We start from the raw sequence: 55261 nt of genomic DNA, 5'->3' as shown, positions 1-55261 counted from the left end.
ACCCGGGCGCTGGCCGTGGCCAAGGCCCGGTTTCTGCTCGTGAGCTTCACGACGGACTGGCGCTTCGCACCGGCGCGCAGCCGAGAGATCGTCAAGTCGCTGCTGGAGAACAACCGCGACGTCAGCTATGCCGAGATCGACGCCCCCCATGGTCATGATGCGTTTTTGCTTGATGACCCACGCTATATGGGCGTGATGCGCTCCTATTTTGAAGGCATTGCCAAAGAACTGAACACCGCCGAACGCGCAGGAGAAGCCGCATGACCGAGTTGACCACCATGAAAGCCATTGCCCAGTTGGTGCCCGAGGGCGCACGCGTGCTGGACCTGGGTTGTGGCGACGGCGCGCTGCTCGAGCATCTGGTGCGAGAGCGCGGATGTACGGGCTATGGCGTGGAACTGGACGACGCCAATGTGCTGGCCTGCACGCGCCGCGGCGTGAACGTGCTGCAGCTCAATCTGGAGGACGGCCTGGCCATCTTCGGCGACAACAGCTTCGATGTGGTGCTGCAGATCGACACGCTGCAGCATTTGCGCAATGCCGAGGTGATGTTGCAGGAGACGGCCCGCATCGGCAAGCAAGGCGTGGTTGCCTTTCCCAACTTTGCACATTGGCAAAATCGCTTTTCCGTGCTGCGCGGGCGCATGCCGGTCACGCGTCGCCTGCCTTACCAGTGGTATGACACGCCGAATATCCGGGTGGGCACCTACAAGGACTTCGAGGTGCTGGCCACCAAGAACCGCCTGCGCATTCGCGACTCCTTCGGTCTGCAAAACGGTCAGGTGGTGAGGAGCCTGCCCAATCTGTTGGCGACAACGGCGGTGTTCCACTTCGAGCATGCCTGATTGCTGCTCTTGAAACAGTAGCTAATTACGATTCATTGGCAATGAATCGGGTATTGATTCACGTCGAATTCATTGTCTGACACGAGCCGGAAGCTCTTAAATCTGAGAGGGCAGCGCTCCTGCGACAAAGCGGTGCTGCTGCTACCGCGATGCAAAAATGTAAGCATTTGATTCATAATCAACTGCTTATTTTTTTGATCTGAATCAATGCGCCGACGCTTCGGCTGGTGCGCGCCTTGCCATGCGTTTTAGTTCCCGTCTCATTTTTTGCTCGGCTGCACCTGCAGCCTTGTTTGTTTTGGCGCTGCTCAGCAGCCAGTGGGGGCTGACCCGCACACAGTCCGATTTCAACGACTACCTGAGGAACAACCAAGCCGTGGTGGCGCAGTTGCAGGAGCTGTATGCCCAGGGTCTGCAATCGGGCCAGGCACTGCGCAATATCGTGATGGATCCGTCGGACGGGCAGGCCGTGCAGAACCTGGGCAATGCCCGTCGGGCCTATGACGCCGCCTATGACGATCTGAGCCGGCGCGTGCAGGGAACGGCCATGGAAGTCGCCGTCAAGAGCCTGCAGGCCTTGCGCCAGGCCCAGTCCGAAGCGCAGGACCAGATCGTGACTCTGGCGGCCGAGGACTATGACACCGCCGCAGCCGCGCTCAAGACTCGGGAAACCCCGGCCTGGCGCAAGCTGCGCGAAGCCGTGCTGCAACAGCTCAAGGCGGCCCGCGATGCGGCCGAAGCATCGCATGCAGCCACCCGTGCCAGCGCCCAGCGCATGCAGCTGTGGTCGGGTCTGCTGGCCCTGCTGGCCGTGGTCATCTCGGCCGCGCTGCTCTGGGTGATGGTGCGCACGCTGCGCAGCGAGTTGGGCGGAGACCCGGCCGATGCGCGCAAGGCGTTGCGCCGCGTGGCCGATGGCGATCTGACCGATGGGGGCTCGGGCAGCATGGCCCGGGGCCTGATGTCCGATCTGCAAACCATGCGCGGCGCGCTGCGCGAACTGGTCCAGCGCGTGCACGGTGCATCGGTGCAGATGCAACATGCATCCAGCGAGATTGCCCAGGGCAATGCCGACCTGTCTGCGCGTACCGAAAGCCAGGCCAGTGCGCTGGAGGAAACGGCGGCCAGCATGGAGCAGCTCAACGCCACCGTGCGCCAGAACGCCGATAGCGCCCAGACGGCCAATCAGTTGGCACAGAACGCCTCGCAAGTGGCCCGGCAGGGCGGTGCCGTGGTGGCGCGCGTTGTACAGACCATGCAGGACATCAACACCAGCAGCTCGCGCATTGCCGACATCATCGGCGTCATAGACGCCATCGCCTTCCAGACCAATATCCTGGCACTGAACGCGGCTGTGGAGGCTGCACGCGCCGGTGAACAGGGCCGAGGATTTGCCGTGGTGGCCAGCGAGGTGCGCGCCCTGGCGGGGCGCAGCGCCGATGCGGCCAAGGAAATCAAGACGTTGATCACTGCCAGCGTGGAACGCGTGGCAGACGGCAGTGCGCTGGCCGACCAGGCAGGTCGCACCATGGACGAGATCGTCAGTGCCATTCACCGTGTGACGGACATCATGGGCGAGATCAGCGCAGCGAGTAGCGAGCAGAGCGCAGGTGTGGCCCAGGTCGGCGAGGCTGTCATGCAGATGGACCAGGCCACGCAGCAAAACGCTGCCCTGGTGGAGGAAAGCGCAGCCGCTGCCGAGGGGCTGCGCCAACAGGCCGAAAGCCTGTTGAGAGAGGTTTCCCGCTTCCAGTTGGAGCGTGGGGCGCCGGCATTGCACTAAACCCTGATCCACCATGTCAATGCCTGAGGCGCAGGCACCTGCATTGGCGCACAATCACGGGCATGGCGCGAGCCCGTCATGGCTCGTAGCCCCGTCACTGAAGGAGCCGACCATGAACGCACGTACTCCCACCAATCTGCTGCAGCCAGAGGATGCGCTGCAGCACATCACCGAGCAGTGGGACCAGAGCATCGTCCCCGAGCTGACCAACTACATCACCATCCCTGCCAAGTCGCCTATGTTTGCCCCCGACTGGGAGCAGCAAGGCCATATCGCCACCGTGTTGCGCAACGCTGCGACCTGGGTGGAAGCGCAAAAAGTGGCCGGGCTGACACTGGAAGTGATTCAGCAGCCGGGTCGCACGCCGGTCATCTTCTTCGAGGTGGAAGGCACGGCCGAGAAGGCCTCGAGCAGCCCCACGGTGCTGATGTACGGCCACCTCGACAAGCAGCCCGAGTTCGAAGGCTGGCGCAGCGATCTGGGCCCCTGGACGCCCAAGTACGAGGACGGCAAGCTCTACGGGCGTGGCGGCGCCGACGACGGCTATGCGGTCTATGCCAGCGTGGCGGCGATTCAGGAGCTCAAGCGCCAGAACGTGCCTCACCCCCGCATCGTGGCCATCATCGAGACCTGCGAGGAAAGCGGCTCGGCCGATCTGCTGCCCTATGTGGATGCCTTGCGCCCGCGTCTGGGCGATGTGGGCCTGGTGATCTGTCTGGACAGCGGCGCCGGCAACTACGACCAGCTGTGGCTGACCACCAGCCTGCGCGGCATGGCCAGCGGCACGCTCAAGGTGCAGATACTCACCGAGGGCGTGCACTCGGGCGATGCCTCGGGTGTGGTGCCCTCGTCCTTTCGCATCATGCGCCAGGTGCTGGATCGTCTCGAGGACAGCAAGAATGGCCGCGTGCTGCCGCAGAGCTTTCACTGCGAGGTGCCGGCCGAGCGCATGGCGCAGATCCGCGCCACGGCGGAGATCCTCGGCGAGGACGCTTATGCGCGCTTTCCCTGGGCGCATTACGACTGCGGCGGCTCGGCCCGTGTGTCCCTGCCCACGACCACCGATCCCGTCCAGGCTCTGGTGCGCCGCACCTGGGAGCCCACGCTGAGCGTGACCGGTGTGGAGGGCATGCCCAATCTGCAAAACGCCGGCAATGTGCTGCGCCCCTACACGGCCTTCAAGCTCAGCCTGCGCCTGCCGCCGCTGGTCGATGCCGCAGCCTGCGTGCAGGAGATGAAGGCCCTGCTGGAGGACAACGCGCCCTATGAGGCCAGGGTGACCTGGGAAGGCCTTTCCAGCTCCAGCGGCTGGAATGCGCCGGGCATGGACGGCTGGTTCGAGAATGCGCTCAATGCTGCCAGCCAGGCCCATTTCGGCGCCGGCTGCGGCTATATCGGCCAGGGTGGCACGATTCCGCTGATGAATATGCTGAGCAAGGGCTTTCCCAAGGCGCAGATGATGGTCTGCGGCGTGCTCGGACCCAAGAGCAATGCCCACGGCCCCAACGAGTTCCTCCATGTGCCCTATGCCAAGAAGCTCACGGCGTCGGTGGCCGAGGTGATTGCCGCCATGGCCCGCCATCAGACGGAGCCGGACCAGGCCTGATCGCGGCATTGAAAATAGCTGCTGACGCTTTTCCAGAAAGCGCCGGCAGCTATCCTTTTGGTGGCGATAGTGTTGAATTCCCAAGGGCGGGCCGAGGATTGCCACGGTTGACGCGGGCGGGGGGCGGCTGCATCCTGCAAGCTCTTGCCTGCTGAAGAGACCGTGCATGACGCCTACCGATACCCGTACCCAGACGACGCCCCGGCTGCTGCATATGGCCGCATCGGACGCCACCCAGCTCGCGCTGCGCGACTGGCCGCTGGCGCCGGGCGTCAAGCCCCGTGCCCAGGTGCTGCTGGTGCATGGCCTGGGCGAGCACAGCGGCCGCTATGCCGCGCTGGCGCAGCGGCTCAACGAGCTCGGCTTTGCGGTGCGGGCCTATGACCAGTACGGCCACGGCTTGTCGGGCGGGCCGCAGGGCGGCCTGACCAGCGATATGCGCTTGCTCGACGATCTGGCCGTGGTGCTCGATGCCACGCGTGCTGCCATGCCCAGGCATCAGCCCCTGGTGCTGTTGGGGCACAGCCTGGGTGGACTGGTAGCTGCGGATTTTGTCGCGTCCGGCCTGCGTCATGTGGACGGGCTGGTGCTGTCCTCGCCGGCGCTGGCCCTGCATCTGTCGGGTGTGCAGAAGGCGCTGGTGGCGAGCCTGCCCAGGCTGCTGCCCAATCTGCGCGTGGCCAATGGCGTGCAGTCCGCGCATCTCTCGCATGATCCGGATGTGGCTCTGGCCTATGACGCCGATGCACTGCAGCACCGGCGCATCAGCGCTCGGCTGGCGCGCTATATGGCCGAGGGTGGCCGCCATGTGCTGTCCAAGGCCACGGCCTGGTGCGTGCCCACGCTGCTGCTATGGGCGGGCGAGGACAAGCTGGTCAACCCGGCCGGCAGCGCCGCCTTTGCCGCCCAGGCGCCACGCGATCTGGTGCAGTCCCAGTGCTTTGAGGAGGCCTATCACGAGATCTTCAACGAGAGCCCCGAACTTGCCGCGCCGGTTTTTGCGCGGCTCGAGCAGTGGCTGGAACAGCAGTTTCCAGCCCCCTGATTACCACTGCTGTGGCGGCTGCTTGCGGCCTTTTTCCACGGGGTTGGCACGCAGTTTTTCCGCAGGGTAGGGGCGCAGAAACTCCTTGGCCTTGTTCACCTTGGCATTGAGCCAGGCGTCGTATGCGCCTTCGTTGAGGATGGCCGGCATGGCCTTGTCGTTGCCGGGCTGGCCGTAGCGGTTCATCAGCGCATGGGCATTGGCATTGATGGTGATGAGGGCGTAGCTGACGATGACCTCGCCGTCCTCGCCCACCCAGCGCGCCCAGACGCCGGCGGCGCCCATGGGCTGGTTGTCCACGCGGGTGATACGGGTCGGCAGGGGCTTGCCGGGGCGCAGGTCGTCGACCTGAAAGGCCTGCAGCGGCACGATGCAGCGCTGGCCTGCCAGCCAGGCATCGCGAAAGGCCGTTCCCGTGGTCAGATTGTCGATTTTTGCATTCACCAGCTTGAGCGCGCGCAGGCGGCCGTCCGAGGCCGATTTGACCCAGTGCGGCACCAGACCGAAGCTGGCCGGCACCAGCAGCCGTTCCACCGGCAGTGCGGGTGCTCCTTCTTCGGGAGCTGTAAACGTACGCCCCAAGAGCGTTGCAGAGGACTCTGTGGCAGCATTGATGATGATGCAGCCGAGGCGGCGCGGGGTGATGATGCTTTCGGGCCTGGGCTCGGGAGCCTCCACGCGAAAGTTCTGCAGATAAAACTCGGGCTTGGCCAGAGAGAGATGACAGCTGCTCATTGATTTACTCCAGGGCCAGCAGGGACAGGGCGGCAACAGATGCCGTTTCAGCGCGCAGCACGCGGGAGCCGAGGCTGGCAGGCTTCCAGCCCTGCTCCAGTGCCCAGTCTTCTTCCTGGGCGGTCAGACCCCCTTCGGGGCCATGCAGCACCCAGACTGTCTGGGCATCGCCGGCGGCGGTACGCAGCGGTTGATTGCCTTCGCGCAGCGACAGCACCAGACGCGTCGTATCGGTGGCAGGGGCATCCTTGCTGCGCAGCCAGTCGGCCAGCGGCAGGGGAGCGTGAATCACGGGTACCTGGTTGCGACCGCATTGCTCGCAGGCCGAGACGGCAATCGACTGCCAGCGCTCGATCTTCTTGTCGGCGCGGTCGCCCTTGAGCTTGAGCACGCTGCGCGCCGCCATCACGGGCTGGATGCTGGCGACACCCAGCTCGGTGGCTTTTTCCACCAGCCAGTCCATGCGCTCGTTGGCGGGCATGCCGACGACCAGGTGCACGACACGTTCGGCTTCGCGCTCGGCGGGGCTGTGGCTGTCCACGCGCACGCCCACATCGCTGCGGCCCATGTGGGTGATGGTCGCCTGGAACTCGCCGCCGGTAAAACCGTTGCCGGTCTGGCCCTCAAACAGGGTGATGACATCGCCGGGCTGGTGGCGCAGCACCTGCACATGGCGGGCGGCACCTGCAGGCAGGTCCAGCTCGTTGCCGATGTGCAGTGGAATAGGGCAGTGATAGCGCGGCATAGGGAAAAATTCGGGGTTCGTGATTCATGGTGCCACGCAGAGTCCGTAGCTCGCAAAACTGGCGCTGAATCACCTCAGGGACGCCAAGCAAGGGCCGCCCCGCAGCGAGGGCGTCGTCCCCCTCCCGCATTGCGAAGCAAGGCGAGAGAGGGGGAAGCGGCAAAGCCGCTCAGGGGGTATTTACATTCTTCCGTAGGCGTAACCGACCTGCGTCTGGATGCCCTCGATCTCGTCGATCAATTTAAGGAACGGGCCCAGCGCGCGGTAGCGGTTGCAGGTGGATCGGATGTAGTGGATGAAACGAGGCGCATCGGCCAGATACTTGGGCTTGCCGTCGCGCAGCGTCAGGCGCGCAAAGATACCCGCAACCTTGAGGTGGCGCTGCAGACCCATCCATTCAACCCCACGGTAGAACTCGCCGAAGTCATCACCCCAGCCGCTGGCGCTGTTGGCGCCCACCAGGCCGGCCTTGCGGGCCTTTTCCCAGTAACGGATGGTGATGTCGATGATGAAGTCCTCTTCCCAGCTGATGAAGGCATCTCGCAGCAGGCTGGCGATGTCATAGGTGATGGGGCCGTAGACGGCATCCTGGAAGTCCAGCACGCCCAGCGGCGCGCCGCTTGCCACAGGCTGCATCAGGTTGCGCATCATGAAGTCACGGTGCACATAGACGCTGGGAGCTTGCAGATTGTGGGCGACGATCTGATCGAAGGTCTTGCCGAGCAGGGCCTGCTGCTTGTCGTCCAGTGTGAACTGGCGGTGCTTGGCGATGTACCAGTCGGGAAACAGCTGCAGCTCGCGGCGCAGCAGGGCCTCGTCATAGAGAGGCAAGCTGCCGGTATTGCCGGCCTTGGAGGCCAGTTGCCAGTCCAGCAGCACCTCGATGGCCGAGCGGTACCAGGCTTCGGCATCCTGGGGTTTTTCGGGGTTCAGAGCCTCGATGACGGTCTGGCCGCCCAGGTCGCTGAGCAGCATGAAGCCATGAACGGCATCCCAGTCCAGGATCTGCGGCACGCACAGGCCGGCCTGGTTCATCAGGCCCTGAACCTTGGCAAAAGGCGCGCAATCTTCCTTGTCTGGCGGCGCGTCCATGACGATCAGGCTGCTTCCATCGCTGCGATCCAGGCGCAGATAGCGGCGAAAGCTCGCATCGGCCGAAGCGGGGCGCAGGGTTGCGGGAAGCAGCTGGTGCTTTTGAGCCAGCGGTGCCAGCCAGGCGTCGAATGCGGCGTGGCGGGCAGAATCTGCCCAGGCAACGCCAACTGTGGGGGTGATAGGAGCGGTCATGGATAATCGGATTTTACAAACCGATGCCGCCGCATCTGTGGACAGTGGTGCTAGGCTCTCGGTTTTCTGTTGACGTGTGCCTCGGCACGCGCGCTTTTGACGTTCAAGATCATCGTGCAATCCCCATCCCATCCGCGAGATTTCCTACCTGCCTGCCCTGCCCGTTCTACGCGTGCGGGAGCTGCTCGGCCGGTGATTCGTCCTCTGGCATGGGCTGTGGCACTGGCATGGGCGGGGGCTGGCATGCAGGCCTATGCCCAGTCGGCCGAAACGAGCGGATCGTCCTCGTCCAGCGTCGCGGGCGAGCTGCCAGCCCTGGAACTCAAGTCCAGCAGCGCGCTGCAGGAGAGCTATCCTCAGGAAGTGCGTGACCAGCAGCCCATCTATATCAAAGGTGACAGCCTGTCCGGTCAGCCCGATCTCAAGGCCTCGGTTCATGGCGAGGCAGAGTTGCGCCGCGGCGACACCATGATCCGCGCGGACAAGCTGGACTACGCGGTTCCGGATGACAGGATCAACGCCGTGGGCTCGGTCCATATCAACCAGGCCGGCAATGTCTACGAGGGCACGGCGCTGGATCTGCAGATGGATGCCTTCAAGGGCCAGTTCGACAATGCCAACTATCGCTTTCTGGCCACGGGCGGCCATGGCGAGTCCTCGCGCGTGGATTTCATCGACAAGAGCCGTTCGGTGGTCCATGACGCCACCTACACCACCTGCCAGCGCGATGACGAGGCCAGCTGGGAGCCGAGCTGGGTGCTGGAAGCCAAGACCATTCACCTGGACATGGCCGAAGAGGTGGGCGTGGCCGAGGGCGCGTCCCTGAAGTTCAAGGGCGTGACCGTCCTGCCCGTGCCGCGCATGAGCTTTCCGCTCTCGGACAAGCGCAAATCGGGCCTGTTGCCGCCCATGATTGGCATGGACAAGCTCGGCGGCATCGAGTATTCGCAGCCCTATTACTGGAATATCGCCCCCAACCGCGATATGACCATCACGCCCACACTGATGACCAAGCGCGGCGTGAATCTGACGGGACAGTTCCGCTATCTGGAGCCCAGCTACTCGGGCGAGACCTATGCGAGCTACATGCCGGGCGACAATCTGCGCAACCGGGATCGCTGGGGCTATTCCTGGCAGCATCGCGCAAGCTTTGACACGCCGATTGGCGGTCTGGGGCTGAACCTCAATTTGAACCGCGTCAGCGACGGCGACTACTGGCGTGACTTCCGTCTGTCTCCCGTGACGCTGCGCCAGCGCCTGCTGCCCAGCACGGCCAATCTGAGCTGGGCCAAGGGCGATGGGGTGCTGAGCCTCAATGTGCTGCGCTATCAGGTGCAGCAGGATGTGACTTCGCCGATTGCGCCGCCCTACAGCATGGTGCCGCAGCTGCAGTACCGCTACACGCCGCTGGACCTGCCGCATGGGTTGGATTTCTCAGTGGTGGCCGACACCACACGCTTCGAGCTGATTCGCCCCATCACGGGCCAGGTGGGCAACAACGGCCAGCGCAGCTATGTGCAGGCGCAGCTGAGCCGGCCATTCCTGTCGCCCGGTGCCTTCATCACGCCCAAGCTGATGCTGCATACGGCCATGTATCAGACCGATCAGCTGATGAGCAACGGCAGCAAGAGCGCCAACCGCACTCTGCCCACCTTCAGCCTGGACAGCGGCCTGATTTTCGAGCGCGACACCTCGTGGTTCGGCAAGAATCTGCTGCAGACCTTCGAGCCCCGGGCCTTCTATACCTATACGCCTTATCGCGACCAGAGCATGCTGCCGCTCTATGACACGGGGCGCAGCGACTTCAACTTCGCGAGTATTTTTTCCGAGAACGACTATGTCGGTCAGGACCGCATTGCCGACAACCATCTGGTGACCCTGGGCGCGACTTCGCGCTTCATCGACCCCGAAAGCGGTGCCGAGAAGCTCAAGTTCGCCGTGGCCCAGCGTGTGCGCCTGTCCGACCAGCGCGTGCTGCTGCCCGGAGAGGTGGCCGCCACCAGCAAGCTTTCCGACATCTTGCTGGGCGCGGCTTTCAACTGGACCGACAAGTGGTCTCTGGAAGGCACGACCCAGTACAACAAGGACTTGAACCGCACGGTGCGTACCACGGCCACGGCGCGTTACAGCCCGGGCAACTATCGCACCTTCAACATCGGTTACCGCACGCAGCTGGATACGGTCACCAAGAAACCCTCCAGCGAACTGGTGGACGTGGGCTGGCAATGGCCCATCAACGACCTCTGGGGCGACAAGGGCAAGGATCTGGGCGCTGGTCGCGGCCAGGGCGGTGGCCGCTGGTATGCCGTGGGCCGCCTCAACTACTCCATCAAGGACAACAAGCTGGTGGATACCGTGGTCGGCCTGGAATACGACGGTTGCTGCTGGATTGGCCGTGTGGTGCTGGAACGCCTGCAAAGCTCGGTCATCCAGTCGAATCTGCGTCTGCTGTTCCAGATGGAGTTCGTGGGCTTCTCGCGCCTGAGTTTTGGTGCCGATCCCACCTCCAGCCTCAAGCAGAATGTGCCGCGCTATCAATATTTGCGTGAGGCGGTGACTCCGCCCAGCCGCTTTACCAATTACGATTAATCAAGGCTTTTTTCATGCGTTTTTTCTCCAAGACATCCAATGCATGTGCTGTTGCCGTGGCACTGGCTGTAATGGCTGCCGGTGTGCAGGCCCAGGGCCTGAAGAGCCCCGGCAGCAAGGCCAAGGCTGGCAATGACTCCTCCATCTCGCGCGCATTGGAGGCGACGGCCCAGCCCTCGGGGCGCCAGGCTCCGGTAGCCGCACAGGGTGTTCGCTCGGCCGATTACATCGTGGCCGTGGTCAATTCCGAACCCATCACCAATAACGAAGTGCGTGCGCGCATGGAGCGCGTTGCGCAGAATGTGACCGAGCAGGGCGGGCAGCTGCCGTCCCAGAGCGAGCTGGCCCGCCAGGTTCTGGAGCGCCTGATTGTCGAGCGCGTGCAGCTGCAGGAAGCCAAGGACACGGGCATCAACATTGACAACATGACGGTCGATCAGGCCGTGGCCAATGTGGCGCGCCAGAACAATACCGACAAGGCCGGCCTGGTGTCGCGCCTGAAGGCCGAAGGGATTTCCGAAGCGCAGTTCCGTTCGGAGATCCGCAACCAGATGCTGATGCAGCGTGTGCGCGAGCGTGATGTGGACGGTCGCGTCAAGGTCGGGGAAGCAGACATCGATCGCTATCTCAAGGACCAGAAGCGCCCCGGCGATGCGGCTGCGGGTGCCGCAGCCAATCTGGGCCACATCCTGATCACCGTGCCTGAAAACGCCAGCCCTGCCGTGGTGGCGGAGCGCGAGGCCAAGGCCAAGCAGGCGGCAGAAGCCGCTCGCAAGAACCCCGACTTCATCGCTGCCGTGCGGGAGTTTTCGGATGTCCCCAACGGTCAGGGTGGCGGCGCCATGGGCATGCGCCCCATGAGCGATTACCCCGAGCTGTTTTCTCAGCAGGTGGGCAATTCGGCTGTCGGTGCCATCGTCGGTCCGTTTCGTTCGGGCGCAGGTTTCCACGTGCTCAAGGTGCTGGAAAAATCTCAGGCCGGAGCGCCTGTATACATCACGCAGAACCACGCCCGCCATATTCTGCTGACCGTAGGCGATGGCATGACCGAAGCGCAGGCGGCCAAGCGTCTGGAGGACTACAAGCGTCGTGTGGAAGCCGGCCAGGCCACCTTCCAGCAACTGGCCCAGGAGTTCTCCAAGGACGGCAGCGCGCGCAATGGCGGTGATCTGGGCTGGTCCTCGCCCGGCCAGTTCGTGCCCGAGTTTGAACGCGTGCTCGACAACCTGCAGCCGGGCCAGATCAGCAACCCCGTGGTGTCGCGTTTCGGCGTGCACCTGATTCAGCTGATCGAGCGCCGCCAGGAAAAGCTCACCGAGCGCGAGCAGCGCGAAATGGTTCGCAACGTGGTGCGCGAGCGCAAGGCCGAGCAGGACTACGAAACCTGGCTCAAGGAACTGCGCGGCAAGGCCTTTGTGGAATACCGCGAGCCACCCCAATAAGCCCATTCAATCCGCTTGAAGTGCCCGGTAATGTCATCATTGCGCACCGGGCATCGGAGCTCCACCTCATTCCAAGCGGTGCCCAGGCACCGCTTTCGCATTCATGAAACATATTCCCCGCAAGCGCTTCGGCCAGAATTTCCTGACCGACGGCGCCATCATCGACAACATCGTCCAGGCCATCGACCCCAAGGCGGGCGAACCCATGGTCGAGATCGGCCCCGGCCTGATGGCGCTGTCCCAGCCCCTGGTCGAGCGCCTGGGCAAGCTCACCGTGATCGAGCTGGACCGGGATCTGGCGGCCCGTCTGCGTCTGCGCGACGATCTCGATGTGGTCGAGTCCGATGTGCTCAAGGTGGACTTCCGTGCGCTGGCTGCGCGACTGGGCGTGGCCAAGCTGCGCGTGGTCGGCAATCTGCCCTACAACATCTCCAGCCCCATTCTTTTTCATCTGCTGGAGCAGGTGGATGTGGTGCAGGACCAGCACTTCATGCTGCAAAAAGAGGTCATAGACCGCATGGTGGCGGACGCCGGCACCTCGGCCTACGGCCGTCTGTCGGTGATGCTGCAGTGGCGCTACGCCATGGAAGATGTACTGTTCGTGCCGCCGGGCAGCTTCAATCCGCCTCCCAAGGTGGACAGTGCCGTGGTGCGCATGATTCCGCGCGAGCAGCCTGCGGATCTCGATCCCAAGCTGCTGGAAGAGCTGGTGCAGGTCGCTTTCAGCCAGCGCCGCAAGATCCTGCGCAACACCCTGGGCAAGTGGCTGGAAGCCAAGGGCTTTGCCGGCGAGTTCGATCTGCAGCGCCGCGCGGAAGAAGTGCCTGTCGCCGAATTCGAAGCCCTGGCGGCACAGCTCTCCTGAACTTGGATAAAAAGGCTTCAATCGCTTTTGGGAAAAGCGATTGAAGCTATTGATTTAGTAGTTCAATCGGTGGCCTGCAGCGCATCGCCGAGTGCGTTGATCAGCCGCTCGATCTCGGCCTGCTCGCTGATGAAGGGCGGCGCCAGCTGAATCGTGTCGCCGCCGTAGCGCACATAGAAGCCGGCCTCCCAGCATTTCATGGCGATCTCATAAGGGCGCCTGGCGGGCTCGCCAGGCAGGGATGCAATCGTGATGCCCGCCGCCAGGCCGATATTGCGGATGTCCAGCACATGCCTGGCGTCCTTGAGGCTGTGCACGGCCTGCTCGAAGAAGGGGGCCAGCGCGCGCACGCGGCCCGGGCCGTCTTCGCGCTGCAGCAGATCCAGTGCCGCAATGGCTGCCGCGCAGGCCACGGGATGGGCCGAATAGGTATAGCCGTGGGCAAATTCCAGCATGTACTCCGGCCCGCCGGCCGCCATGAACTGCTCATAGATGGCGGGCGTGACCACGCAGGCTCCTAATGGCTGGGCGCCGTTGCTGACCTGCTTGGCGATATTCATGATGTCCGGCGTCACGCCAAAGGCCTCGGCCGCCGTCATCGCTCCGAGGCGGCCAAAGCCCGTGATGACCTCGTCGAAGATCAGCAGGATGTCGTGCTGGGTGCAGATCTCGCGCAAACGCTGCAGATAGCCGGTGGGCGGAATCACCACGCCGCCCGAGCCCGACATGGGCTCCACGATCACGGCGGCGATATTGCTGGCGTCATGCAGGGCGATCAGATCGAGCAGCCGGTCTGCCAGGGCGCGTCCGTCTGTCTGGGGCTGGCCCTTGAAGAACGAACCGGGTGGCGGCTGGGTGTGCGGCAGATGGTCGGCTTCAATCCCTTGGCCGAACATCTTGCGGTTGCCCCCCATGCCGCCCACCGAGATGCCGCCAAAGTTCACGCCGTGATAGCCCTTCTCGCGCCCGATCAGCCGTGTCTTGGAGCCCTGACCCCTGGCGCGCCAGTAGGCGCGCGCCATCTTCAGCGAGGTGTCGGCCGCTTCCGAGCCCGAGCCGGTGAAGAACACATGCTCAAGCCCCTGGGGCATCAGTGCCACGATGCGGTTGGCAAGCTCGAACGAGGCCGGGTGGCCGAACTGGAAGGCGGGAGCGTAATCGAGCTGCAGCGCGGCCTTGCCAATGGCCTCGGCGATCTCGCGGCGGCCATGGCCCAGCCCCGAGCACCACAGGCCCGAGAGGCCGTCGAAAATGCGCCGGCCATCGGCATCGCTGTAGTAGGCGCCCTGTGCGCCCGTGATGATGCGGGGCCTGGCCTTGAAGTTGCGGTTGCCGGTGAACGGCATCCAGTGGGCGCTTAGCCATTGTTCGTCGTGGCGCGCGAGGTCTGCGGATGTCTGGCGGTCTGCAAGCTGCATGGGAACTCCTTGGATTCCCGGTCATTGTTGGCCTTGGACCCGGTTTGGCAAATAGCCGCAAACCCATGGGCGCGAGTCCGAATTGGCATCTTCAACATGACTTATCCACAGTATTTTCTGATGCGGGAGAGTCAGGCTCGGATGATTTTCTGGCGTGAATGATCAGAAGCTCACAAAGAGCCTGGGATATTCAAGATTTATTCATGGCTTATCAAAAGGCTTACACACATGATTTCTACAGATCGCGAAGATGGCCGTTACAGTCGCCCAGCATGGCCAGGGACTGCAGCAGCCATTGCGCAAAAGTGGTGGGGTGGTCGGTGTTCATAGACGGCTCTCAGGCGCTCAGTGCCTGTCCGGCAAGCGCTTGCTGCTCGCGTTTCTTCAGGCGGCGCTCCCAGACTTTTTCATGGAAGAAGAAGGCAAAGGCCTGGACCGTGGGCTCGAGCAGGCTCAGCGTCAGCGAAGCAATCAGATTGCCGGTCACGGCATAGGCGACGCAGGCGGCCACGGTGATGTGTATCACGTAGTAGCTGGCGGTCTTGGTCAGCGTGAGCTGGTTCTGGCGCAATGTCTTGATCAAGCGTGTCATCTGTTTCTCCCTGTGCGATGAATGAATGTTAGGGAGGATGGCGATGCATTTCCAATTGAGAATCATTACTATTGCGATAGCGCCTACAGACTGCTGCGAGATGAACGGCTTGCTAAGCTATGTGCCGGATTTTGATTGAAATTGGCTGTCAGCCTTTGACTGATAAGCGTTGACAGCTATTGATTTGAGAGTTTTTGATGACGGAGTCGATGCCAATCCAGCTGCGCGCGCTGGGAGCGGACGATGTGGATGCCGTGATGCGCATACAGCAGCATTGCTATGGTGCGGACTTTGCCGAGCCGCGCGAGGTGTTTGTGCGCCGTTTGCGGACGGCCGGGCATTGTTCCTGGGCGGCAGAGCAGGGCGGGGAGCTGGTGGCCTATCTGGCAGCCTACTGGTCGCGCCCCGGAGCCATCACGCCGCTCAACGGCGACTTTGCCGAATATGACGACGCCAGCGTGCTCTATCTGCACGATATGGCCGTGTCCGAGGCTGCAGCCGGCCAGGGCCTGGCGCGGCGCATGGTCCAGGTCCTGAAGGCGCAGGCCAGAGCGCACGGCGTGCAGCGCACGGCACTGGTTTCGGTGCAGGGTTCGCGGCTTTACTGGGAGCGTCAAGGCTATGTGGTCGAATCCGTGACAAATGCTGCGCAGCAGCAACATTTGGCCAGTTACGGCGAAGGAGCGCTCTATATGGTGGGATTTATCTGACACATCGTCGGGTTGGGACAAGGATAATGCCGGCCATGCCCAATCGCTGGAAACCCAATGTGACTGTCTCGGCCATCATCGAACGCGATGGCCGTTTTTTGCTGGTGGAAGAACAAACGGCGGATGGACTGCGTCTGAACACGCCGGCCGGTCATCTCGACCCTTCCGAAAGCCCTGTCGATGCCTGTGTGCGCGAAGTCATGGAAGAGACGGCCTACAGCTTCACGCCCACGGCTCTGGTCGGCATCTACATGAACCGCTTTGTGCGCACGCGCACGGGCTCGGACATCACCTATCTGCGCTTCGCCTTCACGGGCGATCTGGGCATGCACCATGCCCAGCGTCATCTGGACGACGGCATCGTGCGCAGCGTCTGGCTCTCGCTCGATGAGCTCAAGGCCACCGAGCATCTGCATCGCAGCCCCATCGTGCTGGAGTCGGTGGGCGATTATCTGGCCGGCCAGCGCTATGACATAGGCCTGATTCATGCCGATGCCAGCATCTACAAGGTGCCGCAGCTGACGCGCCCGGTGCCCGAAGAGGCCGGTGCGACGCTGGACGATGTGCTGGTGCAGATTCACTGATATTGGCATTCGGCAGTTGTGACAGGCGTGCAGGCCGGGGCTGTGCACAATGCCCTGTATGTCTGTAGCCAGCCTGATTCGACTCATGACACTGGCCGCCCTCTGGGGCGGCAGTTTTTTATTCATGCGCGTGGCCGTACCCCATCTGGGGGCCGTGCCCACGGCCGTGGGACGCGGCCTGTTTTCGGCGCTGGGCCTTGGCGCGGCGTTGTTTGCCATGGGCTACCGGCCCAGGCCAGGACGCTATCTTTGGCCCTTGCTGGGGCTGGGTGTCATCAATTCCGGCATCCCCTTTCTCATGTACGCGCTGGCGGCCCAGGTGCTGCCATCGGGCTATAGCGCCATCTTCAATGCCACCACGCCTCTGGTTGCTACCGTGGTGGGAGCGCTGGTGTTTGCCGAGGCGATCACGCCCGCGCGTGTGGTGGCGGTGCTGCTGGGGATTGGCGGTGTGGCGGTGCTGGCCCAGGCCGGGCCGCTGGATCTCGGCAGTGCCGTGCTGGGAGGCATGGCGGCCTGTTTTGTGGCCACGGTCTGCTATGCGTTTTCCAGCTATCTGACGCTCAGGCTGGCCGGTGCCAATGCGTGCGTGGACACGCGCGCTGCCGTTTTCATCAGCCAGCTCGGTGCGCTGATGGTGCTGACGCCGGCGCTGCTCATCGACATGGCGCTGGAGCCCGGCATGCTGACCAGGCTGCAGGCCGCTCCGCTGCTGGCATGGGGCAATGTGGCGCTGCTGGGCTTGCTGAGCACGGCTCTGGCCTATGTGCTGTATTTCCGGCTGATTGCCGATGAAGGCCCGCAAAAGGCGCTGACCGTGACCTTTATCGTGCCCGTGTTTGCCGTGCTCTGGGGCTGGGCCCTGCTCGATGAGTCCTTGACCATCGCTCATGCCATGGGTGGCGGGCTGATTGCGCTGTCGCTATGGCTGGTGCTGCGCCCCAAAGCGGATTGAGTCGGCGCGAGCGGCTGCCGTATCACCAGGCTGCGGGCAGGCGCAGTTGCAGCAGCTCCAGAAAGGACTGCGCCGCATGCGGCAGCGTGCGGCCGGCCAGGGTCTGAACCTCGATATCGCGCAAATCCATGCCGCGGTCGCTGAGTGCCACGGCCACGAGCGCGCCTGTGGCCACCATGTCGCGGGCGGCGATTTCGCTGGCCACGGCGACCGCTGCGCCCTGGGCCGCAAAGTTCAGCAGCGTCTTGCCGTGATTGCTCTCCAGGGCCGGCGCCAGCATCAGTCCCTGGCGGCTGCAGGCTGCATCCAGCAACTGGCGCACGGCCGTGCTGGGTGGCGTCAATGCCAGCGGATAGCGCACCAGCCTTGCCAGTGCCACGCTGCGCTCCTGCGCCAGTTCATGGCCGGATGCCACCAGCGCCAGCACGGGCGCGGCTACGCGGCAGGCGACGGCGATGCCGGGCTCGGGGGCCCGGCTGAAACACAGGCCTATGTCGGCCGTGCCGGTACGCACGGCACCGGAAACCTCGTGCGTGGGAAGCACCGTCACTTCGAAGACGATGCCGCCGTGCTCGCGCTGGAAGGCCGCGCACAGGCGCGGCAGGAATTCACTGGCGAAGGCATCGGAGCTGGCGATGCGCACCTTGCCGCTGCGCAGGCCCTGCAAGGCCTTGATCTCGTCGAGCGCGCGCTCGGCGTCCAGCCCTGCTCGGCGTGCATGATCGGCGAGGATCTCGCCGGCGGCGTTGAGCACCATGCCGCGCGGGCGGCGCTCGAACAGCGGCGTGCCCAGCCGCTCCTCCAATGCCGCAATCTGGCGGCTGATGGCCGAGGCTGCCACATGCAGTCTTGCCGAAGCCTCGCTCAGCGATCCGCATTGCGCGACTTCGTGGAAGTAGCGCAGCGCGGTGTCTTGCAGCAGCAAATGGCGGGACTCGGGCATGGCAGGCGGTGGCGGCAAAGCGCCATTGTGCCCGGTTTGCTGTTTTGGCAACGACGGCTTGCAAATTTGCCGATAGCGGCAAATGCCCCGGTTTTCTAAGATCTCCCGTTCGGTGGTCGCCAGGCAGCGGCCAGCCCTCCATTTCTGTGGGAGTTGCCATGCGGGCACGGTTTACTGTTTCAACGACGCGCCGCCAGTGGCTTCAGGCCGCTGCGGCCGTGGCCGGTGGTTTGCTGGCCTTTCCGGCCCTGGCCCAGGACGAGGCCGCCTGGCCCGGCCGACCGGTGCGCGTGATCGTGCCGTTTCCGGCCAGCGGCGCCACCGATCTGGTGGCACGCGTGATCGCGCAGCGCGTATCGCAGGAGCTGGGCCAGCAGCTGGTCATAGACAACCGGCCCGGCGCCGGCGGCACCATAGGCACGGCCGAGGCCGCCAAGGCGGCGGCCGACGGCTACACCCTGCTGTTCACCACCAGCAGCACACATGCGATTTCGCCGCATCTGATGCCCAGGCTGGCCTACAAGGCGGACAAGGACTTCAGTCCCATTGCGCATACGGCGGATGCGGCCAGCGTACTGCTGGTCACGCCCTCGCTGCCGGTCAAGAGCGTGCAGGAGCTGATTGCCTATGCCAGGGCCAATCCCGGCAAGCTCAACTACGCCACCAGCGGCAATGGCACCATCGTGCACCTGAACACCGCCGCCTTTGCCGCGCAGGCCGGCATACAGCTCGCCCATGTGCCCTACAAGGGCACGGCGCAGTCGATCACCGATCTGGCGGCAGGCCAGGTGCATCTGCTGTTCGATTCCATCCCCACGGGCATGCCCCATGTGGCCAGCGGCCGCTTGCGTGCCCTGGCCGTGACCGGCGACAGGCGCAGCACGCTGGCCCCCAATCTGCCCACGGTGGCCGAATCGGGCCTGCCCGGCTATTCCTCGGTCACCTGGTTCGGTCTTTACGGCCCGGCCGGCATGAAGCCCGAGCTGGTAGGCAGGATCAACCAGGCCTTCAACCGCGCCATCCAGAATCCCGAGGTGATCGCCAGCCTGGCCAAGCAGGGCGTGGAGCCCGCCAAGCCGCAGACGCCCGCGCAGTTCGCAGCCATGGTGCAGGCCGACAGCGCGCGCTGGGCCAAGGTCATCAGGGACAACCACATTACTTTGGAATGACATATGCAACCCCCTGTGCGGCTGCGCCGGGGGGGACGGCATCCTCGGCTCGGCGCCCCCGGCTCGGCGCCCCCGGCTCGGCGCCCCCGGCTCGGCGCCCCCGGCTCGGCGCCCCCGGCTAGGCGCCTCCCGCCGTGAGGCGGCTCTTGCTCGATGCCTCTGGCCTGGGGCGCGCCAGTTTTAAGCGTTAAGCGCGGCGCCCATGAATCACTGATCGGACTTAGATATGACCAACCTCATCAAGGACTGGACACTTCCCTATGCCTCGCACCGCTCGCCGGTGCTGGGGCGCAATGTGGTCAGCACTTCGCAGCCGCTGGCCGCGCAGGCCGGCCTCTCCATGCTGCTGGCTGGCGGCAACGCCGTGGATGCGGCACTGGCCGCGGCGATGACGCTGACCGTGGTCGAGCCCACGGGCTGCGGCATTGGCAGCGACGGCTTTGCCATCGTCTGGGACGGCAAGGAGCTGCACGGCCTCAACGCCTCGGGCCGCTCGCCTGCGGGCTGGACGCCCGACTACTTTGCCCAGCTCGGCGGCATTCCGGAAAAAGGCTGGAATGCCGTGACCGTGCCCGGCGCCGTGTCGGCCTGGGTGGCGCTGTCCAAGCGCTTCGGCAAGCTGCCCTTCGCGCAGCTGGCCCAGCCCGCCATCGACTATGCACGCAACGGTTTCCCGGTCTCGCCCACGATTGCCACGCTGTGGGAGCTGGGCGGCAAGAAACTGGGCGACCAGCCCGGCTTTGCCGAGTGCTTTCTGCCCGGTGGCCGCGCTCCCCGGGCCGGTGAAGTGTTCAGGAGCGAAGCCCATGCGCGCACGCTGGAAGAGATTGCCGAGACCCTGGGCGAGTCCTTCTACCGCGGCGCGCTGGCCAGGAAGATGGTCGAGCATTCGCGGGCCTGCGGCGGCGTGATGAGCGAGGAAGACCTGGCCGCGCACCAGGCCGACTGGGTGGGAACGGTGTCGCAGAAGTTCGGTGACTCGGTGATCCACGAGATCCCGCCCAACGGCCAGGGCATTGCGGCGCTGATGGCGCTGGGCATGCTCGACGAGCTGGGTGCGGGTGGCGATCCGATCGGATCGCAGCCGCTGGACGGCGTGGACAGCGTGCACCTGCAGATCGAGGCCATGAAGCTGGCCTTTGCCGACCTGCACCAGTACAACGCCGACCTTGACCATATGCGGGTCACCCCAGCGCAGCTGCTGGACCGCGACTACCTGCGCGAACGCGCGCAGCTGATCGATCGCGAAAAGGCCAGCGACCCTCGCTGCGGCGCGCCCCGGCCCGGCGGCACGGTCTACCTGGCGGCGGCCGATGCCAGCGGCATGATGGTCTCCTTCATCCAGTCCAACTACATGGGCTTCGGCTCGGGCGTGGTCGTGCCGGGCACGGGCATCAGCCTGCAGAACCGCGGCCACGGCTTTACCACCGAGGCCGGTCATGCCAACCAGGTCGGTCCGCGCAAGCGTCCCTCGCACACCATCATTCCGGCCTTTGCCATGCATGCCGACGGCAGGCCGCAAATGGCGTTCGGCGTCATGGGCGGCCCGATGCAGAGCCAGGGCCATCTGCAGATGGCCCTGCGCGTGCTGCGCTACGGCCAGAACCCGCAGGCTGCGGCCGATGCGCCGCGCTGGCGCGTGACCGGCGGCAAGGGCGTGGCCGTGGAGCCGTCCTTCGATGCCACCGTGGTTGAGCAGTTGCGCGCACGCGGCCATGAGGTCAGCATCGAGGCCGGCCATGGCGTGTTCGCTTTCGGCGGCGCGCAACTGGTGCTGCGCGATGGCGAGCACTACATCGCGGGTTCCGATCCGCGCAAGGACGGGTGCGCGGTGGGGTATTGATCCCCCCTGAGCTGCTGCGCAGCTTCCCCCTGAGGGGGACGACGGCCTTGCTGCGGGGCGGCGCGGCCGGCGAGGCCCTTGCTTGCCGTCCCAGGTTTGGGGCGCGCCTTTTTTTGGCTGCGTTGTCACAAAAGCTGTGCGTTCTGCGTCTAAGGCTTGGTGCCTGTCACACTGGGTGGCTGGCCCGGCCTATTTGCAGGAGACATCACGTGAGCCCCAATTCCCACACTGCGCCGCCCGCCGATGCGGGACTGCAGGATTTCGAGCGCCATCGTCCGCGCCTGTTCGGGCTGGCCTATCGCATGCTGGGCCAGCGCGCCGAGGCCGAGGATCTGGTGCAGGATGTCTGGCTGCGCTGGCAGGACAGCGAGCGCACCTCCATTGCCCAGCCCGAGGCCTGGCTGGTGACCACGGCCACGCGGCTGGCCATAGACCGGCTGCGACGCCTGCGCGTGGAGCGCGAGCACTATGCGGGTTTCTGGCTGCCCGAGCCGCTGGTCCAGCCCTGGACCGAGGCCGCTCCCTCTGCCGAGGAGCTGCTGGAGCAGGCCCATGATGTTTCCACGGCGCTGCTGTTCGTGCTGGAGCAGCTGACGCCCGAGGAGCGCGCGGCCTTTTTGCTGCGTGAGGTCTTCGATGCCGACTACGCCGAAGTGGCCCAGGCGCTGGGCCGCAGCGAGGCCGCCTGCCGCCAGCTGGTGCACCGTGCGCGTGCCCATGTGAAGGCCGGACGGCCGCGCTTCGAGGCACCCGCACAAGCCCATGCCGAGCTGTTGCGTCGCTTTGCCCAGGCTGCGCGGGGCGGCGATCTGGCGCAGATCCAGGCGCTCTTCGCGCCCGATGCCGCGCTGATCAGCGACGGTGGCGGCAAGGTGGCATCCTTTGGCCGAGTGCTGGAGACCGGGCGCCGCCTGGCGCTGCTGTACTTCGCCACGGCCCGGCGCCTGCGCCGCGACGGGCAGGAGCAGACCCTGCATCTGGCGCGGGTCAACGGCCTGCCGGGTCTGGTGCGATGCGTGGACGGCCAGGTGGAGTCGGTGCAGACGCTGCTGGTCGAGGACGGACTGATCCGGCGCATCTACACGCTGCGCAATCCGGACAAGCTGACCCGCGTGCTGGCGCCGGCTGCCTGAGGGGCTGGGCCTGTCGCAGAAGGCGAAGAAAACAATAGCTTCTACCGTCAGTAAATTAACAGATTCAGATTGTTTTATTGCTGAGTTTGTTTCATGCAGAGAGATAGCAGCTATGTTTATTGATGGCCAGGCGATGTATGACGAGGCCTGTCACAAACCGCAGCGCTGCCGCGTCTAAGAGGTATGGGCCGGCCGCAGGGGTGGGCCTGCAATGTCCCTCAAGGAGTATTCACATGGCCGACATCGCCAACCCCACCGCCAGCCCTATTGCCATCCCCACGCCGCGCCTGGACTTCCGTGCGCTGGCTCCCGAGCTCTACAAGGCTCAGGCCGGCCTCAACGCCCAGATCGCGCGCTCCAGCCTCGGTGTGCAGCTGCTGGAGCTGGTCTATCTGCGCGTCTCGCAGATCAACGGCTGCGCCTTCTGCGTGGACATGCATGTGCGTGAGCTGCTGTCGCGCGGCGAGGATCTGCAGCGCATCAACAGCGTGGTGGTCTGGCGCGAGGTGGACTTCTTCGAGATGCGCGAGCGCGCCGCGTTGAATTGGGCCGAGCGCTGCACGCAGCTGAGCCAGGCCCATCCCGGGCAGCAGGACTTCGAGGCCCTGCGCCCCTACTTCAGCGAGCGTGAGATCGTGGAGCTTAGCTACGCCATCGGCTGCATCAATGTCTGGAACCGTCTGTGCGTGGGCTTTGCGGCTCCCGTGGAGAAAAAGCCCATCACAGTCTGAGCGGCTGTACGGCTTCCCCGTTGCACGGCGCCCGTGGCACGGCGCCTCTCTCGCTGCGGGAGCGGCGCGGCCGTCGCCGCCCTGACTTGGATTGCGCCCAATTCATGCGTTATGCCATCGGCGCGAGCGGGTTTGTGTTCTCAGATCGTGAACACGCTCTCAGTTCTGGGTGATCTTGCGTTCCTTGACCACCTTGCCCCATTGCTCGTATTCCTTCTTCATGAAGGCCGCGAACTCGGCCCGCGTCGTGGGCTGGGGCGTCAGGCCGTGGACCTTGAGCGCCTCGGCCACGCCGGGGTCCTTGAGCACCTTGACGATCTCCAGGTTCCAGCGGTCCAGCACGGGCGTGGGGGTCTTGCCGGGGGCGACGAAGGCATACCAGTTCAGCGCCTCGAAGCCGGGGAAGCCCGCTTCGGCCACGGTGGGAATATTGGGCATGTAGGCGGGGCGCGTCAGCCCGGTGGTGGCCAGCGGAATCAGCTTGCCGGTCTCGATATGCGGCAGGGCTGTCGGGGGCGCGGCGAAGTAGGAGGTGACGCGCTCGCCCAGCAGATCCTGCAGGGCTGGCGCGCCGCCCTTGTAGGGCACGTGAACCATCTCCACGCCAGCGCGCTGGTTGAACAGCTCGCCCGCCAGGTGCGAGGCCGAGCCCGCGCCGGTGGAGGCATAGTCCACGCTGCCGGGGTTCTTCTTGGCCTTGGCCACGAACTCGGCCAGGTTCTTCACGCCGGCGCCCCTGTGCACCACCAGCACATTGGGGAAGTTCACGCCGCCAGAGATGGGCGCCAGATCGGTGAAGGGGTTGTAGCCCACCTTCATGATGTGGGGGGCAATCGTCAGCGGGCCGATGGAGCCGAACAGCAGCACCGAGCCGTCGGTCGGCGCCTTGGCCACGAACTGGTGGGCGATATTGCCGCCCGCGCCGCCCTTGTTGTCCACCACCACGGTCTGGCCGATGTTTTCGCCCAGCTTCTTGGCAATCATGCGCGCCGCCGCGTCGGCGGCGCCGCCTGCGGCAAAGCCCACGACCAGGGTCACGGGCTTGTTGGGCAGCCAGTCGGGAGCGGCCTGTGCCGCCGAGCCCAGGCTCAGCAGAGAGGCGGCCACGGCCGTGGCGCGCAGGAAATGGCGTTTGTTCATCATGGGATGTCTCCTTGGTCGGAAAGGAATGCCGGTATTCCGGCTGATTTTTTGAAGTGACCGGCATGAGAAGCCATGCCGGCCCGTGGTTTTTTCAGACCTTCAGTCGGCACCCAGACCGATGGGGCTGGGTTCGCGCTTTTCGGTGTTGTGGCGCAGCAGGGCAGTCGTGCGGAACACGCCGTGGGCAAACTTGCCGTAGGGCAGGGTGGCAAACAGCGCAATCACGGCGCCCAGGTGCAGGCACAGCAGCAGTGCCAGCGCCGGCGTGGCGCGGCCCAGCCATAGCGCGAGGCCGCTTGCGGCCACCAGGAACAGCAGGGCGATGAAGCCGAGGTCCATGGGCTTTTGCTTGGCGTCGCCATGCAGCGGATGGCGCGCGCGATTCAGCATCCAGAGGCCGGCCGTGCCGATCATCAGGCTCACGCCGCCCAGGGCGCCCAGAATCTTGGGCAGGCTGGGCAGCTCGTAGGGAGCGGGCAGATCGAAGACATAGTGATAGACCGTGGCCAGACCAGTGGCTGCAAAGCACAGCATGAAGCCGTAGAAGGTCAGGTGGTGGAAGCGGCGACGCTTCAAGGTGTACTCGTCGTCCTCGTTGTGGCAGCCGTCGCCATGGCCGCCGTCCAGGTATTTCAGGCGCAGCACGTCGTGTGTGGCTTCGGCAGCGGCGGGGCCGCTGACATCCACATTGCTGGTGGCGGGCTTCACATCCTTCCAGAAGCGGCGCACGCCCATGGACAGCGCAAACACCACGAACAGGAACACCGGCGCAAAAATGCCGACCAGCAGATTGTGCGGGAACAGGTTGTAGAAGTTGTTGCCCAGATTGCCGTTCCACAGCTGGCCAACACCGCCTTGCGCGGCCACGGCCAGCGCCAGGAACAGGAAGAGGCCGGCCACCAGTGCCAGGGACAGGGTCAGACCGTTCTTCTGGTACAGCTTGCCCATGGCGGGCGGCCAGGCATAGTCGGCATAGGTCTGGCCGCGCACTTCGGCCATGGCCTTGGGAATGTTGATGCCGAATTCGTGCGGCGGTGCGTACTGGCAGGCGTGCAGGCAGGCGCCGCAGTTGTGGCAGAGATTGGCCAGGTAATGCACATCGGCCTTGCCGAACTCCAGACGGCGCGTCATGGCCGGGAACACGGCGCAGAAACCTTCGCAATAGCGGCAGGCATTGCAGATCTGCATCACGCGCGCCACCTCGTCCTCGGCAGCGGTTTCCGTTGGGGCGGGGAGGATGGGAATCACCTTACCGGTGGCCAGGGTCTGGGCTTCCTTGCCCAGTTCTTGCAGGGATTTCAGGGTTTGCATGTCAGTATCAATGATGTTGACCGTGATTCGCATCACTTGAAACTGGCGTGCTCCAAGTCAGAGACGCCGAGCAAGGGCCGCCCCGCAGCGAGGGCGTTGTCCCCCTCCCAAAGAGGGAGGGGGAAGCGGCGAAGCCGCTCAGGGGGTGTTTCATTTCAGTCCTTTACGGCGCCATGGATAGCGGGTTTGCCAGCAGCCGCCAGCGCGGCATTGCGCCCGGCAATGCGGCCAAAGGCTGTGCCGATCGACATGCCCACACCGGCCGTGTAGCCCTTGCCCAGCACATTGCCGGCCATCATCTCGCCGGCCACGAACAGGTTCTGGCTGGGCTGGTCCTTGAAGCGCACGGCGGAGGTGTCGTCCACCTTCAGGCCCAGATAGGTGAAGGTCACGCCGGGGCGCAGCGCATAGCCGTAGTAGGGGCCGGTGTCGAGCGGGCGCGCCCAGTGCGTCTTGGCCGGAGCCAGGCCTTCGGTGTGGCAGTCGTCCAGCGCGGTATGGTCGAAATGGCCGACCTTGCAGCTGCTGTTGTAGGCGTCGAGCGTGGTCATGAAGGTGTCCACGTCCAGACCCAGCTTCTGTGCCAGCTCGGGCAGGGAGTCGGCCTTCACGCCGGGGAACACCGGCGGCATGAAGCGGCCTATGGCCTTGCTGTCGATGATGGAGTAGGCCGTCTGGCCGGGCTGCTGGGCTACCAGACGGCCCCAGATCGCATAGCGCTTGGGCCAGAAGTCCTCGCCCTCGTCATAGAAGCGCTGGGCATCGCGGTTCACCACCACGCCCAGCGAGACGCAGTCGATGCGCGTGCAGATGCCGCCGTCGTACAGCGGAGCGCGGGCATCGATGGCCACCATGTGAGCTTGGGTGGGATCGCCCAGGCCGTCGGCCTGCTGCTCTTGCAGCATATGCTTGAGCAGCACGCCCTGGTTGAAGGCCGTGCCGCGGATGATGAAGTTGTCAGCTGGCCATTCGCCGCGCTCGTTCTGGCCCCAGGCCTCACGCAGCCATTCGCGGTTGGACTCGAAGCCGCCCGCCGCCAGCACGCAGCTTTTGGCCGTGATGCGCTGGCGCCCATCCTTGGTTTTGACCCATGCGGCCTGGAACCGGCCGTTCTCGATTTCGAGCTTGTCCACGGGCGACTCGTAGCGGATTTCCACGCCCAGCTTTTCGGCGCTGCGGAAATAGGCATTCACCAGCGCCTTGCCGCCGCCCATGAAGAAGGCATTGGTGCGCGCCACATGCAGCGCGCCCGACAGCGGCGGCTGGAAGTGCACGCCATGCCTGCGCATCCAGTTGCGGCAGGTCGAGGAGGCCCGGATCACCATGCGCGCCAGATGCTCGTTGGTGATGCCGCCCGTGACCTTGAGCAAGTCCTGCCAGTACTCTTCTTCGGGATAGGCCTCGACCAGCACGTCCTGGGGAGCGTCGTGCATGCAGCGCAGATTGCGGGTGTGGCCGGAGTTGCCGCCACGCCATTCGCGCGGTGCAGATTCAAGCAGCAGCACGCGGGCACCTGCTTCGCGCGCCATCAGCGCGGCGCACAGGGCGGCATTGCCACCACCGATGACGAGTACATCGGTGTCAAAGGCTTCAGTTTTCATGATGGGCTGCCACGGGCGGTGCCTGCAGCGGTTCAACGTGGGGAAATGTCCTCTGTCATTTCCGCTGCCGGAGCGCGGTTGACAGGGTTAGATTGGAGTTGAACGTCACTGTAGTGAGCACCGCCTCACCCGTGCAGCGGGGCTAGGGGATGGGGGTATCACCAATCGTGATGGATTGGTTCTGCCGCAGGCCGAAGGCGGCGTGATGCGGCCTTGTGTCACGGCTTGCAGCCCCGGAGGAAGGCGCCAGGGCCGCTGCGCTGCAGCCCCGGTGTGGCCTAGACGGCCGGCTTCAATGCACGGTGACGAGCGCGTTGAAGAGCAGCACCATGATCAGGCCCACCACGGCCACGATGGACTGCACGACCGAGATGGTCTTGGTGGCTTCGCCCATGGTCATGCCGAAGGACTCCTTGACCATCCAGAAACCGGCATGGTTGGCATAGTTGAAGAACAGCGAGCCGCAGCCGATGGACAGGGCCAGCAGAGGCAGGTTCAGGCTGGGGTCGGCCCCCGCCAGCGGCGCCAGCAGGCCGGCAGCGCCCACGATGCCCACGGTGGCCGAGCCGGTGGAGACGGACAGCAGCATGGCGATCAGCCAGCCCAGGATCAGCGGCGGGAAGGCGAACTGCTGGGTCAGATGGACGATGGCATCACCGACCTTGGCGCTGGTCAGCATCTGCTGGAAGGCGCCGCCACCGGCAATGATCATGATGATGGAGGCAATCGGCTTGAGGCTCTTGCCCAGCGCGTCGCGCAGCTTTTCGGTATCGCCGCCACGGGCCATCACCAGGGCCACGATGGCGAACAGCACGCCCAGCAGCATGGCGATCAGGGGATTGCCCAGAAAGCTGGCCACATGCATGGCTGCCGCATCCTTGGGCAGCAGCATCTCGGCAACAGCGTGGATCAGCATCAGAATGGCGGGCAGCAGGGCCGCCAGCACGCCCAGGGCGATGCTGGGCTGCTGGTCGGCAGTGGCTTTCTCGGTGATGGTGAACTGGTCCAGCAAGGCCTGGTCGGGCTTGGTGCTCATGCGCGGGGCGATGAAGGCGCCATACAGCGGGCCGCCGAGAACCATGGCCGGAATGGCGGCCAGAAAGCCGTACAGCATGGTCGGGCCGACCGTGGTCTTGAGGGTGGCGATGGCGGTCAGTGGGCCGGGATGGGGCGGAACCATGCCGTGCATGGCCGCCAGTGCCGAGATCACGGGCACGCCGACGTAGACATAGGCCGAGCCCTTGAAACGGGCCTGGCTTTCCAGCTTGCGCGCCACGCTGAAGATCAGCGGCAGCATGACCACCAGGCCGACCTCGAAGAACATGGGGATGCCGACGATGAAGGCCACCAGGGTCATGGCCCAGGGGATCATGCGATCGGAGGAGTGCCTGAGAATGGCTTCGGCGATCTGCTCGGTGATGCCTGCATCGGCCAGGATCTTGCCCAGCATGGCGCCCAGCGCGATCACGACGCCCACGGCGCCCAGCGTTTTGCCCGCGCCGTTGGTCAGCTGCTTGACGATGGTTTCCGGATCCATGCCGGTGGCAAAGCCGACGCCGACCGAGACGATGAGCAGGGCCAGCAGCGGGTGCAGCTTGATGCGTGAAACGATCAAGGCGACCAGCACCAGCACGCTGACCAGGGCGGTCAGCAGCAACTGAATATCGAGAGATGTCATAAATGAACCTTGGTTTTGGCTGGCTGTCCTGAAGCGCACTTCACATCCAGCACGAGGCAAGGCTCATATTAAAAAAGCGCACTCGCACCCGCTGTAGGCTGGCGCCGTCGGCGTGGTGCAAGATGGATGTCGAGATGCTGCCCAGGGGGCGCAACAGCAATGTTGTAATGAAGATCTAGGTTTGCCATGAGGTATGAGCTTCACATGGCAACAAAGTTGCTGTGGAAATTACGTAAGCGCTGTCAGGGCCCGGATTCTGATTTCCGGCTGCCCCGTCGCATGCCGGCTGTTGGAGAGCGCGCTCAATCCGTCAGGGAGGCGCCGCGCCAGACTCCGGACTGCACCAGCTGGCGTGCGCAATCCATCAGCACTACGCGGGCGGCAAGAGCTGCTGGCGAGAGCTCGTCGTCGGACAGGCTGCACAGCGCGGCCTTGCGCCGCACCGAGTCATCGGCGATCTGGGACCACTGAAAACGCTCGGCTGCATCACGGTACATGCCAACGGCGGACCAGGGCTGGACCGTGGCGCCCATGCCGGCATCGACCGCTTCCATCAGCAGGGTCAGCGAGTCGATCTCCATGGCCATCTGCGACTGGAAACCGGCACTGGTGAACGAGGCCATGATGGAGCTGCGCAGGCCGTGGCTGCCCGAGGGCAGGATTAGCGGCACTTGCTGCAGCTGCACCAGGCTGATGGGCACTTCATGCTGAATCTGCGGCGCCACCGGTTGCTGGCGCGACTGAATCAGAAACAGTTGCTCTTCCAGCAGAGGCATCACGCTCCATCGCCTGGCGCTCTGAGTATCGAAAAGGATGGCCAGATCCAGCTGTCTGGCGTTGAGAAGACTCGTCAGATGCCCCGAGAGGGCTGACACCATGTGCAGACGCACCTCGGGGTAGCGCTCGCGCATGGCACGCATCAGCGGCAGGCCCAGCACATTCGCAATCGTGGGGGACAGGCCCATGCTGACGGCACCCGACAGCCGGGCCTGCTGGGCTGCGTGAATGGCCTGCTGGGCATGGCGCAGGGTCAGCTGGGCCTGGTGGAAAAAAGCCTGGCCGGCCTCGGTGGGGATGACTCCGCGTGGTGTGCGCTGCAGCAGCCGGGTCGAGAGTTCCGACTCCAGGCGGCTGATCTGCTGGCTCAGCGCCGACTGCACCATGTCCAGATCCAGCGCTGCCCGGCTCATGGAGCCCAGTTCAACAATTCGTACAAAGTAGCGCAGCTGGCGCAGTTCCATGGCAAATCCTCACGCCCGCAGCAGTTGACGGGCGCTGGGATAATCGCATACCTATGAGCAACAAGCAGCGTGTCGTGGTGGGTTTGTCGGGCGGTGTGGATTCCGCCGTCACCGCCTATCTTCTCAAAAAGCAGGGCCACGAGGTCGTCGGCATCTTCATGAAGAACTGGGAAGATGACGACGACAGCGAGTACTGCTCGTCGAATATCGACTTTGTCGATGCGGCGGCCGTGGCCGACGTGATCGGCATCGAGATCGAGCATGTGAACTTTGCCGCAGACTACAAGGACCGCGTGTTTGCCGAGTTCCTGCGCGAGTACCAGGCCGGTCGCACGCCCAATCCGGACGTGCTGTGCAATGCGGAGATCAAGTTCAAGGCCTTTCTGGACCACGCCATGCGCCTGGGAGCAGAAAAGATCGCCACCGGCCACTATGCACGCGTGCGCCAGAATCCGTCCACCCAGCTGTTCGAGCTGCTCAAGGGCCTGGATAACAGCAAGGATCAGAGCTATTTCCTGCACCGCCTGAACCAGGCCCAGCTGTCCAAGGCCATGTTCCCCGTGGGCGAGCTGCACAAGACCGAGGTGCGTCGCATTGCCGAAGAGATCGGCCTGCCCAATGCCAGGAAGAAGGACTCGACGGGCATCTGCTTCATCGGAGAGCGCCCTTTCCGCGACTTCCTGAACCGCTATATCAGCAAGGAGCCGGGTCTCATCCTGGACGACCGCAACCGCAAGCTGGGCAAGCATGTGGGTCTGTCCTTCTACACGCTGGGCCAGCGTTCGGGTCTGGGCATTGGCGGCGTCAAGGAAAAGGGTGCCGCCCGTGGTGCGGGCGACCATGCGCCCTGGTTCGTGGCACGCAAGGAAATGGACAAGAATATTCTGCGCGTGGTACAGGGCCATGACCATCCGCTGCTTCAGTCGCATGCCCTGCTGGCCGATCAGGTCAGCTGGGTGGCGGGCCAAGCTCCGGCCGAGGGCAAGGCCTACGGCTCCAAGACCCGCTACCGTCAGCCCGATTCGCCTGCGCTGATTTCCCAGGCCACGGAGGCCGGCTTCCGTCTGGACTTTCCCGAAGCGCAATGGGCTGTCACCCCTGGTCAGTCCGCCGTGCTCTATGACGGCGATGTCTGCCTGGGCGGCGGCATCATTGCGCAGGTCGATCCTGCGGCCGCTCGGTAATCGATAGGTAGGCGCTAGTAGTCGCGGTTTTCATCAAACCACTGCTGGGCCTGCTCATCCGTCAGCTTCAGTGACAGCGCCGCAGGCAGTTGTGCCAGTTGCTGCACGGCCAGCCCCAGGTCTTCACGTTCGCTGGTTTCAATGCCTTTGACTGTGTTGAAGCGGGCGGTAAAGGCTGTCAGTGCAGCTTGCACATGGCCAAGGTTGCTGGCTGTGCCAATTTCTTGTTCAGCCAGCTCATAGGCTGCATGCGCAATCCTGGCACGGGCTGTGGGCCAGCCCGCAAATGGCCGCCCATATTCCTTGGCCCACCATTCGGGCTTGCGCAACTGGCTGACGGATGTGTAGTCAGCCCAGGGTCGAGCCTTGGCCCGGTCCTTGAGTTGCTGGCGCAGGTGTTTGCCAGTGGCTTCTTCCACGTTGTAGGCGATGAAGAAGTCCAGCTCCGGCCAGGTCGGCAGCGCAGGCAGTCCCGACAGATGGCGCATAAAACGCAGTGATAGCGCCTTGAGCTGCGTACATGATGAAAGCTGAGCCAAATCGCTGTGGTTACCCCACAGGGAAAGCGATTCCAGCTTCGAAAACTGCAGCAGGTTTTGCAGCGAAATGGGTTGCTTTCCCGCTCCATTGCGCAGCTCCAGCGTGGCGACCTGTTTCAGGCTGCCCATGTCGGGCAGCTGAAAGGCTTCATCGGCCGGGTTCTTGCTGGTGGCCGGGCTCAAACTCAGGCTTTCAGGCAGGCCTGCGGTGACGGTGATTTGCTCCAGATTGCCCTGCAGATGAAGGCGCATGCCCTGCTGCGGCAGCTTCAGGTGGATGTGGCCCTGATTGCCCGCTTGCAGATGAATGCTCAGTTCGCGAATCTGTGACTGGCTGGCGTCGATATGTACATCTTGCTGTAGCTGTGGGTACCAGCTGAAGTTTTCGATAGTACGCAACTGCGCCCATGTGAAGAAGCCGCTGTCATTGCCCGTGTAGTAGAAGCTGCGTGGCCAGGGCGAGCCGGCGGGCGTGGCAAAGGGGTCAAAGCAGGACCAGAGCACGCAGGCGTCGACAGGCAGCCACAGGTCCGCTGTTTTCAACAGCGTCCTGGGGCCAAGGGTCAGGCTGCCCTGGCCGGGGCTGGTTTTGAGCCTGTGCGGCGCGTCAGGCGTCAGCTCAAGGGTGAAGACGCCGTCTTCATGCGGTGTTCCGTCGATAAGCAGGGGCATGCAGAAAGCTTAGCGCAGTTACCAGATGCTCTGGGGAGACGGCACGGCGCTCTGTACTTCGGTGTGACGTTGCACCTTGCCGAACAGCGGCAGGCTGGCTCGCAGCTCGGTGCGGCCGGGGCTGGACTGTATGACCAGAGTGCCTTGCAGGCGCTCCAGTCGCGCCAGCATGCTGCGCATGCCCACGCCCATGCTGTTGATCTGTGTGCTATCCAAATCAAAGCCTGTGCCGTTGTCCTCGATCTGCAGCTGCAACTCCCTGGCGTCGGGAATCTCCAGCCGAACCTGGACCTGGCTGGCGCGGCTGTGCTTGATGACATTGGTCAATGCCTCTTCCAGCACGCGGGTCAGCGTCAGGCACTGAATGGGGCTGGGCGCGTGAGTCCAGTATTCGGGCAGACACCACTTCACCTGAATGTCCAGCTCCTCGAACAGCCGTGCAAAGCGGTGGCGCAGCGGAGCAAGCCACTGCATGGGTGTCTCGGGAACCTGGATGGCGGTGCTGGTGCCGGTGTCAATCATCTGACGCAGGTCGTCACGCATGAGCTTGAGCATGGACAACACCTGGGCATTGGGCAAAGGGGCGCTGCTCTGCTCGACCAGTGCAATGGAGCGCACCAGAGAGCCGCCCAGACCGTCGTGCAGATCCTGGGAAATGCGCAGACGTTCCTGCAGGCGGGAGTGGCTCAGAGCCAGATGGTGTTCCCTCTCCAGGGTCTGGCTCAGGTCGTCGCAGGCCTGTGTGACGGTGAGACTGAGTTCGTGGTTGAAGTGCTCGATGCGGCGCATATTCCACACGACCTGCCGCCCCAGCAACCACGCGATCACCAGCATGCTCAGCAAGGTGGTGTAGGGAGTCAGCGTCAGATTGTGATCCAGGGTCTTGGTCAGCAGCAGCAGATCGTGCACGCCGATGGCCAGGTAAAGCACGAAGCAGAGGCTGAAAGCGATGTGGGCTGGCGTGCGTGTCTGCAGCGCGCGCAGTGGAAACAGCAGGCACACCAGAGCGCAAAGACAGAACATCAGCAGCCAGACGGCCCGGCTCAGCGCTATCTGTGCATCGGGCACAGACAGTGCAAATACGGCACAGAGGCTGCATATGCCGGCCAGCGTACGTTCCAGCCGCATGAGGCGTAATTCCCCAAAGCGCAGCGTAAAAATGCAGAAGGTGTAGGTAAATGCAATGAAAACCAGCAAATTGCCCTTGGCAAAGGCCGGCGTACTGCTGAAGGGCCAGGGATCAGTCATGACCATAAAGCAGAGCATCAGTGCCCAGCACATCAGATTGAGTGCGTACCAGCCATAGAGTTTTTGATTGCGGTTGTGGAGCCAGGCAAACGAAAACAGCAGACATAGCACCAGGCTGACCGTGATGCAGACCATATAAATGGTGCGCAGGTTCCAGGTGGCCTGCGCCGTCCATTGCTTGAGCTCGGCTGGATGGCCTATGCGCAGCCGCCCCAGGCCTGGCGTCTGGCTGCTGAGCCCGTGGACGCGCACCCAGATGCTGTTGCCCTGCTCCTTGAGCAGCGCCTTGGGCAGCAGCCAGTAGCGTGGCATATTCCAGCTGCGGCTCAGCGGCTCCACCAGCGATTGATCGCGCCAGATCAGTTCTGAATTCACGAACACCTCGCCCGCCATCACGATATTGACGACGGCCAGCGCCACGGGCTGATCGCGCCCGCAGGGGCTCTCCCAATCGATGCGGTACCAGGCTGCACCGTCATAGCCGGGCCAGCGTTGACTCCAGTCATCCAGCCCCGGCACATCCACCCATTGCAGCAAGGCCGCATCGGGTGGAGGCCCCTCGGGCATTGCCTTGGCCGATTGGCGGGCCACAATGCGCGGTTCACAGAGCAGGTCCTGAGGCCTGAGCTCCTGTGCCCAGACCACGCCGCAATTCCAGCCCATGACGAGCGCAAATATCAGGCGGAGCATGAGAGCCGACCGCTTGAACATTCAGCTCAGCAAACCGCGTGCCCGGGCCTCGCTGACCGCCTTGGTGCGCGAAGGCACGGCCAGCTTGCGGTAAATATTCTTCACATGGCATTCCACGGTGTAGCGCGAGAGAAAGAGCGACTCTGCGATCTCCCGGTTGGTCATGCCGTCTGCGACCAGCTTGAGGATCTGGATTTCGCGGGCGCTGAGTATGGCTTCGGGCGGCATCTCCTTGTGTGCTTCCGTGGGCTGGGAAGGCTGCAACTCGGCAATGATGCGCCGTGCAATGAAAGGGTCGATGGGGGCGCCACCGCGCAGCACACTGCGTATGGACAGGGTGACCTCCAGGTCGTCGCGCTCCTTGAGCACATAGCCGTTGGCCCCGGCACGCAGCGCCGACAGAATGGCATCCTCGGTGCTCCAGGCGGAGATGACCAGAATTCCCATGCCGGGATCGGCGGCGCGCAACTGGCTGATCAGCTCTATGCCGCTGCCGTCGGGCAAGCCCAGGTCCACCAGTGCCATGGCGACCGGATGCTCCGCCAGCCGGGCGCGTGCCTGCCCCAGGGTTGCAGCAAAGATGAGAGCATCATCCGCATATCCGAGGCCATGCAAAATGCTTTCCAGCCGATTGCGGATCAACGGCTCATCCTCCACCACGATCAAGGGGCTGGGGAGAATGGACTCTGTAGGGAGGGAAAAAGTCTCTGCCATATTGTGTGAGGTGCCGCTGGTTTTCGTATCCCACTGTTACCGAGATCAAGTCGCTTGGCTATCACTGAAAACTGGTAATTTGAGGTGCCTGCGGAGTCTGTCCCAAAACGAAAGCGAACTCCGTGGCCCGCAATTCCCATGACGTCAGAAGCAATACGCCGATAGCGGCTCCAAGAGGCAGTTGGCTAAACTTCCCTGCATTGATCACGCCTGGCTTTGCAATGCCGGGCGTTTGTCCGTTCAAGGTGCAACGGACAGAGAACTCAGGAATATTTTCCATGGATGCCATGCTCGGTGCCGATTTCTGGATCGGCTTGTTCAAGATCGTCTGGATCAACATCATTCTCTCGGGTGACAACGCGGTGGTCATCGCTCTGGCCGCACGTGGCCTGCCGCCGCAGCAGCAGAAAAAAGCGGTGCTGCTCGGCTCCGGTGCCGCCGTGGTGTTGCGTATTGCCTTGACGGTGGTGGCAGCCAAGCTGATGCAGCTGCCATTCGTCGAGGTGATCGGTGGCCTGTTGCTGCTGTGGATTGGCGTGGGCCTGCTCAAGGGCGAAGATGAAGAAGAGGATTCCGGCAGCGTGGCCAGGCAGGGCATGATGGCTGCCGTTCGCACCATTTTGCTCGCCGATCTGGTCATGAGTCTGGACAATGTGATCGCCGTGGCTGCTGCAGCAGGCGGCGATATGCTGCTGCTGATTCTGGGCCTGGCCATCAGCATTCCGCTGGTCATCTTTGGCTCCACGCTGATGATCAAGCTGATGGAGCGTTTTCCGGTCATCGTCACTTTGGGCGCGGCACTGATTGGCTGGGTGGCCGGCGAAACCATCACCAGCGACCATATGCTCGAAGGTTTTGTACGGATCAATCCCTGGGCGCATTACGCAGCGGCCGCTTGCGGCGCCGTGCTGGTGATTGCAATGGGCAAGTGGATGCAGCTCAAGGCCGCCGCTCAGGGCGGCACAGCCTGAGCCTTTGGTTCTGAAAGCAAAAACGCCCGCATTCAAGGCGGGCATTTGGTGTCGTGTGCGCCGCAGCAGCCGACCTATAGGAATGAGTAAAAGCAGCGGAAGGGAATCTTGCGCTCTGCCCAGAAGTCCGCAGTATCGCGGAACACGTCCAGCAACTGCTCGCGCACTTCCTTGTCGAACTTGGGAGTGGTCGGAATCTGGTCGAGCACCACCACAAAACCGGGTTGCGGGCCGGATTTGTTGATCGGGTCGGTCATGCAGTCATACAGCGCATCCCAGTTCTTGCCAAAGTGTGCCGGCAGGTAGAACTGGGTGGACAGCAGCTCGAAAACATCGGCCTTGGTCTGGGCATGGGCCAGATTGGCATAAAGGAAATGGGAGCCCAGCGCCTCTGCTGCTGCCTGAAGATCAGGAATGCGATAGGCGCGAATGGATTGCACGATGTTCGGGCGAACATTGCGCAACGGTGTTTCCGAGGGCTTACGAAGTGGCGTGTCCATCTCCGTGATTCTTTCTAAAAACATCAAAACTGGTGGCAGAGTCGGTACTGACAGCGCTGTAGGCTGTCTGCGCAAACCGCCGCTGCGGAATTCAAGAGGTCAAAAGCCGCTGTGTGGCGGGCCTGGAGGGCGTCTTTTAACTTCATTGGACGATTTGCTGAAAGCTGTTGTAGTGGTCGCCCGTGTAGAAGCAGGCATCGGGCACCTGGGGCTGCAAGCCGCCACAGACTATGCGTCGCGCACCCCGGTTTTTCGCGCCTGGCGTGCGCACGGTGTATTCGCGGTAATAGCCTCTGGCCTGGCGCGGAAGTATGCGCTCACGGTTTCCGAATACCGTGCCGTCCTTGTCGCTGGAGAACGGGCCGCCCTGGAGGATACGACCATAGGTGGTGCGGCCTTCGCGCGGCAGTTCGGCCAGGCTCACGGTCTCAAAGCCGGGAACGGTGGCACCGACTTCCGGCGCTTTGCGCGCCAAAGCCGCAGGGGATGCCAGCGCAAAAGCGGCACCCAGCATCAACGCTAAACCCGTCTGATATACCTTGGCTGCAGCGGCCTTGAGCATTCACTAAACCTTTCAGAATCTCAGGTAATGCCTGAAATTTCGACCCGTAAGTGTGACGGATAGGCCCTGAAAATGCAAGTTGCGCCTATTTTTTGTGCACTCTGCGAGAGGCCGCTCACGGCCCCTAGAGGTTGCGTCCTGATCGCCTTGGCGACAAAAAAGCCCTGCCAGCAGTGCCGTACAGGGCTTTCTCGGAGGCCAAAGTGCTTATTCGCCGTGGGCAGCGATTTCAGCCTCCACCTCGCGGTGCTTGGCCATGATCGTGGCCGAAGGCTCTTTGTCCAGCAGGCTGACCACTATGATTGCGATAGCGGAAAACGCAAATCCGGGAACGATCTCATAGAGCTTGAACCACTGGTAATGCTGCCAGACCAGAACCGTGACCGCGCCCACGACCATGCCGGCCAGCGCGCCGTTGCGTGTCATGCGGGCCCAGAGCAGCGAGATCAGCACCAGCGGGCCGAAGGCGGCGCCGAAGCCGGCCCAGGCATTGCTGACCATGCCCAGCACCTTGGCCTGGGGGTCCTGCGCAATCAGGATGGCGATCACGGCAATCGCGAACACCATGGCACGGCCGAACCAGACCAGCTGCTTCTGGCTGGCGTTCCTGTGCAAAAAGGTCTTGTAGATATCCTGCGTGAGGGCGCTGGAGCAGACCAGCAATTGGCAGGACAGGGTACTCATCACGGCCGCCAGCACGGCGGCCAGCAGCACACCGCTGATCCAGGGGTTGAACAGCAGCTTGGCGACTTCCAGGAACACGAGTTCATGGTTGCCGTTGACGTTTGTCGCAATATCGGGGCGGCTGGCAAAGAAGGCAATGCCGAAGAAGCCCACGGCCACGGCGCCTCCCAGGCACAGCATCATCCAGCTCATGCCGATGCGGCGCGCGTTGGGAATGGTCTTGATCGACTCGGCCGCCATGAAGCGCACCAGAATGTGAGGCTGGCCGAAGTAGCCCAGACCCCAGGCCAGCAGGGAGACGATGGCGATCGCTCCCTGGCCCTGGAACATGTCGAAGGCACCGCTGCGCGCAGTTTCGATGATGGCCGCGCTGGCGCCCACGCCGCCGTCGGCATAGATGACCATCAGCGGCGCGAGGATCAGTGCGGTGATCATCAGCGAGGCCTGGATGGTGTCGGTCCAGCTCACGGCCAGAAAGCCGCCGATGAACACATAGGCCATGGTGGCCACGGCACCCACCCACAGGGCTGTCTGGTAGTCCATGCCGAACATGGACTCGAACAGTCGGGCGCCCGCGACCACGCCGGAGGCACAGTAGACGGTGAAGAACACCAGAATCACCAGCGCCGTGACGATGCGAAGCAGGCTGCTGCCATCCTCGAAGCGGTTGGTGAAGTAGTCGGGCAGGGTCAGCGCATTGCCCACCTTCTCGGTATAGACGCGCAGGCGTGCCGCCACAAAGCGCCAGTTGAGCCAGGCACCGACGCACAGGCCGATGGCAATCCACGAGGCCGACAGGCCGGTGGCAAATACCGCGCCGGGCAGGCCCATGAGCAGCCAGCCGCTCATGTCCGAGGCTCCGGCCGACAGCGCCGTGACCACCGAGCCCAGACTGCGCCCGCCCAGGATGTAGTCGGACAGGTTGGACGTGGCTTTGTATCCCGCCCAACCTATGAGCAGCATGCCCAGCAGGTAGATGGCAAAGGTGACTATGGTTGGTGTATTGGCGGTCATGTCGGCTCCGGATCGGCGCAGCGCCATCGGCATGTGGGTTTCATGCCCGGCGAAAACAAATCCGCCAGCGGCCTCCTGGTGGGAGACCTGCTGGCGGGTATCGATCTGCAATTGGACCAGTTATTCGACAGCCCAGTCGGGCATGTGGCTGAAAACCGCGCTACTGGCTGTCCTGCGGCGCATTCAGTGGCGCCGCTGGCGGCAGCGGTGTGCCTATATCGCTCCAGCTCGAGGGTGCGGGGGCTTTGCTCGGCGCAGGCGCAGGCATCATCTCGCCGGGAGCCAGTCCGGGGCTGCTGTCAAGGTCAGGCGGCTGGGCGTTGCTGTCGGCTGGCGCGGGCTGGCTCATAGCCGAAGGCGGCGCAGCGGGCGTGCTCTCGATGATGTCGACCTCGCTGCCATTGCTCCTGTTGGGTGCTGGATGGGCGGGAGCCGTCGGCGCTGTGCGATCAGGGTCGTTGCCCTCATCTGCGGGCCCGCTCCATTCCTGAACCTTGTCGCGCAGACGGCCTACCAGATCGCTCCACCAGTGGCTGGTGTTGGGCTCGGTGAATCGGGCCTTGGCATTGAGCAGCGGGCTGCGCATGGCGCGCGACATGAAGTCGCCCACCATGGGCAGGGCGCTGCGCGAACCCTGGCCCCATTGGTCGCTCTTGAGCGTGATGCGCGCATCGTTGAAGCCGGCCCAGGCACCTGCCACGATCTGCGGGTGCATGAGGATGAACCAGCCGTCGGCATTGCCCTGGGTGGTGCCGGTCTTGCCGGCCACATCGGCGCGAATGCCGTATTGCTTGCGAATCGCGCGGCCCGTGCCCTTGTCGATCACGGCGCGCATCATCTCCAGCAGACCGTAGTTTTCTTCCTCGTCCCAGACCTGATCGGGTTTGGGCGGGGTGAATTCGGCCAGCAGCTCGCCGTCGGCATTCTCGATACGGGTGACCAACTGGGGCGGAATATAGCGGCCGGAGTTGGCGATGCTGCCGTAGGCGTTGACCATTTCCAGCAGCGTGACGGGGCTGGAGCCCAGCGCCAGCGAAGGCACGGGCTCCAGCGGGCTCTGGCGCACGCCCAAAGCACGGGCCAGCTTGATGACGCGGTCCATGCCCACTTCCTGGCCCAGCTCGGCCGTGATGGTGTTCTTGGAATAGGCCAGCGCATCGGCGAGCTTCATGGGCACGCCCGTGGGCTCGACGGCGTCGCTGGGACGCCATACCTCGCCGCCGGGCAGCTGGATTTCCACGGCTTCGTCCTTGCGTGTGTCCTCGGGCCTGGCGCCACGCTGCAGAGCTGCGCCATAGACAAAGGGCTTGAAGGTGGAGCCGGGCTGACGGCGCGCCTGGGCCACATGGTCGAACGCATCCTGTGCGTAGTCGCGGCTGCCCACCCAGGCCAGCACGGCCGAGGTACGCGGGTCTATGGCCAGAAAGCCGGCCTGCACGCGGGTCTTGTCCTCGCGCAGCTGCCTCATGAAGGTCTTGTCGGCCAGCAGCTTCTTGAGCGCCTCTTCTTCGCTGATATCGGAAGGCCTGCCGCTTCTGGCAAGCCTGCGAAAGGCCTCCGTCTCGCGCACCAGCTGCAGTACCAGCGCGTTCTCGGCGCTCCAGCCGTCCCGGTGGCCCCAGTTGTTGTTGGCAATGCCCTGCAGCGTTTGCATCTGGCGGTTCACGGCTTGCTGCGCCCAGTTCTGCAGGCGCGAGTCCAGCGTGGTGCGGACGATCAGGCCGTCCGTATAGATGTTGTAGTCGTGTTTGTCGGCCCAGGCGATCAGCCATTTGCGCAATTGCTGGGAAAAATGCGGCGCCATGCCCGTGGGCTCCTCCTGGCGCTCGAAGTCCAGACGCATGGGGCGTTTCCTGAGGCGCTCGAACTCATCGTCCTTGAGCTCGCCGCGCTTGACCATCTGGCTCAGCACGGTGTTGCGCCGGGCAATCGCGCGGTCGGGGTTGATCACCGGGTTGTAATAGGCATTGCCCTTGAGCATGCCCACCAGCGTGGCGCTTTCCAGCACCGTGAGCCTGGCGGCCGGTTTGTCGAAATAGGTGCGCGCAGCCATCTCTATGCCATAGGCGTTGTAGAGAAAGGGCACGGTGTTCAGATAGGTCTCGAGAATCTCGTCCTTGGTGTAGAGCGCTTCGATCTTGAAGGCCGTGATCGCCTCCTTGAGCTTGCGGTTCACATTGCGTGCACGGCCGATTTCCGTGGGATAGAGATTGCGCGCCAGCTGCTGGGTGATGGTGGAGCCGCCCTGGGGATTGCCGCCAAGGGTGTGGATGACCGACCCCACGGTGCGCGTGAAGTCCATGCCGTGGTGCTCGTAGAAACGATGGTCTTCGGTGGCCACGAGGGCCTTGACCACGGCGGGCGAAATCTGCTCCAGCGGCACCCACTGGCGGTTGCTGCGCTTGAACTCGCCGATCAGCTTGCCGTCGGCGCTCAGGATCTGCGCCGGCTGCTCAAGCTTGGCCTTGCGGATGTCGCTGATGCTGGGCGTGAACGGAATCAGCAGCAGCACATAGACGACAAACAGCACCGGCAAGGCCGCGGCAAACCACAGCCATTCACGCCGCGTCGGCCAGCGACGCCACCAGGGCAGGGCTGCAATGCGCTGGCCCAGAGTGCTGGCGCGAGCGCGCATCCACAAAGCTGTGGCCTGAGCTACCCATTTTTCTTTCAATTCGTTCAAGGACAAACGCACGTTGCAAGGCAGCCCGCCAAGGGCCGCAAGAAGGCAAGACTGCGAAGAATGCCCAAAAAACAGGCGCTCTGCTTGCGGGGATAGTTTTTTCTATGGTCGCAGCCCCGGTATTGTCTCCGTGGCGTGGCTGCGCGGGCTTGTTTCCAATGGTGAGATGTTTTGCCGACTGCCTTAAGCTTGGGGCTTCACTTTGGCGGGAGAGCAGCATGGCAAACAGTGTTTATGACTTTGAGGCCACCGATATCCAGGGGCGCAGCACTCCTCTGTCGCAGTATCAGGGCAAGGTATTGCTGATCGTGAATACCGCCAGTGCCTGCGGCTTCACGCCCCAGTACAAGGGCTTGCAGGCACTGCACGAGCAATATGCGGACCGGGGCCTGGTGGTGCTGGGCTTTCCCTGCAACCAGTTCGGAGCGCAGGAGAAAGGCTCGGATGACGAGATCGCGAGCTTTTGCGAGCTGAACTTCGGCGTCAGCTTCCCGCTCATGCACAAGATCGAGGTCAACGGCGACGGTGCGCATCCGCTGTACCGCTGGCTCACCTCCGAAGCGCCAGGCGTGCTGGGCACCAAGTCCATCAAATGGAATTTCACCAAATTCCTCGTGGGCCGTGACGGGCAGGTGATACGCCGCTACGCGCCCCAGGACAAGCCCGAGAAGCTGGCAGGCGATATCCAGGCGGCTCTGGGTTGATACTGCTGTTATCGTTTCGATAGCTGACGGCGATTACCCAGTAAGTGCTGGAGGCGGTTTTGATGTTCAGTCTTCCGACAAGGTCTTGAAGGACTGGGCCAGATGGTCGAGCAGCGCGCGTACGGCGGGCAGCTGACCGCGACGCGAGGCGTAGACGGCGTGGATGATTTCGGGGCGCGGTTCCCAGCCCGGCAGCACCTGCACCAGCGTGCCGCTGCGCAGGTCTTCGCGCACGAACATGCTGGGCAGCTGGACCACCCCGGCGCCCAGCAGAGCCGCATCGCGCAGGGCCAGCATGGACTGCGTCACCAGCCGCGGCTGGTGCCTGACCTCGGCGCGCACGGCCTCGGGTCCGTGCAGCACCCAGCGGTGGGTTTCCTGCAGGCCGCCCATATCCAGGCTGGGCCAGGCCGACAGATCCATGGGTCCGCCGGGCTGACCCAGTCGCTGCAGCAGCTCGGGGGCGGCCACCAGGCATTGCCGGCGCTCGGCAAGCGTGCGCAGCACCAGGTCGCTGTCCTGCAGCGGCGGCGGGCGCACGCGCAGGGCCAGATCCAACCCCTCGCCAATCACGTCCACGCGCCGATTGGTCTCGTCCACCTGCAGCTCCACGCGCGGATACAGGCGCATGAACTCGCCCAGCATGCGGCCCACGCGTGAGGCCAGCAAGGCCACGGGGCAGCTCATGCGCACCTTGCCGCAGGGCTCGGAATGCACCAGCGCCACGGACTCCTCGGCGGCCTCGGCCTCGGTCAGCATGGCGCGGCAGTGCTGGTAGTAGCGCTTGCCCACCTCGGTCACGGCAAAGCTGCGCGTGGAACGCAGCAGCAACTGCGCGCCCAGGCGCTCTTCGAGCAGGGCCACGCGGCGGCTGAGCTTGGACTTGGGCAGGCCCAGTGCGCGGCCTGCGGGTGCGAATCCGCCGTGCTCCACCACCTGGGCGAAGTAGTAGAGCTCGTTGAGATCGGGCAGTTTCATCGTTTTAAAAATAGAACTCTGAGACTGAATATTGTGGACTACTCAAGTCATCGTTCCAAATTCATACTTTCTCCATGTTCAACGCCTGCGACATCCACAGGGACCGCAGGCCAGCCGCAAGGAGAAATGTCATGCTCAAGAAAATCCTGGGTGTCTACGAAGCTCCCCGTCCCCACTGGGTGGGCGATGGCTTTCCCGTGCGCTCGCTGTTCAGCTATGGCGACCACGGCAAGGCCCTGAGCCCCTTTCTGCTGCTGGATCATGCAGGCCCTCAGAACTTCACGCCCACCACGGCACGGCGCGGCGTGGGCACGCATCCGCACCGCGGCTTCGAGACCGTGACCATCGTCTACGAGGGTGAAGTGGCCCACCGCGACTCCACCGGTGCCGGTGGCACCATCGGCCCCGGCGACGTGCAGTGGATGACGGCGGCCTCGGGCATCCTGCACGAGGAGTACCACTCCGAAGCCTTTGCCAAGAGCGGCGGCCCGCTGGAGATGGTGCAGCTGTGGGTCAACCTGCCGGCCAGGGACAAGATGTCCGCCCCCGGCTACCAGACCCTGTTGAATGCCGACATCCCGCAGGTCGCACTGCCGGGCGGTGCGGGTCATCTGCGTGTCATTGCCGGTGACTACCTTGGCAGCAAGGGGACCGCCTATCGCGGCCCGGCGAAGACCTTCACGCCTATCGATGTCTGGGATGTGAGGCTGAGCGCCGGAGCAGCCACCGAGCTGCAGGCCCGGGCCGGCCGCACGCTGGCGCTGGTGGTGCTGCACGGCACGCTGCTGGTCAACGGACAGGAGATTACCCGCGCCGGACAGCTGGTGCATATGGATCGCGCTGCGGACAGCGTGCATCTGGAAGCCAACAGCGACGTCACGCTGCTGTGGCTGTCAGGCGAACCGATTGACGAGCCCGTGGTCGGCTACGGCCCCTTCGTCATGAACAGCGACGAGGAAATCCAGCAGGCGCTGGAGGACTTCCGCAGCGGCCAGTTCGGCCGCATTCCGGCAGCCGAGCGCCATGCGCCCACGGCCGTGCTGAACCACTGAGCCCTCAGTGCCACCCGTATCCCCGGCCCTGCAGCGATGCGGCCGGGGAGCGAGACCTCTCCCTTCGCTCCCAACTCCAAGGAGACTTCCATGAGCATCCAGACCGCAGCCATCCCCGCCAATTTCAACGGTGCCAAGCCCGTGATTGATCCCGACAACGTGGCCATGCTGCTGATCGACCACCAGAGCGGCCTGTTCCAGACCGTGCAGGACATGCCGTTCACCACGCTGCGCCGTCTGGCCAGCACGCTGGCCAAGATCGCTTCGCTGGCCAAGATCCCCGTGATCACCACAGCCTCCGTGCCTCAGGGCCCCAACGGCCCGCTGATTCCCGAAATCCACCAGAACGCGCCTCACGCCACCTACGTGGCGCGCAAGGGCGAGATCAATGCCTGGGACAACGAAGACTTCGTCAAGGCCGTCAAGGCCACGGGCAAGAAGCAGCTCATCATCGCCGGCACCATCACCAGCGTCTGCATGGCCTTTCCCTCCATCGCTGCCGTGGCCGATGGCTACCAGGTGTTTGCTGTCATCGATGCGTCGGGCACCTACTCCAAGATGGCCGAGGAAATCACCCTGGCCCGCATGCTGCAGGCCGGCGTGGTGCCCATAGACACCGCGGCCGTTGCCTCGGAGCTGCAAAAGACCTGGAACCGCGAAGACGCGGCCGAATGGGCACAGGCCTATACCGGCATCTTCCCCAACTACCAGCTGCTGATCGAAAGCTACGCCAAGGCGCAGGAAGTGGTACAGAACCACGAAGTGCTGGATTCCCAGCGCGTTTGATTTTCCTCACCCCTCCACTACCTCTGAAGGAGACCGTCATGAGCAACAAACCCTATATCCGCCTCGACAAGGACAACGCTGCCGTGCTGCTGGTGGACCACCAGACCGGCCTGCTGTCCCTGGTGCGCGATATCGACCCCGACAAGTTCAAGAACAATGTGCTGGCCCTGGCCGATATGGCCGAGTACTTCAAGCTGCCGACCATCCTGACCACCAGCTTCGAGAACGGCCCCAACGGCCCGCTGGTGCCCGAACTCAAGGAAAAATTCCCCACCGTCCCCTATATCGCGCGTCCCGGCCAGATCAATGCCTGGGACAACGAGGACTTCGTCAAGGCCGTCAAGGCCACGGGCAAGAAGCAGCTCATCGTCGCCGGCGTGGTGACCGAGGTCTGCGTTGCCTTCCCGGTTTTGTCGGCCCTGGCTGAAGGTTTTGAAGTGTTCGTCATTGCCGATGCCTCGGGCACCTTCAACAGCATGACCCAGCAGGCTGCCTGGAGCCGCATGGAGCAGGCCGGAGCCCAGCTCATGACCTGGTTCGGCGCGGCCTGCGAGCTGCACCGCGACTGGCGCAACGATATCGAGGGCTTGGGGACTCTGTTCTCCAACCATATCCCCGACTATCGCAACCTGATCAACAGCTACACCACGCTGACCGCAGGCAAGTAAGCCATGCAGTTTTAGAACAAAGCCCGCAAGCTTTTGCAGCCTGCGGGCTTTTTGCTGTTGATTTATTGGAATTGATAGCTGCTGACGTTTGATGGATAGGCGTTCAAGCCTGCTTCTGCTTCAAGTCTGGCAGGCAGCTTGCGCTGCTCTGATCTGCGTCATGCATGGGCTCGGCCTGAGCAAAGTTCTTGCTGTATGCGATGCCCCAGTTGCGCATGGCGATCAGCACCGGCTGCAGGCTGCGGCCCAGCTCGGTCAGCGCATAGTCCACACGCGGCGGCACTTCGGCATACACCGTGCGCTCGACAATGCCGGCCTCTTCCAGCTCGCGCAGCTGCAGCGTCAGCATGCGCTGGGTGATGCCGCCGATGATGCGGCCCAGCTCGCCAAAGCGCTTTTTGCCGGGCAGCAGATGGAACAGGATGACGGGCTTCCAGGTGCCGCCCATCACCGACAGCGTCACCTCCACGGCGCAGCCGCTCTTGCTGTTCAATCGTTTCATGATCACCTCGCTGCAGTTCCGGACTGCAAGCATCGTAGCGCCAGCCAGCGCCCATGCATTACTTACATTTTTAATACTACCCAACAAATATGTTGGTACTGGTGGTGGATGCGCATTGACGGCACCATGCAGAGCATCTGTTTCACCTCTTGAGGAGCACTCCATGAAAGTCATGCAACTGGCCGCCCCCGGCGGTTTCGAACATCTGAAGCTTGTCGACCTGCCTGCACCTGCGGCACCCGCCGCCGGCGAGATCCAGGTACGCATTCACGCCAGCTCGCTCAACTACCACGACCTGGGTGTGGTGCGCCGCCCCGGCGCGGCGGCCGACGGCCGCATCCCCATGGCCGACGGCGCAGGCCTGGTCACGGCCGTGGGCGCTGGCGTGACGGAATTTTCCGTGGGCGATGCCGTCGTCTCCACCTTCTTTCCGCAATGGCTGTCGGGCCGCCATGTGCCGTCCGACTTCCAGCTCGTGCCCGGCGACGGCGTGGACGGCTTTGCACGCGAATTCGTGAACCTGCCCGCCACCAGCTTTACCCATGCCCCCGAGGGCTGGAGCCATGCCGAGGCCGCCACGCTGACCACGGCCGGCCTCACGGCCTGGCGCGCGCTGGTGGTGGACGGCCATCTCAAGGCCGGCGACACCGTGCTGGTGCTGGGCACGGGCGGCGTCTCCATCTTTGCACTGCAGATGGCCAAGAGCATGGGCGCCACCGTCATCGCCACCACCTCCAGCGCGGCCAAGGCCGAGCAGCTCAAGGCATTGGGGGCCGATCTGGTGATCAATTACAAGGACCAGCCCGAATGGGGCGACGCCGTGCTGGCCGCCACCGGCGGTCGCGGTGCCGACATCGTGGTCGAGGTCGGCGGCCCCGGCACCTTGCCCCAGTCCATTCGCGCCTGCGCCGTGGGCGGCCATATCGCGCTGATCGGCGTGTTGACCGGTTTTGCGGGCGCCGTGCCCACGGTGGAGATGATGCGCAAGCAGCAAACCCTCAAGGGCCTGATCGTCGGCAGCCGCGAGCAGCAGCAGGACATGGTGCGCGCGCTGGAAAACTTCGGCTGGAAGCCCGTGATCGACAGCCGCTATACGCTGGAGCAGATGGTGGCGGCTTTCGAGCACCAGGCCGCTGGCAGGCATTTCGGCAAGATCTGCCTCGAATATTGATAGCTGATGGCGCTTTGTGCGCCTGGGTTTGAGGCTGATTGGGCATGTGGTTCTTGGTGGGCCACATGCCCTTCTTGTTTTGATAGCTTTCCACGCTTGCTCTTATTGGGTTAGAGACAGATTAGGCTCTTGGTCTGGTTTATTCGGCGGCATGCCTGATTTTTTGGCAGAAGGCGGGTCTCGGCCCGCCAGCCGACCTACTTTCTTCGCAAGAAAGCAGGCAAAGAGCCAGCCCCTGCTGCCCACGACCCCTTCGCTGCGCTACGGGGCGACCTGCGCCGTCAACCTCTTGTGGCTGTGCGGCAAAACTCGCTGCGCGCTTGCAGCACTCCGCTCAGACACGTTGCCGCAAGTTAGAGCACGATGCGTCTGCACTCTGCGGTGCAGACGCCAGCCTCAAGAGGCCGCCGTTGCAGGCGTGGGCACAAGGGGCGAGATACCGAAAGATAGCTTCCATCAGATTTGATAGCTGCAACCGCAATTTGTGATTGAGATAGAAGCCAATTTCGCCACAACTCTTGCTGGCTGCCTGCTCCCACCCGTGTGTCTGCGCCTGCGGCACGCGGTTCGGGCTGCGGGCATTGGCACCGCAGAGTGCCAAAGCATCGTGAACAAATTTGCGGCAACCTGTTTGAGCGGCGCGCGTAGCGCAAAGCGAGTTTTGCCGCACCGCAGACCGAATGTCGTGACGCAGGTTTGCCCGTAGCGAAGCGCAGGGACGCAGACAGTCGGGGCGCATTCTTTGGGTTACGTTTCTTGTGCGAGCAAGAAAGGTAACTCGCCTGCCGGGGCGAGACCCGGCCTCAGAACCAAAACCAAGCAAAGCGCTAAAAAGAATAGCTATAGCTGCAAGCTAGACAAGCCCCACAGCCCAAAAACTCAATCCTCAGAACCCAACACCACCCGCGCCGCCAAAGCCGTCCTCCCCGGCGACGACTCAATCCCCAGCAGTCCCCCAACCCGCGCCACCCGCACTGCCATGGAGCGCATGCCCACGCCCAGGCCCGATGCCTCCACGGCCTGCACATCAAAGCCTACGCCGTCATCCTCGATCTCCAGCAGCAGCTCCTCGGCCTGCGGCTGCACCAGGGACAGGCGTACATGGCGGGCCTGGCTGTGTTTGATGACATTGGTCAGAGCTTCTTCGATCAGCCGGGTCAGAGCCAGGTATTGCAGCGCGTTGGGCGGCTGGCTCCAGCTTTGCGGAAACTGCCAGTCGCAGCGCACACCCAGGGCCTCGAACAGATCGTTGAAGCGGCGGCGCAAGGGGGCCAGCCATTCCTGTGGAGTGGCTGGCACGCGCACCTGGGCCGAGGCGTTGCTGTCTATGCTTTGGCGCAGATCGTTGCGGATGAGCTTGAGCATGGACAGCACCTGGGGCCGGGTCATGGCTTCGCTGCCCTGCTCGACGGAAGCAATCATATGGACCAGCTCGCCGCCCAGGCCGTCGTGCAGGTCGTGGGTCAGGCGCAGGCGCTCCTGCAGGCGCGCGTTGGAGAGCTTCTGGGCTTCCAGCTCGGCGCGCAAATGCTCGGATTTTTTCTGCTCGGTGATGTCGAAGGTGAAGCCGATCAGCGCTGTGGGCTGGCCCTGTTCGTCGCAGAGCACATGCACCACTTCCTTGACCCAGACAAAGCGGTTGTCGCTGGTCAGCGCCCGGTACTCGGCCTCGTGATCCACACCCGCCAGGCACAGCTCCACGCAGCGCGAGACGGTTTGCTCGCGCTCGTCGGGGTGGATGCGTTCGGCCCAGTCGTTCACTGTCTCCCAGCTCTCGGGGCTCCAGCCCAGCAGATCAGCGATCTGCGGGCCGATATAGCTGTATTTCTTCGTGGTCCAGTCAATCTTGAACGGAATCGCCAGGGTGGATTCCAGCAGCGTCTGGTAGAGGCCGTTGTCCGTGTCGGGTTCAAGGGTGCGCAGGCGGGGGCGGGCTTCAAGCATGGGACGCTCCTGTCAGATCGAGAAGAGGGTGGGTGGTGGGCAGCTCGTTCCAGAACCAGTAGAAATAGCCGCCTTCGGTCTGCAGCAGGGTCTGGGTTTTGACGCTGGATCGCTCTATCCCGCGCCAGCAGGCCAGGGCTGAATTGCGGTTGCCGTGCAGATCCAGGCAAGTCTGTCCGGGAAGATTGGGTCGGGGAGGCACATACAAGGCCATGCCACGCGGCAGCCAGAGGTCGGCGAGACAGATTTTCTGCTGCTCAGGCCAGTACTTTCCCACCGAAATCACCAGCGGCAGGTGCGGGTCGATGGAGGTGAAGACATGCGGGAAATCGTGATGCTCGAGGTCGGTACAGACCTTGCCCAGCAGACGGTAGCCGGTGCCCTCATAGGGCGAGCGGTGCCCGGCAAACATGCCGTACTCATAGTCGACCAGCGAAAGATGCGGCTGGGGGCTGGTGATGCGAACTCCCTGGCCCGGTGCTATCAGCGTCATGCCGAACGCCGCTGCAGTTTGATGCGTGGCGGCAAGGGCTTCGTACTCGACCTTATCGGCCTGGAACTCCAGCCGGGTCTGATTGCCGTACTTGGGGTCGGGGCGGGTGGTGGTCGCAGAAAGGACGCGGTATGCGTTGCCGATGGCGACCTTGGGGTCACTGGCGACAGGCTCAAGCAGCGTCAAGCCTGTGGGCGGCTCCGCGCAATAGTGCGGGAACCCGTGGATATTGCAGAAAAACGGTGTCTGCGACAGATCGACCGACGTCGGCGCATCTTCTTTGATGAACAGCACGGGATCAAAAAACTCTTGCGCCATTGTCTGTCACTTCAAGGTGATTGATAGCAGAGATCGTTGCCCTGTGCGGAGGTACGGCACCTGCAGTCATGGGTTGTTTGATATGTCAGTCAGTGATGCAGTCTAAATCAAGGCGGTTACAAAGACCCGGGTGCGCAGGTGCTGCGGGCCGGGGCACCTGAGGATGTCAGTGGCCGTCACGGCAAAGTGCGCATTATTTTGATAGCTGCCGGCGCTTGATAAATAAGCGATGCGACCATAAGAGCTTCTATTTCACGAGCACCGATTCGCCAATCGCGAAGAACTGCCCGCCCGCCACATAGTGCAGGGTGCGCAGCTCGGCAGGCGCGGAGTCGAACTCCCAGTGTCCGTTGCGGAACACGCGCTCGTCGGCCCAGGCGGCGACGACTTCGGCGATGAACAGGTCATAGCTCTGCTGGTTGTGCGGCTCGGGGATCAGCTTGCAGACCAGCCAGGCGGCGCAGCCTGCCACCAGCGGTACAGCCAAGCCCGGTGCGTCGAAAAGCTGCACGCCATGTTTGACGAGTTTGCGGGGTTCTGTGACGGCGCTGTCCGTGCCTATGCCCACCGTCAGCGCGGCCTGGGGCACGGTGGGCAGTTGCAGGGCAAAGAGGCCGCTGCCCTCGACCAGGGCGCGCGTGCGCGTGGCCTTGTCGAGCACCACGCTGATCTTGGGCGGCGCGAAATCGAGTGCGCAGGCCCAGGCAGCGCTCATGGCGTTGCGCTCGCCCGCATGCTGGGCCGAGACGATGACCGTGGGGCCGTGATTGAGCAGGCGGTAGGACTTGTCCAGGGGAACCGGGGTGAAATGGTCTGGCAGCATGGTGGGCTGAATATGGGTGACAGAAGAGGACGGCAAGCTCCCGTTACGATGGCCTGCTGATTTCACATCTTCGCCCGAAACAGGGCTTTTCCAGGAGACAACCATGTTTAGCCACATCATGCTGGGTGTAAATGATCTGGAGTCCAGCAAGCGCTTTTACGACGCATTGCTGGGTCAGCTGGGCATTGCGCCCGGCGTTGCCAACAAGAACCGCTTCTTCTACCGCAGCCCCACGGGCGTGTTTGCCATCTCCACGCCCATCAACGGCGAAACGGCAAGCTCTGGCAATGGCGCGACCACGGGCTTTCTGGCCCAGTCCACCGATCAGGTGACCGCGGCCCATGCGGCGGGCCTGGCAGCGGGCGGCGTCTCGATCGAGGATGCGCCGGGCTGGCGCGGCGACTCCATGTATCTGGCCTATCTGCGCGACCCCGACGGCAACAAGATCTGCCTGGCCTATCGCCCCGCGAAGGCCTGATCCAGGCTGACTGAACCAGGGCCGCGCAAGCGGCCTTTTTTGTCTTCAGCGGTGGGGATAAAAAACAGGAGCTGTCTGCGCTTGCGGGGCAAGGCCTTGAGCCCCGAGCGGCAACAGCGAGCGCGGTCATGCCCGACCTGCAAGCGGTGATGCTGTGCCCGCTGCCGGTGCAAAACCGGGGCAGGCGGCACAATGGCTGCTTTGCAGCGCGGGCGGACGTCCGGGGCCTGCACCACATTCAGTAATTTTTTCATGACCAACACCACCACTCCTGCCGAAGACCATCTGTGCGACGCCTGTGCCGGCATTCAGCGCAACTGGCGCAAAGCCCCCGGCCATGCCGAACTGATGCAGCGCGGCAACCGCAAGGAGGAGCGCGGCTCGAGCACGGCGACGGTGACCCGCTATGTCTGCGAGCGCTGCGGCACGGTGTGGGACTACGAGAACAACAAGCAGGACCAGCGCAAGGGCTGGTCCGTGGTTGGCAGAATTTAACCCCCTGAGGCGCTGCGCGCCTTGCCCCGGCGGGGCCGCCCAGGCCCTTGCTGGCTGTCTCTTTCCTGAGTCAGCGTCGGTTTTTGAAGTTTCGGCGTCTTCGGGCGCCGTTTGTTTTTTGAAGGAGGCTGCGTGCAATCAGCAAGCAACGAGTGGTTTGACGAGGCGTATTACCAGCGCTTTTACTTTGACAAGAAGACCAGCGTGATCGACCCCGAGCACGCGCGGCGGCTGGGTGCGTTTGTCTGCTCGTATCTTGCGTATCTGCGCGTGCCCGTGCAGCGGGTGCTGGACGTGGGCTGCGGCATAGGCCTGTGGCGCGAGGCGGTGCAAAAGCACTTTCCGGGCGTGCAGTATCAGGGCGTGGAGTTCAGTCCCTATCTGTGCGAGCGCTATGGCTGGGAGCAGGGCTCGGTGGTGGATTGGCAGCCCAACGACGGCCAGCCTTTCGATCTGGTGATCTGCCAGGGCGTGCTGCCCTATCTGAGTCCGGCCGACCTGAAAAAGGCGCTGGCCAATCTGGGCCGGCTGTCGCGCGGCGGGCTCTATATCGAGGCCGTGGCACGCGAGGATTACGAGCGCGACATCATCGACGAGGAACTGACCGATCCGCGCCTGTATCGCCACCGCGCCGAGCTGTACCGCCGCGGCCTGCAGCCTCACTTCAAGGAGCTGGGCGGCGGCGTATGGCTGAGTCGTCAGGCCGATATGCCGCTGTTCGAACTGGAGTGCGTTGGGGGCTGAAGCCTCTTGTTCTTGGTGATTTCGGGGCCTGCACCTATATTGCGGGGCTTGCGAACTCACAAGGATATGCAGATGCCTCATTGCTGGATCAAACGCTGCGGAGTCTGGACCGTTGCCATGGCTGGCGCAGCCCTGCTGCTGGCCTGCTCGGACTCCAAGACCGAGGGCGCCGCGCCCCCGGCACAGGCTCCGGCCGCTGCGCCGGCCTCCGCGCCTGCACAGCCTGCCACCCAGGCCAAGCGTGTGATCGATCAGTTGTTCAGCACCGAAACCATAGGCATGAATCTGGCCTATGTGGAAAAGATTGCCGGCCCGGCCATGCGCTCGGAATTCCATCGCCACCAGTTCCGCACCGACGGCTGCGATATCACTCTGGTCAGCGACGAGGCCGACAAGGTGATCGAGTCTGTCGAGATCGATATCGCACCCAGCTGCAATCTCTCGCTCAAGAGCGTGCTGAACGTGTCCGAGGGGCAGCCCGATATCAAGCTCGGCGACCTGACTTTCGGCAGCTTCGAGCCTTTGCTGGATAGCCGTTACTACGCCGACTGCCTGACGTTGTGCGGCAATGCCGCAGACCCCGTGGTCTATCTGGAGGCCAAGGGTTCGCGCCTGACCAACTTCATCAATTACTCGGTGCAGGCCCCCATGGTGGACGGCAAGGTGCTGGATGCGACGGCCGCCTGGCGTGACGCCATGGTCAAGGCAGAGTCCGAGGACTATGTGCTGGACACGCGCTTCAACTGCGAGCCGGATCGCTTCAGGAATGTGATTTCCACCGGACTCAGGAATGCCAGGCCCACGGTGTTCAGCTTCGGTCGTGGTCCGACCTTCGAGCAGGGCGACTGCGACTAAGCGGCGCTCCTGCAGCATCAGCACTGGATTTGGCAAAGGCGGGACAATCCGGGCATCTGTTCGAACCCGCTGGTGTCCGTCTTGCCTGCTTCCACGCCTTTGTCCCCTGCCGCTCTGACTCCGCAGAAAACTCTTGCCTCCACGCTGTCTCCGCATGCCGTCTCGCGCTTGCGCCAGGCGCGGCTGGCACGAAGCACGCGCCCGTTCCTGGCGCGTGGCGGCCCCAAGGGCGAGCGCTGCGAGGGCTGCCGTTTGCGCCCCTCCCACTGCATGTGCGCACTGCGCCCCGAGCTGGCCACGCGCGCGGCCTTCTGCCTGCTGATGCATGATGCCGAGCCGCTCAAGCCCAGCAACACCGGCTGGCTGATCGCCGATGTGGTGAAGGACACCCATGCCTTCGGCTGGTCGCGTACCGAGCTGGATCCGCAGCTGGAGGCTTTGCTGGCCGATCCGCAGTGGCAGCCCTATGTGGTCTTCCCAGGTGAATATGCAGAGCCTGCCGAGCGTGTGCTGGAGACGCTGGACGGCGGCGACAGCCGTGCGCTGCAGCCCGGCAGGCGCCCGCTGTTCATACTGCTGGACGCGACCTGGTCGGAGGCGCGCAAGATGTTTCGCAAAAGCCCGTATCTCGATGGCTTCCCCGTGCTCAGTCTGCACCCGGATCTGATCTCTCGCTATCAATTGCGCAGATCCAAGCGCGACGATCATTTCTGCACCAGCGAGGTGGCGGCCCTGTGCCTGGAGCTGGTGGGCGATGCCGGCGATGTGCAGGCCGGCCGCGTGCTGGAGAGCTATCTGGGCGTGTTCACCGAACGCTATCTACAGGCCAAGCACCAGCAGCCGGTCGATGAGGCCAGTAGCGCCCACCAGCGCCTGCGTGAACTGATGAGGGCAGCCCCCGCCAAACGCGACGCATGAAGCGCCGTGCAGGCATAAGCATTCCACTCAAAGCAATAAGCGAACACGGACAATCGGTCCAGGGCCTCATGAGTGCATGAGGTGTGTGCCGGATCGGGTGGGTGATGAGCGCCGATGACCAGGGGTCTCGGCGCTTTTGTTTTTCGGGAGTGGGTGATGGGCAAGTCGTGGAAATGGGTGGGGTTGGCAGCAGCGCTGGTATGCGCGGGCTCGGCCATGGCTGCGGGCAAGACTGAGGCGGCGAGTTCCAATATCGGCTCTGGTATCGACACGGCCGTGGATCTGTCCGCATCGCCCACGTTGCAGCGCTGGCAGGCCGGCGGCACCGTGGTGCTGGGGGTGCGGGAGGCAGCAGTTCCCATGTCCTACGCGATCGGTGCCAACGAGAAGTTCGTCGGCTATCACATGGACCTCTGCGAGCGCGTGGTGCATGCGATTGCACCTCGGGCCCAGCTCAAATACATGGTGCTGACGCCGCAGAACACCATGCCGCTGATCAATAACGGCACGGCCGATTTCAATTGCGCCAGCATGACCAACAACCTCACGCGCCAGAAGCAGGTGGCGTTTGGTTTGACCACCTATGTCAGCGAGGTGCGCATGGCCGTGCGTGTCGACTCGGGCATCACCTCGTTCAAGCAGCTGCAGGGGCGCAATGTGGGCGCCATCACGGGCACGACGGCGGTGCAGATTCTGCGCAAGTACGCCAGCGACAACGAGCTGAACTTCAAGACGCTGATGAGCAAGGATCAGTTCGAGAGCTTTCTGATGCTGGAGTCGGGTCGCGTCGATGCCTTTGTGCTGGACGACAACATGCTGGCCGGCGTGATCGGCCAGAGCAAGAATCCCAAGGGCTACAAGATTGTGGGCGAGGTGA

General features: G+C 63.6%; 53 protein-coding genes (2 of these 53 only partly in view). 28 read left to right on the top strand and 25 right to left on the bottom strand.

Features of this window, described 5'->3' with window-relative positions:
- The 5 genes from FSY45_RS18040 to FSY45_RS18020 all read left to right on the top strand — a co-directional run.
- Positions 1–264 carry the end of a homoserine O-acetyltransferase gene (locus FSY45_RS18040; protein WP_046460413.1) on the top strand. 945 nt of this gene lie to the left of the window's left edge, so only the last 264 of its 1209 coding nucleotides appear in the window; the start codon falls outside the window, past its left edge; the stop codon is at positions 262–264.
- Positions 261–845, top strand: a complete 585-nt coding sequence (gene metW, locus FSY45_RS18035; protein WP_003066861.1) for a methionine biosynthesis protein MetW — start codon at positions 261–263, stop codon at positions 843–845. Before FSY45_RS18040 ends, metW begins: the two co-directional genes overlap by 4 nt.
- Before the next feature lie 241 nt (positions 846–1086).
- Positions 1087–2628, top strand: a complete 1542-nt coding sequence (locus FSY45_RS18030; RefSeq protein WP_046460414.1) for a methyl-accepting chemotaxis protein — start codon at positions 1087–1089, stop codon at positions 2626–2628.
- 112 nt (positions 2629–2740) lie between these two features.
- Entirely contained in the window at positions 2741–4234 is a 1494-nt protein-coding gene (locus tag FSY45_RS18025) for a M20 family metallopeptidase (protein ID WP_003066868.1), read from the top strand.
- A 166-nt stretch (positions 4235–4400) separates the two neighbouring features.
- Positions 4401–5279: an alpha/beta hydrolase gene (locus FSY45_RS18020; RefSeq protein WP_012840318.1), complete on the top strand. Its 879-nt coding sequence runs from the start codon at positions 4401–4403 to the stop codon at positions 5277–5279.
- Here FSY45_RS18020 and FSY45_RS18015 read toward each other — a convergent pair whose 3' ends face one another.
- The 3 genes from FSY45_RS18015 to FSY45_RS18005 all read right to left on the bottom strand — a co-directional run bounded on the left by FSY45_RS18015 (position 5280) and on the right by FSY45_RS18005 (position 8046).
- The gene (locus FSY45_RS18015; protein WP_003066875.1) at positions 5280–6014 is read right to left on the bottom strand and encodes an SOS response-associated peptidase; all 735 of its coding nucleotides are present in this window, start codon (positions 6012–6014) and stop codon (positions 5280–5282) included.
- 4 nt (positions 6015–6018) lie between these two features.
- Positions 6019–6759, bottom strand: coding sequence for a 16S rRNA (uracil(1498)-N(3))-methyltransferase (locus FSY45_RS18010; protein WP_003066878.1), 741 nt, complete (start codon positions 6757–6759; stop codon positions 6019–6021).
- A 180-nt stretch (positions 6760–6939) separates the two neighbouring features.
- Positions 6940–8046 (bottom strand): aminoglycoside phosphotransferase family protein, encoded by a 1107-nt coding sequence (locus tag FSY45_RS18005; protein ID WP_012840315.1) that lies wholly within the window; start codon positions 8044–8046, stop codon positions 6940–6942.
- Positions 8047–8289: 243 nt separating this feature from the next.
- Between FSY45_RS18005 and FSY45_RS18000 the strand changes: the two genes are divergently transcribed.
- The 3 genes from FSY45_RS18000 to rsmA all read left to right on the top strand — a co-directional run bounded on the left by FSY45_RS18000 (position 8290) and on the right by rsmA (position 12942).
- The gene (locus FSY45_RS18000; protein WP_223305616.1) at positions 8290–10635 is read left to right on the top strand and encodes an LPS-assembly protein LptD; all 2346 of its coding nucleotides are present in this window, start codon (positions 8290–8292) and stop codon (positions 10633–10635) included.
- Between the two features lie 14 nt (positions 10636–10649).
- A complete protein-coding gene (locus tag FSY45_RS17995) occupies positions 10650–12077 on the top strand; it encodes a peptidylprolyl isomerase (RefSeq protein ID WP_012840313.1) in 1428 nt (475 codons plus the stop codon).
- 103 nt (positions 12078–12180) lie between these two features.
- Positions 12181–12942: a 16S rRNA (adenine(1518)-N(6)/adenine(1519)-N(6))-dimethyltransferase RsmA gene (gene rsmA / locus FSY45_RS17990; RefSeq protein ID WP_003072305.1), complete on the top strand. Its 762-nt coding sequence runs from the start codon at positions 12181–12183 to the stop codon at positions 12940–12942.
- A 62-nt stretch (positions 12943–13004) separates the two neighbouring features.
- On the opposite strand, the gene FSY45_RS17985 is transcribed toward rsmA, so the two are convergent.
- The gene (locus tag FSY45_RS17985) at positions 13005–14360 is read right to left on the bottom strand and encodes an aspartate aminotransferase family protein (protein WP_003066892.1); all 1356 of its coding nucleotides are present in this window, start codon (positions 14358–14360) and stop codon (positions 13005–13007) included.
- A gap of 337 nt (positions 14361–14697) precedes the next feature.
- On the bottom strand, positions 14698–14952 hold the full coding sequence (locus FSY45_RS17980; RefSeq protein WP_003066898.1) for a DUF2061 domain-containing protein: 255 nt from the start codon (positions 14950–14952) through the stop codon (positions 14698–14700).
- A gap of 197 nt (positions 14953–15149) precedes the next feature.
- Between FSY45_RS17980 and FSY45_RS17975 the strand changes: the two genes are divergently transcribed.
- The 3 genes from FSY45_RS17975 to FSY45_RS17965 are packed head-to-tail and all read left to right on the top strand — an operon-like array spanning position 15150 to position 17201.
- Positions 15150–15662: a GNAT family N-acetyltransferase gene (locus FSY45_RS17975; protein WP_003066901.1), complete on the top strand. Its 513-nt coding sequence runs from the start codon at positions 15150–15152 to the stop codon at positions 15660–15662.
- 26 nt (positions 15663–15688) lie between these two features.
- On the top strand, positions 15689–16246 hold the full coding sequence (locus FSY45_RS17970) for an NUDIX hydrolase (protein ID WP_003066904.1): 558 nt from the start codon (positions 15689–15691) through the stop codon (positions 16244–16246).
- A 58-nt stretch (positions 16247–16304) separates the two neighbouring features.
- A complete protein-coding gene (locus FSY45_RS17965) occupies positions 16305–17201 on the top strand; it encodes a DMT family transporter (protein WP_046460416.1) in 897 nt (298 codons plus the stop codon).
- 22 nt (positions 17202–17223) lie between these two features.
- Here FSY45_RS17965 and FSY45_RS17960 read toward each other — a convergent pair whose 3' ends face one another.
- Positions 17224–18144, bottom strand: a complete 921-nt coding sequence (locus FSY45_RS17960; protein ID WP_046460417.1) for a LysR family transcriptional regulator — start codon at positions 18142–18144, stop codon at positions 17224–17226.
- Between the two features lie 158 nt (positions 18145–18302).
- On the opposite strand from FSY45_RS17960, the gene FSY45_RS17955 reads away from it, so the two are divergent.
- The 4 genes from FSY45_RS17955 (at position 18303) to FSY45_RS17940 (ending at position 23020) form a co-directional block, all read left to right on the top strand.
- Positions 18303–19313, top strand: coding sequence for a tripartite tricarboxylate transporter substrate binding protein (locus FSY45_RS17955; RefSeq protein ID WP_046460418.1), 1011 nt, complete (start codon positions 18303–18305; stop codon positions 19311–19313).
- 226 nt (positions 19314–19539) lie between these two features.
- A complete protein-coding gene (locus tag FSY45_RS17950; protein ID WP_046460419.1) occupies positions 19540–21156 on the top strand; it encodes a gamma-glutamyltransferase family protein in 1617 nt (538 codons plus the stop codon).
- A 209-nt stretch (positions 21157–21365) separates the two neighbouring features.
- Complete coding sequence (locus FSY45_RS17945; protein ID WP_046460420.1) at positions 21366–22289, top strand: RNA polymerase sigma-70 factor; 924 nt, start codon at positions 21366–21368, stop codon at positions 22287–22289.
- Positions 22290–22522: 233 nt separating this feature from the next.
- Positions 22523–23020: a carboxymuconolactone decarboxylase family protein gene (locus tag FSY45_RS17940; RefSeq protein ID WP_046460421.1), complete on the top strand. Its 498-nt coding sequence runs from the start codon at positions 22523–22525 to the stop codon at positions 23018–23020.
- A 159-nt stretch (positions 23021–23179) separates the two neighbouring features.
- On the opposite strand, the gene FSY45_RS17935 is transcribed toward FSY45_RS17940, so the two are convergent.
- The 5 genes from FSY45_RS17935 to FSY45_RS17915 form a co-directional block, all read right to left on the bottom strand.
- Complete coding sequence (locus tag FSY45_RS17935; protein ID WP_080944380.1) at positions 23180–24163, bottom strand: tripartite tricarboxylate transporter substrate binding protein; 984 nt, start codon at positions 24161–24163, stop codon at positions 23180–23182.
- A gap of 99 nt (positions 24164–24262) precedes the next feature.
- A complete protein-coding gene (gene tcuB, locus FSY45_RS17930) occupies positions 24263–25474 on the bottom strand; it encodes a tricarballylate utilization 4Fe-4S protein TcuB (RefSeq protein WP_046460498.1) in 1212 nt (403 codons plus the stop codon).
- A gap of 155 nt (positions 25475–25629) precedes the next feature.
- Positions 25630–27075, bottom strand: coding sequence for an FAD-dependent tricarballylate dehydrogenase TcuA (tcuA, locus tag FSY45_RS17925; RefSeq protein WP_046460422.1), 1446 nt, complete (start codon positions 27073–27075; stop codon positions 25630–25632).
- 292 nt (positions 27076–27367) lie between these two features.
- Positions 27368–28753, bottom strand: coding sequence for a GntP family permease (locus tag FSY45_RS17920; protein WP_046460423.1), 1386 nt, complete (start codon positions 28751–28753; stop codon positions 27368–27370).
- A 302-nt stretch (positions 28754–29055) separates the two neighbouring features.
- Positions 29056–29994 carry a LysR substrate-binding domain-containing protein gene (locus FSY45_RS17915; protein ID WP_046460424.1) on the bottom strand — a complete coding sequence of 313 codons (939 nt, stop codon included), beginning with the start codon at positions 29992–29994 and terminating at the stop codon, positions 29056–29058.
- A 53-nt stretch (positions 29995–30047) separates the two neighbouring features.
- Between FSY45_RS17915 and mnmA the strand changes: the two genes are divergently transcribed.
- Positions 30048–31178 (top strand): tRNA 2-thiouridine(34) synthase MnmA, encoded by a 1131-nt coding sequence (gene mnmA / locus FSY45_RS17910; RefSeq protein ID WP_003066933.1) that lies wholly within the window; start codon positions 30048–30050, stop codon positions 31176–31178.
- Between the two features lie 14 nt (positions 31179–31192).
- Here mnmA and FSY45_RS17905 read toward each other — a convergent pair whose 3' ends face one another.
- From FSY45_RS17905 to FSY45_RS17890, 4 genes are all read right to left on the bottom strand, one after another.
- Positions 31193–32389, bottom strand: a complete 1197-nt coding sequence (locus FSY45_RS17905) for a hypothetical protein (protein WP_003066935.1) — start codon at positions 32387–32389, stop codon at positions 31193–31195.
- Between the two features lie 18 nt (positions 32390–32407).
- Positions 32408–34327 (bottom strand): ATP-binding protein, encoded by a 1920-nt coding sequence (locus FSY45_RS17900; protein ID WP_223305610.1) that lies wholly within the window; start codon positions 34325–34327, stop codon positions 32408–32410.
- Positions 34328–34348: 21 nt separating this feature from the next.
- A complete protein-coding gene (locus tag FSY45_RS17895) occupies positions 34349–35041 on the bottom strand; it encodes a response regulator transcription factor (RefSeq protein WP_034347946.1) in 693 nt (230 codons plus the stop codon).
- Between the two features lie 61 nt (positions 35042–35102).
- On the bottom strand, positions 35103–35321 hold the full coding sequence (locus FSY45_RS17890) for a hypothetical protein (RefSeq protein ID WP_003066944.1): 219 nt from the start codon (positions 35319–35321) through the stop codon (positions 35103–35105).
- Between FSY45_RS17890 and FSY45_RS17885 the strand changes: the two genes are divergently transcribed.
- Entirely contained in the window at positions 35320–36012 is a 693-nt protein-coding gene (locus FSY45_RS17885; protein ID WP_003066946.1) for a TerC family protein, read from the top strand. The genes FSY45_RS17890 and FSY45_RS17885 overlap by 2 nt on opposite strands.
- 74 nt (positions 36013–36086) lie before the next feature.
- Here the strand turns inward: FSY45_RS17885 and FSY45_RS17880 are convergent, their stop codons facing one another.
- From FSY45_RS17880 to FSY45_RS17865, 4 genes are all read right to left on the bottom strand, one after another.
- Entirely contained in the window at positions 36087–36512 is a 426-nt protein-coding gene (locus FSY45_RS17880; RefSeq protein ID WP_003072350.1) for a barstar family protein, read from the bottom strand.
- 142 nt (positions 36513–36654) lie between these two features.
- Positions 36655–37074, bottom strand: coding sequence for a ribonuclease domain-containing protein (locus FSY45_RS17875; RefSeq protein ID WP_003066953.1), 420 nt, complete (start codon positions 37072–37074; stop codon positions 36655–36657).
- Between the two features lie 207 nt (positions 37075–37281).
- A complete protein-coding gene (gene putP, locus FSY45_RS17870) occupies positions 37282–38772 on the bottom strand; it encodes a sodium/proline symporter PutP (protein ID WP_046460500.1) in 1491 nt (496 codons plus the stop codon).
- A 160-nt stretch (positions 38773–38932) separates the two neighbouring features.
- Positions 38933–41407 carry a penicillin-binding protein 1A gene (locus FSY45_RS17865; RefSeq protein ID WP_052951040.1) on the bottom strand — a complete coding sequence of 825 codons (2475 nt, stop codon included), beginning with the start codon at positions 41405–41407 and terminating at the stop codon, positions 38933–38935.
- Positions 41408–41673: 266 nt separating this feature from the next.
- Here FSY45_RS17865 and FSY45_RS17860 point away from each other — a divergent pair, with 266 nt between their 5' ends.
- Entirely contained in the window at positions 41674–42159 is a 486-nt protein-coding gene (locus FSY45_RS17860; protein ID WP_012840289.1) for a glutathione peroxidase, read from the top strand.
- Positions 42160–42225: 66 nt separating this feature from the next.
- Here FSY45_RS17860 and FSY45_RS17855 read toward each other — a convergent pair whose 3' ends face one another.
- On the bottom strand, positions 42226–43137 hold the full coding sequence (locus tag FSY45_RS17855) for a LysR family transcriptional regulator (protein WP_080944381.1): 912 nt from the start codon (positions 43135–43137) through the stop codon (positions 42226–42228).
- Positions 43138–43268: 131 nt separating this feature from the next.
- Between FSY45_RS17855 and FSY45_RS17850 the strand changes: the two genes are divergently transcribed.
- The 3 genes from FSY45_RS17850 (at position 43269) to ycaC (ending at position 45643) form a co-directional block, all read left to right on the top strand.
- Entirely contained in the window at positions 43269–44189 is a 921-nt protein-coding gene (locus tag FSY45_RS17850; RefSeq protein WP_046460426.1) for a pirin family protein, read from the top strand.
- Between the two features lie 90 nt (positions 44190–44279).
- Positions 44280–44975, top strand: coding sequence for an isochorismatase family protein (locus tag FSY45_RS17845; RefSeq protein WP_003066964.1), 696 nt, complete (start codon positions 44280–44282; stop codon positions 44973–44975).
- A 38-nt stretch (positions 44976–45013) separates the two neighbouring features.
- A complete protein-coding gene (gene ycaC, locus FSY45_RS17840) occupies positions 45014–45643 on the top strand; it encodes an isochorismate family cysteine hydrolase YcaC (RefSeq protein WP_046460427.1) in 630 nt (209 codons plus the stop codon).
- 103 nt (positions 45644–45746) lie between these two features.
- Here the strand turns inward: ycaC and FSY45_RS17835 are convergent, their stop codons facing one another.
- A complete protein-coding gene (locus FSY45_RS17835; RefSeq protein WP_046460502.1) occupies positions 45747–46145 on the bottom strand; it encodes a helix-turn-helix domain-containing protein in 399 nt (132 codons plus the stop codon).
- 163 nt (positions 46146–46308) lie between these two features.
- On the opposite strand from FSY45_RS17835, the gene FSY45_RS17830 reads away from it, so the two are divergent.
- On the top strand, positions 46309–47316 hold the full coding sequence (locus FSY45_RS17830; protein ID WP_046460428.1) for an NAD(P)-dependent alcohol dehydrogenase: 1008 nt from the start codon (positions 46309–46311) through the stop codon (positions 47314–47316).
- An 879-nt stretch (positions 47317–48195) separates the two neighbouring features.
- Here the strand turns inward: FSY45_RS17830 and FSY45_RS17825 are convergent.
- From FSY45_RS17825 to FSY45_RS17815, 3 genes are all read right to left on the bottom strand, one after another.
- Complete coding sequence (locus FSY45_RS17825) at positions 48196–49260, bottom strand: PAS domain-containing protein (protein WP_046460429.1); 1065 nt, start codon at positions 49258–49260, stop codon at positions 48196–48198.
- Complete coding sequence (locus FSY45_RS17820) at positions 49253–50071, bottom strand: hypothetical protein (RefSeq protein ID WP_003066973.1); 819 nt, start codon at positions 50069–50071, stop codon at positions 49253–49255. The genes FSY45_RS17825 and FSY45_RS17820 overlap by 8 nt, the downstream gene beginning before the upstream one ends.
- A gap of 247 nt (positions 50072–50318) precedes the next feature.
- On the bottom strand, positions 50319–50894 hold the full coding sequence (locus FSY45_RS17815; protein WP_046460430.1) for a flavin reductase family protein: 576 nt from the start codon (positions 50892–50894) through the stop codon (positions 50319–50321).
- A gap of 103 nt (positions 50895–50997) precedes the next feature.
- On the opposite strand from FSY45_RS17815, the gene FSY45_RS17810 reads away from it, so the two are divergent.
- The gene (locus FSY45_RS17810; RefSeq protein ID WP_046460431.1) at positions 50998–51372 is read left to right on the top strand and encodes a VOC family protein; all 375 of its coding nucleotides are present in this window, start codon (positions 50998–51000) and stop codon (positions 51370–51372) included.
- Here FSY45_RS17810 and FSY45_RS27855 read toward each other — a convergent pair.
- Complete coding sequence (locus FSY45_RS27855; protein WP_187427568.1) at positions 51351–51626, bottom strand: hypothetical protein; 276 nt, start codon at positions 51624–51626, stop codon at positions 51351–51353. The two genes, FSY45_RS17810 and FSY45_RS27855, sit on opposite strands and share 22 nt — an antisense overlap.
- On the opposite strand from FSY45_RS27855, the gene FSY45_RS17805 reads away from it, so the two are divergent.
- The 5 genes from FSY45_RS17805 to FSY45_RS17785 form a co-directional block, all read left to right on the top strand.
- On the top strand, positions 51625–51867 hold the full coding sequence (locus FSY45_RS17805; RefSeq protein WP_003066979.1) for a hypothetical protein: 243 nt from the start codon (positions 51625–51627) through the stop codon (positions 51865–51867). The two genes, FSY45_RS27855 and FSY45_RS17805, sit on opposite strands and share 2 nt — an antisense overlap.
- Before the next feature lie 132 nt (positions 51868–51999).
- Positions 52000–52611: a class I SAM-dependent methyltransferase gene (locus tag FSY45_RS17800; protein WP_046460503.1), complete on the top strand. Its 612-nt coding sequence runs from the start codon at positions 52000–52002 to the stop codon at positions 52609–52611.
- Positions 52612–52683: 72 nt separating this feature from the next.
- Complete coding sequence (locus FSY45_RS17795) at positions 52684–53466, top strand: hypothetical protein (RefSeq protein ID WP_046460504.1); 783 nt, start codon at positions 52684–52686, stop codon at positions 53464–53466.
- Positions 53467–53547: 81 nt separating this feature from the next.
- A complete protein-coding gene (locus FSY45_RS17790; RefSeq protein ID WP_046460432.1) occupies positions 53548–54384 on the top strand; it encodes a tRNA-uridine aminocarboxypropyltransferase in 837 nt (278 codons plus the stop codon).
- 156 nt (positions 54385–54540) lie between these two features.
- A protein-coding gene (locus FSY45_RS17785; protein WP_052951043.1) for a transporter substrate-binding domain-containing protein crosses the window boundary here: on the top strand, positions 54541–55261 show its 5' portion. 242 nt of this gene lie beyond the right edge of the window; the window shows 721 of its 963 coding nt (coding positions 1–721); it begins with the start codon at positions 54541–54543; its stop codon lies off the right edge, out of view.

It is taken from the genome of Comamonas sp. Z1 (genome assembly GCF_008121555.1).
GTDB classification, from domain to species: Bacteria; Pseudomonadota; Gammaproteobacteria; order Burkholderiales; family Burkholderiaceae_C; genus Comamonas; species Comamonas thiooxydans.
The sequence above is the reverse complement of the archived record's forward strand: the minus strand, read 5'-3'. Positions and strand labels throughout refer to the sequence as shown.

Excerpts from the sequence above, each read along its gene's own strand:
- metW (WP_003066861.1), top strand. The coding sequence starts at position 261 with ATGACCGAGTTGACCACCATGAAAGCCATTGCCCAGTTGGTGCCCGAG.
- FSY45_RS18030 (WP_046460414.1), top strand. The coding sequence starts at position 1,087 with ATGCGTTTTAGTTCCCGTCTCATTTTTTGCTCGGCTGCACCTGCAGCC.
- FSY45_RS18025 (WP_003066868.1), top strand. The coding sequence starts at position 2,741 with ATGAACGCACGTACTCCCACCAATCTGCTGCAGCCAGAGGATGCGCTG.
- FSY45_RS18020 (WP_012840318.1), top strand. The coding sequence starts at position 4,401 with ATGACGCCTACCGATACCCGTACCCAGACGACGCCCCGGCTGCTGCAT.
- FSY45_RS18015 (WP_003066875.1), bottom strand. The coding sequence starts at position 6,014 with ATGAGCAGCTGTCATCTCTCTCTGGCCAAGCCCGAGTTTTATCTGCAG.
- FSY45_RS18010 (WP_003066878.1), bottom strand. The coding sequence starts at position 6,759 with ATGCCGCGCTATCACTGCCCTATTCCACTGCACATCGGCAACGAGCTG.
- FSY45_RS18005 (WP_012840315.1), bottom strand. The coding sequence starts at position 8,046 with ATGACCGCTCCTATCACCCCCACAGTTGGCGTTGCCTGGGCAGATTCT.
- FSY45_RS18000 (WP_223305616.1), top strand. The coding sequence starts at position 8,290 with ATGCAGGCCTATGCCCAGTCGGCCGAAACGAGCGGATCGTCCTCGTCC.
- FSY45_RS17995 (WP_012840313.1), top strand. The coding sequence starts at position 10,650 with ATGCGTTTTTTCTCCAAGACATCCAATGCATGTGCTGTTGCCGTGGCA.
- rsmA (WP_003072305.1), top strand. The coding sequence starts at position 12,181 with ATGAAACATATTCCCCGCAAGCGCTTCGGCCAGAATTTCCTGACCGAC.
- FSY45_RS17985 (WP_003066892.1), bottom strand. The coding sequence starts at position 14,360 with ATGCAGCTTGCAGACCGCCAGACATCCGCAGACCTCGCGCGCCACGAC.
- FSY45_RS17980 (WP_003066898.1), bottom strand. The coding sequence starts at position 14,952 with ATGACACGCTTGATCAAGACATTGCGCCAGAACCAGCTCACGCTGACC.
- FSY45_RS17975 (WP_003066901.1), top strand. The coding sequence starts at position 15,150 with ATGACGGAGTCGATGCCAATCCAGCTGCGCGCGCTGGGAGCGGACGAT.
- FSY45_RS17970 (WP_003066904.1), top strand. The coding sequence starts at position 15,689 with ATGCCGGCCATGCCCAATCGCTGGAAACCCAATGTGACTGTCTCGGCC.
- FSY45_RS17965 (WP_046460416.1), top strand. The coding sequence starts at position 16,305 with ATGTCTGTAGCCAGCCTGATTCGACTCATGACACTGGCCGCCCTCTGG.
- FSY45_RS17960 (WP_046460417.1), bottom strand. The coding sequence starts at position 18,144 with ATGCCCGAGTCCCGCCATTTGCTGCTGCAAGACACCGCGCTGCGCTAC.
- FSY45_RS17955 (WP_046460418.1), top strand. The coding sequence starts at position 18,303 with ATGCGGGCACGGTTTACTGTTTCAACGACGCGCCGCCAGTGGCTTCAG.
- FSY45_RS17950 (WP_046460419.1), top strand. The coding sequence starts at position 19,540 with ATGACCAACCTCATCAAGGACTGGACACTTCCCTATGCCTCGCACCGC.
- FSY45_RS17940 (WP_046460421.1), top strand. The coding sequence starts at position 22,523 with ATGGCCGACATCGCCAACCCCACCGCCAGCCCTATTGCCATCCCCACG.
- FSY45_RS17935 (WP_080944380.1), bottom strand. The coding sequence starts at position 24,163 with ATGATGAACAAACGCCATTTCCTGCGCGCCACGGCCGTGGCCGCCTCT.
- tcuB (WP_046460498.1), bottom strand. The coding sequence starts at position 25,474 with ATGCAAACCCTGAAATCCCTGCAAGAACTGGGCAAGGAAGCCCAGACC.
- tcuA (WP_046460422.1), bottom strand. The coding sequence starts at position 27,075 with ATGAAAACTGAAGCCTTTGACACCGATGTACTCGTCATCGGTGGTGGC.
- FSY45_RS17920 (WP_046460423.1), bottom strand. The coding sequence starts at position 28,753 with ATGACATCTCTCGATATTCAGTTGCTGCTGACCGCCCTGGTCAGCGTG.
- FSY45_RS17915 (WP_046460424.1), bottom strand. The coding sequence starts at position 29,994 with ATGGAACTGCGCCAGCTGCGCTACTTTGTACGAATTGTTGAACTGGGC.
- mnmA (WP_003066933.1), top strand. The coding sequence starts at position 30,048 with ATGAGCAACAAGCAGCGTGTCGTGGTGGGTTTGTCGGGCGGTGTGGAT.
- FSY45_RS17905 (WP_003066935.1), bottom strand. The coding sequence starts at position 32,389 with ATGCCCCTGCTTATCGACGGAACACCGCATGAAGACGGCGTCTTCACC.
- FSY45_RS17900 (WP_223305610.1), bottom strand. The coding sequence starts at position 34,327 with ATGCTCCGCCTGATATTTGCGCTCGTCATGGGCTGGAATTGCGGCGTG.
- FSY45_RS17895 (WP_034347946.1), bottom strand. The coding sequence starts at position 35,041 with ATGGCAGAGACTTTTTCCCTCCCTACAGAGTCCATTCTCCCCAGCCCC.
- FSY45_RS17885 (WP_003066946.1), top strand. The coding sequence starts at position 35,320 with ATGGATGCCATGCTCGGTGCCGATTTCTGGATCGGCTTGTTCAAGATC.
- FSY45_RS17890 (WP_003066944.1), bottom strand. The coding sequence starts at position 35,321 with ATGGAAAATATTCCTGAGTTCTCTGTCCGTTGCACCTTGAACGGACAA.
- FSY45_RS17880 (WP_003072350.1), bottom strand. The coding sequence starts at position 36,512 with ATGGACACGCCACTTCGTAAGCCCTCGGAAACACCGTTGCGCAATGTT.
- FSY45_RS17875 (WP_003066953.1), bottom strand. The coding sequence starts at position 37,074 with ATGCTCAAGGCCGCTGCAGCCAAGGTATATCAGACGGGTTTAGCGTTG.
- putP (WP_046460500.1), bottom strand. The coding sequence starts at position 38,772 with ATGACCGCCAATACACCAACCATAGTCACCTTTGCCATCTACCTGCTG.
- FSY45_RS17865 (WP_052951040.1), bottom strand. The coding sequence starts at position 41,407 with ATGCGCGCTCGCGCCAGCACTCTGGGCCAGCGCATTGCAGCCCTGCCC.
- FSY45_RS17860 (WP_012840289.1), top strand. The coding sequence starts at position 41,674 with ATGGCAAACAGTGTTTATGACTTTGAGGCCACCGATATCCAGGGGCGC.
- FSY45_RS17855 (WP_080944381.1), bottom strand. The coding sequence starts at position 43,137 with ATGAAACTGCCCGATCTCAACGAGCTCTACTACTTCGCCCAGGTGGTG.
- FSY45_RS17850 (WP_046460426.1), top strand. The coding sequence starts at position 43,269 with ATGCTCAAGAAAATCCTGGGTGTCTACGAAGCTCCCCGTCCCCACTGG.
- FSY45_RS17845 (WP_003066964.1), top strand. The coding sequence starts at position 44,280 with ATGAGCATCCAGACCGCAGCCATCCCCGCCAATTTCAACGGTGCCAAG.
- ycaC (WP_046460427.1), top strand. The coding sequence starts at position 45,014 with ATGAGCAACAAACCCTATATCCGCCTCGACAAGGACAACGCTGCCGTG.
- FSY45_RS17835 (WP_046460502.1), bottom strand. The coding sequence starts at position 46,145 with ATGAAACGATTGAACAGCAAGAGCGGCTGCGCCGTGGAGGTGACGCTG.
- FSY45_RS17830 (WP_046460428.1), top strand. The coding sequence starts at position 46,309 with ATGAAAGTCATGCAACTGGCCGCCCCCGGCGGTTTCGAACATCTGAAG.
- FSY45_RS17825 (WP_046460429.1), bottom strand. The coding sequence starts at position 49,260 with ATGCTTGAAGCCCGCCCCCGCCTGCGCACCCTTGAACCCGACACGGAC.
- FSY45_RS17820 (WP_003066973.1), bottom strand. The coding sequence starts at position 50,071 with ATGGCGCAAGAGTTTTTTGATCCCGTGCTGTTCATCAAAGAAGATGCG.
- FSY45_RS17815 (WP_046460430.1), bottom strand. The coding sequence starts at position 50,894 with ATGCTGCCAGACCATTTCACCCCGGTTCCCCTGGACAAGTCCTACCGC.
- FSY45_RS17810 (WP_046460431.1), top strand. The coding sequence starts at position 50,998 with ATGTTTAGCCACATCATGCTGGGTGTAAATGATCTGGAGTCCAGCAAG.
- FSY45_RS17805 (WP_003066979.1), top strand. The coding sequence starts at position 51,625 with ATGACCAACACCACCACTCCTGCCGAAGACCATCTGTGCGACGCCTGT.
- FSY45_RS27855 (WP_187427568.1), bottom strand. The coding sequence starts at position 51,626 with ATGAAAAAATTACTGAATGTGGTGCAGGCCCCGGACGTCCGCCCGCGC.
- FSY45_RS17795 (WP_046460504.1), top strand. The coding sequence starts at position 52,684 with ATGCCTCATTGCTGGATCAAACGCTGCGGAGTCTGGACCGTTGCCATG.